Raw genomic sequence first — 55,102 nt, 5'->3', positions numbered from 1 at the left:
CAGGTGCTGCCATACCGGATCGACGCCGTGCTGCACATGGCCGACAACGGCCCCGAGTACGAGGCCATCCTCAGCGAGTGCCGGCGTCGTCTGCAGGCCTGGATCAACCCGCGGCGCCGCCTGGGTGTCGAGGTCGCCCGCTCTGGCATCGACGCCCAGTTGCACATCGACGGCGTCAGCCGGGTCGAGTTGATCGACTGGACCGACATCCGCCCGAGCAAGGCCCAGGCTGCCTGGTGCACAGGCTTCGACCTCAAGCGCGGAGGCTGACATGCACAGCCTTCTGCCGCTCAACCGCACCCCGCTGGAGCGGGCCATCGAAACGGCTGGCGACGAAGACCTCAAGGTCACCCTGCGTCAGCTCTACAACCCCGACACCTGCCCCGCGCACCTGCTCTACCAGCTGGCCTGGGCCTGGTCGGTGGATCGCTGGGACGACAGCTGGAGCGACACCGTCAAGCGTTCGGTGATCCGCTCGACATTCTTCGTTCATGCCCACAAGGGCACCCTCGGCGCCCTCAGGCGGGTGGTCGAGCCGTTCGGTTACCTCATCGAGGTGCAGGAGTGGTGGCAGGCCCAGCCTGCCGGGGTGCCGGGGACCTTTGCGCTGAAGATCGGCGTCGAGAACTCGGGCATCAGCGAGCAGACCTACAACGAACTGTCGGCGCTGATCGACGACGCCCGTCCCGTCAGTCGGCATATGACCGGCATGGTGATCAGCCTGGAAAGCAACGGCGCCTTCCACCTCGGCTGCGCGCTCCAGGATGGCGACGAGCTCGACATCTACCCACCGGCACCGCGTGACATCGACGTCGATGGCGTCATCGGGCGCGGCGGCCGAGAACACACAATTGATACCTTGGACATTGCACATGGTTGACCAGACTTCTCAGTTCTACGCCATCCTCACCAATGTGGGCGCGGCGAAGCAGGCCAATGCGGATGCCTTGGGCATTCCGTGGAAAATCACCCAGATGGGCGTTGGCGACGCCAACGGCACCGACCCGACCCCCAACGCCACCCAGACCAGCCTGATCAACGAATGGCGCCGCGCGCCGTTGAACCAGCTCAAGGTGGACGACAAGAACAGCGCGGTGATCGTCGCCGAGCAGGTGATCCCTGCCGACGTAGGCGGACGCTGGATCCGTGAGATCGCGCTGTATGACGCCGACGGCGACTTGGTGGCCGTGGCCAATTGTGCACCGACCTACAAGCCGCTGCTCAGCCAGGGCTCGGGCCGTACTCAGGTGGTGCGGATGAACCTGATCGTCAGCAGCGCGAGCAATGTGCAGTTGAAGATCGACCCGGCCGTGGTGCTGGCGACCCGTGAGTGGGTCACCGAGGAACTGGCCCGGCAGGATTTCAAGCATTCGGTGCTGGTAGCGACTACCGGGCCGATCACCTTGAGTGGCGTGCAGACCATTGATGGTGTGGCGCTGACGGTCGGGGCTCGAGTGCTGGTCAAGAATCAGGCCGCGCCCAAGGACAATGGTTTGTATGTAGTTGCGGGGGGAGTATGGGCGCGTGCTGCCGATGCCAGCATCGATGCCAAGGTAACTCCAGGATTGCTGGTCCTCGTTGAGCGAGGGACGATCAATGGTGATAGTGCGTGGCAGTTGGTCAGTGATGGCCCTCTAAGTCTGGGAGTCTCCGCCCAAGAGTATGAAATGGCTTTTGGTCGCAGTGGCGTATCCATCGGTACTTATCGAAGCGTTACTGTCGACAAGTACGGAAGGGTGATTGCAGCTACCAATCCCACGACAGTGGCAGGCTATGGGCTGACGGACGTCTATACCATCACGCAGATTGACTCGGCACTTGCTCTCAAAGCGCCGCTGGCCGGTCCGGTTTTCACTGGTGATCCGAGAGCGCCTACTCCCGCTACTGCAGATAATGACTCTTCCATCGCCACCACCGCCTTCGTGCGCAATGTGCTGGCGCGCTATGGACTGGGAACCGATACCGCTTTCATCTGGACTGGCAATATCGATCAGATCAGAGAGACCGGTGTTTACACGATCACCAATGGCACCACGGGTACTTTTCCCGTTTTCACGGGGACTGGCGAGCGTCTGCTTGTTGGCATGCTTTTGCACATGGAGCGCGATGGAGAGAAGTCTGCTTTGCAAATATGGGAGACCGTTACCGGCGGAGCGGGGACCAACCCCAGTGGCTTGACATACAAACGCTCACGCTTGGCGACCGGCCAGTGGAGTGATTGGGCACAAATCTGGGATAGCCTGAATACACCGAAGGTCGAGTCGGTCATTGATCGCACCCCGGGTCGCATGGTGCTGTCGGGTACCTATGGCCTGGGCGCAGCCATCATTGGCTCTGATGTGAATCTGGACAATTACACGGTACCGGGCAATTACATGACTCCCTATGTGGGTGTTATCAATCAACCGCCTGGATGGGAAACGCTCTCGCGGCGCTACTCTTTGGTCGTTGATGGCGCTGGTTACAAGAATTACTTGACCCAGACTTTGACTTCAGGCCAGACGGGAGTGGCGGTCGATGCAGTTCTGCAGGCCGTGCGGGTGATGTCGGACGAGGGAAAATGGTCGCCGTGGCGGGTTCATGCACCTACGGATAGTCCGGTGTTTACCGGTAACCCGTCTGCTCCTACGCAGCCGCGATTTACGTCAAATACAGTGCTCGCAACCACTGATTTCGTACAGTCTCGTGGACAGCAATTCAATGGCGCTTCATCGTTCAACGGATCTGGCCTGGTCGCTGGGACGGTTGCGCATATTGGTGGGATCGTGCATTTCTGGGGCAGCAACGCACAAAGTTACTCAATCCCTAACTCTGCAATCACCAATGTTACGCAAGGCTCAGTCATAAGACTGCAGAACTGGGGGTCGCAAGCACTGAGTGTGATCCCCCAAGGTACAGACCGTCTGCAAGAGAGTGCCGGCGCAACAGGTTCCGGCCTGGCCAGGAGCGTTGCGCCGGATGCATACATAGACTTAATTTATTTTGGCGACAACTTATGGTTGATGTATGGCACCGGCTTGCAGCACGCCACTCAGCAATGGAGTAAAAGTCTGGGCCTCTCCGGTTATTACCGCATGCCTAATGGCTTGATCGAGCAATGGGGTTATCGCTTCCTTGACACCGGATTGTCCAGCTTGGCGATAGACACGGTATTTCCGGTTACTTTCCCAACCAGCTGCATGAGCCTTGTAGTTACTACGGGTGTCGCTATCGACGATTACGACTGGCATTCCACCTATCGCTTATCGAGACAGGAAATCAGCCATGCGCGGCCTACGGCATCTGGATTCGAAGGCCAGATATTCATCGACAACCATGTCAGTAATTCCCGTTCCGTCTTCTGGCGTGCTCTCGGCTATTAATCGCTGCGCGCAGTCTTCAAACTATCAGGTAGTCCTATGCCGATCTTTGCCAGTATCGAACAACGCTGTTTTTATAACGATGAGTTATCAGCTGCCCTTCCAACCGATGCCAAGGAGATCTCTTACGAACTTCATCAGTCACTCCTATCGGGGCAGGCTGAAGGAAAGTTCATCGATTTTTCCATACACCCACCCAGGCTGGTCAAACGAGTTGCTGCTTGGCCGACCGCCGAGGAGTTGTCAGCTCGGATCGATGAGAAGGTGGCCTTCGTCTATGCCACTTGGATTCGCTTCGAACCCGAATATTCCGCACGCGAGAAAGCGGCCATTGCCTATCGGCAGGCTGGCTACGAGGGCGAGGCCAGCAGATGGGTCGAGCGCTATGCCGATGCGGTGGGGATCGCCGTCAACGCTGCCGCCGATCTTATCCTTGAGAGAGCCGCGCAACGTGAAAATGCTCTGGAGGCTCTGGCCGACGCTCGCCTTCGCAAACACGAGCTACAGATGCTGAATGATGAGGCGCGGCAAGCGCGCTATCAGGAAATCATCGAACAGATCGCAACAGTCAATGGACTCCTCGAGACCTTCGACAACTTGCCCAGCAAGTCTGAGAGCCATCAGGACCTTCGGACTCCCTTGGCCCAGTAGTAGAACACTGCTTCCCCCCAAGGCCCTGCACTCCCCGCGGGGCCTTTTCATATCTGACTTGGAGACAACCTACATGAGTGGATTCTTCCACGGCGTCACCGTAACCAACGTAGACACCGGCGCCCGCAACATCGCACTGCCGTCGTCCTCGATCATCGGCCTGGTCGACACCTTCACCGAAGGTGCCGGTGTCACGGCCAAGGCCAACGACCTGGTCCTCATCACCAGCGAGCGTGAAGCCGTGGCCGCCTTCGGCACCGATGCGGCGATCACCAAGGCCTGCCGCGCCATCTACAGCCGCGCCAAGGCGGTCATCGTCGCTTGCGGTGTGGCCAAGCTCGAGGAGGCGGCCGAGCAGACCGCGGCGATCATCGGCAACGTGCTCGCCGACGGCAAGCGCACCGGCCTGCAGGCACTGCTCGACGGCAAGAGCCGTTTCAACGCCCAGCCGCGCCTGCTGGTCGCCCCCAAGCACAGCGCCACCCAGGCGGTCGGCACCGCGCTGGTCGCACTGGCCGACAAACTGCGCGGCATCGCCATCATCGACGGCCCTGGCACCACCGATGAAGCGGCGCTCGCCTACGCCAAGAACTTCGGTGCCAAGCGCGCCTTCCTGGTCGATCCGGGTGTGCGCTACTTCGACACTGCTGCCGAGGCCACCGTCGATGCGCCAGGTTCGGCCTGGGTCGCCGGCCTGTTCGCCTTCACTGACCGCGAGTACGGCTTCTGGGCCTCGCCATCGAACAAGGAGTTCGTCGGCATCACCGGCACCAGCCGCCCGGTGGAGTTCCTCGATGGCGACGACAGCTGCCGCGCCAACCTGCTGAACAACGCCAACATCGCCACCATCATCCGCGATGACGGCTTCCGACTGTGGGGCAACCGCACCCTGTCCAGCGATCCGAAGTGGGCCTTCGTCACCCGCGTGCGGACCATGGACATCGTCATGGACGCGATCCTCTACGGCCACAAGTGGGCTGTGGACCGCTCCATCACCGCCACCTACGTCAAGGACGTCACCGAGGGCTTGCAGGCCTTCATGCGCGACCTGAAGAACCAGGGCGCGATCATCAACTTCGAGGTCTTCGCCGATCCGGAGTTGAACACCGCCAGCCAACTGGAGCAGGGCAAGGTGTACTGGAACATCCGCTTCACCGACGTACCGCCTGCCGAAAACCCCAATTTCCGCGTCGAAGTCACCAACCAGTGGCTGACCGAAGTCCTCGATTCCGCCGCTTAAGGAGCGCATCTACATGGCAATGATTCCCGAAACCCTGGCCAACCTGAACCTGTTCGTCGACGGTGTGAGCTTCCAGGGCGATGTACCCAGCCTGACCCTGCCCAAACTGACCCTGAAAATGGAAGAACACCGTCCCGGTGGCATGGACATGCCCGTCGAGATGGACCTGGGCATGGAGAAGCAGGAAGCGGCCTTCACCACCACCGGCGTGCGCCGCGAGTCGCTGAAGTTCTTCGGCCTGGCCGATGGCACGGCCTTCAACGGCACGTTCCGCGGCGCCTTCAAGGGCCTCAAGGGCCAGATCAATCCGGTCATCGTCACCCTGCGTGGCTCGCTCAAGGAAGTCGACATGGGCGACTGGAAATCCGGCGACAAGGCCGAGATCAAGCACAGCGTCGCACTCAGCTACTACAAGCTGGAGGTTGATGGTCGCCTGGTCTACGAGATCGATGCCCTGGGCATGAAGCGGGTGATCGACGGTGTCGACCAACTGGCGGCGCAGCGTACTGCGCTGGGCCTGTAAAGGAGGTGTTCATGGCTCAGGAAAACCGCCAGCCCCAGTGGCTGAACCTTGCAGCCGACCGCGTCACGGTGCGTTTGTCGCGTCCGAGCGAGGCCAATGGCGTTCAGGTCGACAGCCTGACGTTGCGGGCCCCGACGGTGCGTGACATGCGCAACGCCCAGGCCGGCGGCGCCAGCGACGACGAGCAGCGCGAGCTGAACTTGTTCGCCTCGCTGGCCGAAGTTGGCATCAAGGACCTCGAAGGCCTCACCCTGAAGGACTACGGCCGCTTGCAGGCCGGGTATTTTCGCCTGGTGCAGGACGACGAGGTTTGACCCGACCCGGCAGAAGGCCGCCGCAAGGCGGCTGGCCAAGGAGCTGAACTTTTCCGCGAGCGAAATCATGACCATGTCGTTCAGCGACATGGTCTGGTGGCTTTCGGATTGAGAGGATTAACGGATGGCGAACAAATCAGGGATTGCCCTGGGGGAAGCCGTCGCATCTGGCTCGGCTTTCCCTGGCGCGCTCGATGACTATCGCGCCAGGTTTACCGATCATTGGGCGCCTTACGGCAAGGCGTTGCAATCGTTTTCATCACCGCTGGATATCTGGCGACCAGGCCCGTATCCATCGGTCGTGCCACAGCTGTCGAACTGGCAAGGACTCAGTCCGGCACTGGAGCACCAGCCGTTACCCTTGACTGAACAGGGATGGCGCGCATCCAACTCACCCCCGTTCGAGTTGCCCGCTCAGATCGTACATGCGTACCCCCAGCCTCGGCCGCGCGCAGATTCAACTCCCCGGATAAACGCTGATGCACCTGAAGCCCGACAAGGGGTGGTGTCGGGGGAGGGGGAAGCAGTTTCGTCAGCCTCTGCTGATCCCACGCCGAGCCGAGCCACTGCCCGTACTCGAGCAGGGGCTGCGGCCAAGGAGGCTGCCTCTGCAACCAAGTTGGATTTGGGGTTGAAGCTCTTCCACACTGCTTCCACCGCCACCACGGCGAAGGAGCAGGCAGTGGGCTATCTCAGTGCGGTTGGGTCGGCAGTCGGCACCTTGGGCGGCAAGGCCTTGGGAGCGGCGGTGCCGCGCTGGGGCACGATGGTCTCGGAGGTGGGCGGCGTTGCCTTCGGTATGGCCGGCGACAAGCTGGGCGCCTGGGCTGGCGAGCGGGTCACGAACCCTGCATCGGATACAGCCAAGGACAAACCGCCATCAACGCCGGTATCGACTCAGTCGAAACCTGAAGCGGATCCTTATTCGACGCTGTCTGGCTCAGTCAAGGACGCGCTTACGACTGCTGCGGTGGTGGGCGGGGGTTATGCCAGCTGGGAAGTACTCAAGCGGCGTTACACCAACCCAGGTGCTGTCGCTGGGACCGCCAAGGGCATCGCAGAGAACCTCAGGGCATTGAAAATACCCCTTGCTTCGATGCTCATCGAGGCTGGTGCAAAGGCGGCCTATACCTATGGCACGGCGCAAACCCGTGAAGAAAGGTGGAGCGGTTATGGCGGCGCGGCAGGGGGCCTGATCCTTGGTGGCGCCCTGGGTGCCGCCGGATCGTTGCTGGGTCCGATCGGTACCACGATAGGGATGTCGGTCGGCAACTTTGTGGGCGATCAGGTTGGGTCGGCGGTAGGCAAATATTTGGCCACCCAGTACCCGGAGCCTGCCTCCACAGAGCAGCCGGTACGGCGAGGGCTGCCGGCCAAGGCGAGCGGGACGGCAAAGGAGCAGAGCCCGGAGCGTGCCAGGTCGTCGGGACCGCCGTCTCCTCTTCGGCCGCCGGGACTTATGGCGCAGTTTGCAACTGCCGCAAGCGTTTCATCGCAACGGCGGCCTCCGATGCTGACTATGCCGAAGCCGGGTTCGACTGCTGACATTGCCGGCATGGACAAGGCTCTCGTCAGGGATCTGTTGAGACCTCCTGTGGATGAGGGGAGGGCGCCAAGCGCGGCGGCCAAGCAACGGGTTGCAGGCGCCATCGCTGAGCCTCGTGCATGGCCTCCGGCGATTCCTGGTCTTTCGTTGGTCCCTGGTATCGTGCCTTCTCCCAGATTCGAAAGTCATGGCGCCAGCGTTGCGCCCGCTGCCATAAAGGTCGAGCTCCCTCGATCGCCTCAGAAGCCGTCAAGGCCGGCTGCTGTACTGGGGTTGCCGAAGGTTGCGGTGCAGGCCTCAGCGTCTGGACGTTCAGCTGTAATGGACAAACCCGCAGTAGAGGTGCAGGTACCAGCCGCGCAGTTGTCGGTGCCGCCGCAAGCCAGCGTCCTGCCAGATGCTCCGCCGCAAGCCCCGGCCCAATCGGTGATTACCAGCGGGGCAGGCCAGCCCTTCAACTTCACCACCAACATCCCCATCACGCTGCAAGGCGCCGCTGTTGCACACGACCAACTCGCCACCGATCTGGAACTGGCTGTGCGCCGGGTATTGGAAGAACGGCAAAGAGCTGATGAAGCGCGTCTGGCAGACCCTCTACGACAATTTTGAACCGGAGGGACATTCATGACCTACCTGGAGCAGTTGCAGGCCGCACTGCATGCACTGGTCAAGGCGGGCGAGGAGGGGCGTCGGCGTGCCGGCGCCATGCTCGACCCGATGAGCCAGGCCGTGGACCACGTCAAGGAAGCCGCGGCTGAACTCGAAGCATTGCCTTGGATCGGTCCGGCCATCGGCAAGCGCCTGCAACGTACCCTGCGTGCCATCGACTCGGCACAAGGGCGTGTCAACAAAGTGATTGCCCGCTACGACAAGAGCGTCGACGAGGTGCGCAAGGTGCAGGAGCGTGTCGATGCGTTCTCCGAACACCTGGGCAAGGCTGGCGCGGCGATCCGCAAGGTGGTGGGCGATGCCCGCGCGGTGGCAAGCGGGGTGCTCGTCACCTTCGGCTTCGCACCGCTGACAACGCCGAGCGCCGAAGCGATCAAGCCATTCCCGCACCTGCTGGTGCTGCAACCGCTGAAGGCCAATGCCACACCGTACTACTTCAACCTCGATACCGCCGCGTTCGACCAGTTGCGTCGCCAGACCCGCTTTCGCTGGGCCGCCCAGGAACGCCTGAGCCGCGACAGCGCGCAGCAGGCCGTCGGCCAGGGGGAGGAGACGATCAGCATCCGTGGTGCGATCTTTCCCTCCTTCAAGGGCGGTCTAGGCCAGCTGCAGACCCTGCGCAGCATCGGTCGCCAGCTGCTGCCCCTGAGTCTGACCACAGGGTACGGCGAGGTACTCGGCAACTGGTGCCTGACCAGCATCGACGAAGACCAGAGCAACCTGCTGGCCGGGGGCATTCCACGCAAACAGGGTTTTTCACTGGAGTTCACCCGCTATGGCGAAGACCTGCAAAACGTCTGACGGCGACCTGCTCGACACCCTCTGTCAACACTACTACGGCCACCTCAACCGCACGGTCGAAGCTGTGCTGGAAGCCAATCAGGGGCTGGCCGACGAAAACCAGCCCCTGCGCGCCGGCGTGATGATCCTGCTGCCGGACCTGCCCACTGCCACGGTCAGCATCGTGCAGCTCTGGGACTGAGCGCAGGCCCGTATCCACACCGACAACGGAGGCATGAGTCATGCAACCTGTCTTCAGCATCAAGGCCGATGGCAAGGACATCACCGCCCTGATCAACGACCGCTTGTTGCTGCTGCGCACCACCGACAAACCCGGCATGGAGTCGGATACGTTCGAGCTGCGCATCGATGCCCGCGACGGTGCCCTGGCCCTGCCGCCTCGCGGCGCGGTGCTGGAGGTGCACCTGGGCTACGCCGGGCAGCCGCTGACGCTGCTGGGGCGTTTCACCGTCGATGAGGTCGAGCTGTCCGGGCCGCCGGACACCCTGGTGATCCGCGGCAAGGCCAGCGACCTGTGCGGCAGTGGTAGAACCATCCGCAGCGGCAGTTGGGAGAATGTTCCGCTGCAACGCATCATCGCCGAGATCGGTGCGCGCAACGGCTGGCAGGCGATCTGCCCGGTCGCCCTGAACGTGCCGCGTATCGACCAGTACAGCGAGTCGGACTTCAACTTCATCACCCGTCTGGCCCGCCAGTACGACTGCACCGCCAAGCTCGCCAACGGCCAGCTGCTGGTGCTGCCGCGCCAGAGCGGGCAGAGCGCCAGCGGCAAGACCCTGGGGCTGGTGACGCTGCGGCGCAGCGACGTCAGCCAGTGGCAATTTCGCCTGGACGACAAGGCCACTCGCAAGGCCGTGCGCACCCGTCACCAGGACAGTGCCAGCGGCGAGCTCAAGGTGGTCGAACTGAGCAACGCCGAAAGCTCGGGCAGCCAGCGTCCTGTTCATACCGACCGCCACCTGTATCCCAATCGCGCCGCCGCCGAACAGGCTGCCCGCGCGCGCCTGGCCAGCTTCAATCGCGAGACTGCCAGCGTGCGCCTGGACATGCCTGGTCGCACCGACCTGTTCGTCGAGCGCAGCATAGAGGTCAGTGGTTTTGTCGACGGGCTCGACGGCCAGTACCTGATCGACTCGGTCGAGCAGGTGTTCACCGGCTCTGGCTGGCGCACCACCGTGCAGTGCAACGGTGGCAAGGCGGGCAAGGCCGGGAACAAGGGCAGCGCACCGGGCAAGGCCGCTTCACTCAAGGCGTGACGGTCTACCCATTCAGCAGAGGACGCGCCCATGTTCGTCGAGTTTCGCTGCGGCCAGTGCAGGAAGCTGCTGGCCCGCATCACCCCCGCTTCCGAGCTCCAGATCAAGTGCGGCCGGTGCCGCACGCTGAATCATGTGAAAGCCACGCGCTTCGAGCCATCGCCTGCGAGCGATCACCTGGCGGAATCGTCCGCCGATCAAACTGATAGCAATGGAGAATGTAATCATGTCGCTTACCGCACAGGAAATTCAGGACTGCAAGGCACTGGTCACCAGCATCTGGGGGGCTAGCGTGGCCGCTAACCTCGACTACAACGAGGAGGTGGTGGAAGTGGTGCGCACCACGGTCGAGCAGATCAGCATCTGCTCGCAACGATTGGCCGATTTCTTCTCGGCATTGGTCATCGTCGTGGGTGGCGTCGCGGCCGCGGTGTACTCGCGGATGTGGCTGGTCAAGGGCGCCAAGCGGATCGCCGATGAGATCCAGAATCTCAAGGACGCCAACCTGCAGGCCCGTGCCTGCATCGCCCAGGCCGCAGCGACCTATCGCTCGCCGTTGGAGATGGCATCGCTGGGCATCTGATAGCAACGCGTCGATGTTCCCGAGCCCAGGCATTGCCTGGGCTTTTTTCTTGCGCCAAGGAGGTGCTGCATGCTCACCGAGCGGCAACTCATTCAGATCTACCCTCTGGCTGGCCAGCGTGCCAGCGCGTTTCTCACGCCTCTCAACGAAGCCATGGCCCGCTGGGAGATCGATCACCCCAAGCGCATCGCCGCCTTCCTCGCCCAGGTCGGTCATGAGTCCGGCCAGTTACGCTATGTGAAGGAACTGGGCAGCGATCGCTATCTTTCACGCTACGACACCGGCCCACTGGCCCTGCGCCTGGGCAACACGCCCGAGGCCGACGGTGATGGCCAGCTGTATTGCGGTCGCGGCCTGATCCAGGTCACCGGGCGCAACAACTACCAGGCTTGCAGCCGTGCGCTGTTCGGTGATGAGCGGTTGCTGGCGCAACCCCAGCTACTCGAGCAGCCGCGCTGGGCCTGCGAGTCGGCGGCCTGGTTCTGGCAGTCGCGCGGGCTCAATGCCCTGGCCGATCGTGGTGAGTTCAACCGCATCACCCGACATATCAATGGTGGGCTCAATGGCCTGGATGAGCGCCTCGAGCTCTGGGCCAGGGCTCGGGAGGTATTGTGCTGAGCCGCCTGCAGTTTGCTGCGTACGTTGCCTCGGTACTGTTGTCCGCCGCGTTGGCCTGGCAGGTTCAGGCCTGGCGCTACGAGCGTCTGCTCGCCGAGTCGGACGAGTTGCAGGCGCGCCAGCGGGTGGAGCAGGCCGAGGTGCTCAACGAACAGCTGCGTAGTGAGCGCGAGCAGCGCCAGGCGCTTGAGCGACGCCTGCACGACAGCGAGTCGATTCATTTCCAGGAGCTTACCGATGCGCAACACAATCAGGCTCGGCTGCGTGATCGCCTTGCTACTGCCGATCTGCGCCTGTCGGTCCTGGTCGAGCGCGACGCCACCTGTTCCACAATGCCTGCCGCCACCGGCGCCAGCGGCGTGGATCATGGCGCCGTACGCGCCCGACTTGACCCGGCGCATGCTCGACGAATTATCGCCATCACCGACGACGGCGACCGGGGGCTGATCGCCCTGCGCGCCTGTCAGGCCTACATCCGCGCGCTGGCGCCGTGAATCCTTGCCAGGGGGGATGAGGGTGGTAGGGTAGTGCGCAGTCACGCAAGGAGCCTGCCATGGACCCGATCACCGTACTTTCTACCCGCCTGGGCGAACAGCTGCGCCGCTTCAATGCACAGGTGACCACCGCCGAGTCCTGCACCGGTGGTGGCATCGCCGAAGCGATCACCCGTATTCCCGGCAGTTCGGCCTGGTTCGAGGCGGGTTACGTCACCTATTCCAACGCCCAGAAGACCCGCCAGCTTGGCGTCCCCGAGGCACTGTTCACCCAGGTTGGCGCCGTCAGCCAGGAAGTGGTCGAGGCCATGGTCCGTGGTGCCCAGGCTGCCAGCGGCGCGCGTTTTGCCGTAGCGGTCAGCGGTGTCGCCGGGCCGGATGGCGGCTCGCCGGCCAAACCGGTAGGCACCGTGTGGCTGGCGTGGGGCGATGGAGCCCGCGTGATCAGCGAGCGTCGCCACTTCGAAGGCGATCGCGAGGCGGTGCGCCGACAGACGGTGATCGTTGCGTTAGACGGCTTGTTACAGCTTGGGGCCGAGTAAATCGCTCGACGGGGGTTTGCGGAAACGAATCCCTGTGGAATAATACTGGCTACTTATACAGGTATTCCGGCCATCAGGGCCAAGTCGAACACGTGAGGATTTCAATGGACGACAACAAGAAGCGCGCCTTGGCTGCGGCCCTGGGTCAGATCGAACGCCAATTCGGCAAGGGCGCAGTCATGCGCATGGGCGATCACGAACGCCAGGCCATCCCGGCCATCTCCACCGGCTCGCTGGGCCTGGACATCGCCCTCGGCATCGGCGGTCTGCCGAAGGGCCGTATCGTCGAGATCTACGGTCCGGAATCCTCGGGCAAGACCACGCTGACCCTGTCGGTCATCGCTGAAGCCCAGAAGAACGGCGCCACCTGCGCCTTCGTCGACGCCGAGCACGCCCTCGACCCTGAGTACGCTGGCAAGCTGGGCGTCAACGTCGATGACCTGCTGGTCTCGCAGCCAGACACTGGCGAACAGGCCCTGGAAATCACCGATATGCTGGTGCGTTCCAACGCCGTCGACGTGATCATCGTCGACTCCGTGGCGGCCCTGGTACCCAAAGCCGAGATCGAAGGCGAAATGGGTGACATGCACGTCGGCCTGCAGGCCCGCCTGATGTCCCAGGCGCTGCGCAAGATCACGGGTAACATCAAGAACGCCAACTGCCTGGTCATCTTCATCAACCAGATCCGTATGAAGATCGGCGTGATGTTCGGTAGCCCGGAAACCACCACCGGCGGTAACGCCCTGAAGTTCTACGCCTCGGTCCGTCTGGACATCCGTCGTACCGGCGCGGTGAAGGAAGGCGACGAAGTGGTGGGCAGTGAAACCCGCGTCAAGATCGTCAAGAACAAGGTTTCGCCACCTTTCCGTCAGGCCGAGTTCCAGATTCTCTACGGCAAGGGTATCTATCGTAACGGCGAGATCATCGACTTGGGCGTCTCTCAAGGCCTGGTCGAGAAGTCCGGTGCTTGGTACAGCTACCAGGGCAACAAGATCGGCCAAGGCAAGGCCAACGCCGCCAAGTACTTGCAAGAGAACCCGGCCATCGGTTCGGAAATCGAGAAGCAGATTCGTGAGAAGCTGCTGACCTCCGGCGCTGTCGCCGCTGCTGGCAAGGCCGCCGCCGCTGAAGCTGATGCCGACGATATGGCTGATGCTGAAGCCGGTTATTGATATCGCTGGTTGATCGCGCATGTCGTCCGTCGTACTCGACACTCCCGTCGCCGTTCGGCGGACAGCCATGGACCTGCTTGCACGCCGCGAGCACGGTCGTGTCGAGCTAACGCGCAAGTTGCGTCAGCGCGGTGCCACCGATGAGCTGATCGAGCCTGCGCTCGATCGGCTTGCCGAGGAAGGGCTGCTCAGCGAGGCGCGCTATCTGGAAAGCTTCATTTCCTATCGCTCCAACTCCGGCTATGGTCCTGCACGTATTCGTGACGACCTGAGCCAGCGAGGTCTGAACCGTGGCGATATCGATCAGGCACTGCGCGAAAGCGGTGTAGATTGGTCGGCCCGCCTACGGGACGTCTGGCAGCGCAAGTTCGCCGGGCAACGTCCTCAGGATCCCCGCAGTCGCGCGCAGCAAACGCGCTTTCTCGCCTACCGTGGTTTTTCCATGGACATGATCGGTCGGCTGCTCAGCGGGCGCGACCTCGATGATTGACGGCCAGTACGGCTGACCAGGCAGATATCTGCCAGGTCAGCCGTACTGGCCGTTTTTCGTTCAACTGACTTTCAGCGCTTCTCGCGCATGCTGGGTCGTGTGCATGGGCTGAGGTTTTGCCCAGTTTTCCGGCAGGTTGATGAAGTCCACCAATTCACGCAGGCGCCCCTGATCGCGGCCGTTGAAGGCGAAGGTCAGGCGGGTCAGGTGATTGAAGTCGCCGACTTCATGTTCTGCGCTACTGTCGGGCTGTTGATGATACTTGCCGCTCAGGCGCAGGTCGGCAAAACCCTCCTGAATATCGCATAGCGCAGCCTCGCTCAAGGGGTGCAGCATGCGGATCACGAACTGGTTCTTCAGCCAGCGGCTCGAGTGGTAGTTGCTATAGAACTGCTTGATCTCTTCAACGGCCTCGTCGGCGCTGTGTACCAGGCGTACCAGCTTCAGGTCGCTGGGCAAGATATAGCGGTTCTCTTCCAACTGACGGCTGATGAAGTTCAGGGCATCCTGCCAGAAGCTGCCGCCAGGCGAGTCCAGCAGTACCACCGGTACCAGTGGGCTTTTGCCGGTCTGGATCAGGGTCAGCACTTCCAGCGCTTCATCGAGCGTGCCGAAGCCACCCGGGCAAAGGACCAGTCCGTCGGCTTCCTTGACGAAGAACAGCTTGCGGATAAAGAAGAAGTGGAAGGGCAGCAGCTTATCGGTGCCGTCCACCGTGGCATTGGCATGTTGCTCGAAAGGCAGTGTGATATTGAAGCCCAGGCTGTTCTCGGCACCGGCGCCTTCGTGGGCAGCGGCCATGATGCCGCCACCGGCACCAGTGATGACCATCAGCTCGGAGCGTGCCAGCGTGGCGCCCAGTTCCCGGGCCAGGGCATACATCGGGTGTTCCTGGGGTGTGCGCGCCGAGCCGAACACCGTGACTTTGCGTCGGCCCTTGTAGCGCTCGAGAGTACGGAAGGCGTGATCCAGTTCGCGCAGGGCCTGCAAGGTGATCTTGGCGTTCCAGCGGTTGGCGTCGTCGCTGGCCATGCGCAGCACGGTCAACATCATGTCGCGGTAGAGGGGCAGGTTGGGGCTGTTCGGTGCCACCAGTTGCAGTTGTTCGTCAATCCTGCCCAGGTCGATTCCCTGGTCGCTGAAGTGCTTGGACAGCAGTTCATTCGGTAGGTAAGGCATTCAACGTCTCCTTCTGCAGCAAAACCTCTGACCGGTCGATGGTGAGTACCGGCCACGACACTGCGTGTGTCGCTGGCTGCTGTGGCTCGAGTGTGCATCCCGAGCATTGCAGTAGGCCTTCAAGGCCGTGATGCAGTGGCTTGTATCCATCTTGTCTGTTTTCGTTGCGGATCCGGCAACGTCGTGGCGTCGGCAATCTCCTGTGCTTGCCGAAAATGCCTGTCGTTTGCTTTCAATCTAGACGCTGGCGCGCGATCGTGCCGGTTCGCTGAAGGTCAACCGTTCGTCTGATCGGATCCAATCCTTGCCGAGCTTTGTTTAACTGAGGGCAGAGGGCGATGCAGGGAGGAAGAAGCATGCATCGGTTGGTCATCGAGGTGGACCTGCAGTTGTATGAACTGCTCAGGCGTGCGGCCAAGGACCACCACTTGAGCCTGGAGGGCGAGTGCCTGCGCAGGTTGCAAGGCGCCGACAGGCAATCACGTTACCTTCAGGCCCTGCTGGCGGATCTGCGCGCCGATGAGGAGCAGCGGCGCGCCAGCGACGACCAGGTCGCCTGAATCACTTCTTCTTGTTGCCAGCGGTGCAGCTGGCAGCATCGAACGCCTGGTCCATGACCGGCTGGTTGGTCTTGTAGACGGTGAAGCGGTAGACCATCACCGCGCCCTTGGTCATCAGTTGGCGGTAGCCGGTGTTGCGGCAGACGCTGTCGCCCAGCTGGCTGCGCACCAGTGCCGGGTTTTCCAGCATGCGCTGGGCATGTTCTTCACGCACGCTCAGGTGGTTGACCAACGCCTTGCCCTTCTCGACGGTGTAGCCCTGATCGAGGATGTCTTCGTTGACGGCGCGTGGCGTGCCGACGCTGCTCTCCTTGGCAACCTTCTGCAGCATCTGGTTCAGCTCGTAGTCCTGCTTGGACGCTGCGTTGGCGGCAAGCGGCAGGGCGAGCATCAGGCTCAGGGTCGGGACGATAAGACGCAGCATGAATCTCTCCTGGTTCGGTGACTGGCGCTTTGACCCGCGCCGGCAGGCGGCGTTCCATGAACTGGTCGCGCTCCAGGCGCAGCCGCCGCCAAAGGCTCGATTATAAGGGAGCCTGGCAGTGCCCTGCACGGCAAACCTGCGCCCGCTCTGGTAGACTGGCACCTTTGTTTCCCGCCGAGTTGTCGCAGTGTCCATCCTATTCCCGTCGCCAGGCTTGCAGCCATGAGCCATGCGGTAGCGCGTCTGCGCGCCGAGCGTCTGGCGCGCAGCAACAAACCCTTCGTCGCCCGCGGTTCGCGAGCCGATCGCTGCCCGGACTGCCGGGTGATCGCCAGCCATTGCCTGTGCGCCTGGAAGCCTCGGGTCGACGCCCAGGCCGGCATGTGTCTGGTGATGCACGACACCGAGCCATTGAAGCCGACCAACACCGGCTGGCTGATCGCCGACCTGATCGAAGACACCTGGGCCTTCGGCTGGCAGCGCACGGATGTCGATGCGCGCTTGCTGGCGCTGCTCGAACAACCCCAGTGGCAGCCCTATATCGTCTTCCCTGGTGAGTTCGTCGCACCGGAGCGGGTGGTCAACGAAGTGGTGTGCGAGCCCGGCAAGCGGCCGCTGTTCATCCTGCTCGACGCCACCTGGACCGAAGCGCGCAAGATGTTTCGCAAGAGCCCGTACCTGGACCGCTTCCCGGTGCTGAGCCTGGAGGCCGAGCAGATGTCGCGCTACCGCCTGCGCCGCTCCAAGCGTGACGATCATTTCTGCACCGCGGAAGTGGCGGCCATGTGTCTGGACCTGGCCGGCGACAACCGTGCCTCCCAGGCGCTGGATGCCTACCTTGACGTGTTCAGCCTGCATTACCTCAGCGGCAAGCGACACCTGGCACTGGACGACCAGGATGAGCCGCATCAACGCTTGCATACCTTCCTATAGTCCAAGGGGCAAGCTAGCCGGATTGGTTCATACTGTCGAGCAGGTCGCCAGGGTGGGCGAGGCCGCCGGGCAATTGGCTTGACCACCCGGACGGTGCTCGGCATCCTTGGCGCCGATTCGGCCACGATGCAGCCGCCACCCCTGGTCTGCCTCGTGCCCTTGCCGCTGGCGGCGCCGTCGCCCGCGCCTTGAGTTGCCCGCCAGGCACAGGCCCCATACCCCGCAGCGCCTGGCACAGAACAGGACCCCTGGATCGATGGCTACATATGAAATCCTGATTGCCGATGACCATCCGCTGTTCCGTAGCGCCTTGCGCCAGGCCGTGACCCTCGGCCTCGGGCAGGACGTACGTCTGGTGGAGGTGGCAAGCATCGCCGAACTGGAAACCCGCCTGACCGAGAAATCCGACTGGGACCTGGTCCTGCTCGACTTGAACATGCCAGGTGCCTATGGCTTCTCCGGGCTGGTCCTGCTCCGTGGGCAATACCCGCAGATTCCGGTGGTGATGGTGTCGGCGCAGGAAGAGGCGGCCGTGGTGGTCAAGTCCCGTGAGTTCGGGGCCAGCGGTTTCATTCCGAAGTCCAGCCCGCTGGAAACCATCCAGGACGCCGTGCGCAAGGTGCTCGACGGCGAAGTGTGGTGGCCGCCGCAGGCGTTCGAAAAGGTTGATGTATCGGCCGAGGCCAAAGCCGCCAGCGAAGGGCTCGCAAGCCTGACGCCGCAGCAGTTCCGGGTGCTGACCATGGTCTGCGAAGGTTTGTTGAACAAGCAGATCGCCTACGAGCTGAGCGTTTCGGAGGCGACCATCAAGGCCCACGTCACCGCGATCTTCCGCAAGCTGGGCGTGCGCACCCGGACCCAGGCCGCCTTGCTGCTGCAACAACTTGAATCGGTTTCAGCCAACTGAGCCTTCCGGCTTCACGCTTTTTTGACCCAGGCTGGACTAGCCTGCAGGTCTTTTTCAGGTGAATTGACTCACATGTCGCCATTCAAGGGCCAGACCGGCCTGAAACGCATCTTCAATGCCGCCGGCTATTCGCTCGACGGCCTGCGCGCCGCCTTCAAGGGCGAGGCTGCCTTCCGCCAACTGGTGCTGCTCAATGTGCTGCTGATCCCGACTGCCTTCTGGTTGCCGGTCAGTCGCGGCGAGCGTGCGATCCTGATCGCCGTGTGTCTGCTGGGGCTGATCGTCGAGCTGCTCAACTCGGCGGTCGAGGCTGCCATCGACCGCATTTCGCTGGACCGTCACCCCTTGTCGAAGAACGCCAAGGACATGGGCAGTGCTGCGCAATTGGTGGCAATGAGCATGGTGGCGCTGGTCTGGGGCGTAATCCTGCTCGGCTGACGTTCAGGCGATGGTCGGCAGCACGATCTCGTCGCTGCGCTGCACCCCCGCGGTGAAGCTGCGGCACAGCTCGAGAAACTCACGCATGGCCGAGGTCTGGTACTTCTGCTTGTGCCAGATGAAGTAGAACTGGCGCAGCAGATCCAGCTCCGGGGTTTCCACTGCCACCAGGCTGCCGCGCCTGAAAGCGTCGCGCAGCGCGAGGCGTGAAATGCAGCCGATCCCCAGACCCGACTCCACGGCGCGCTTGATCGCTTCCGTATGTTCGAGCTCCAGGCGGATGTTCAGGTTGGCGCGGTGGTGGCGCATGGCCTGGTCAAAGGTCAGGCGGGTGCCTGAGCCTTGTTCGCGCAAGATCCACGCCTCCTGGGACAAGGCCTCGATATTGGCGCGGCCGACCTTGGCCAGTGGATGCTGCGGGGCGCAGAACACCACCAGTTCGTCCTCGACCCAGGGTTGCACCTCCAGGTCAGGGTGGTTGCAGTCACCCTCGATAAGACCCAGGTCAATTTCGTAGTGCGCCACCTGTTGCACAATGTGCGCAGTATTCTGCACGTGCAGCTTGACCTGGCTTTCCGGGTGCACCTGCATGAAGCTGCCGATCAGCAGCGTTGCCAGGTAGTTGCCGATGGTCAGGGTGGCGCCAACGGCGAGCGAGCCGAAGCCGGACTTGCCGTTGAGCAGGTCTTCGATTTCCTTGGCCTGGTCGAGCAGGGCTACTGCTTGGGGCAGCAACTGATGGCCCAGGGCGTTGAGGCTCAGGCGCTTGCCGGCGCGATCGAACAGCTGGCAGCTGGACTGGCGCTCCAGTTCGGTGATGGAGGTACTGGCCGCCGACTGCGACAGGGCCAGTACATTGGCCGCTCGCGATACGCTTTGATGCTGGGCGACGGCGACGAAGACTTGAAGCTGGCGGAGAGTGAATCGCATATCTATATAACCGATAAGTCATATCTTGATAATTCAGTTAACAGATATTCTCGCTGCCCCTAAACTATCGCGCAACTGCGCGTCTTGCGCGCGCCGCGTTTTTCTTCAGGAGCCCCACTAGATGAGCAACATGAACCACGAACGTGTCCTCAGTGTGCATCACTGGAACGACACTCTGTTCAGCTTCAAGTGCACCCGCGACCCGGGCCTGCGCTTCGAGAACGGTCAGTTCGTGATGATCGGCCTGCAGCAGGAAAGCGGCCGTCCGCTCATGCGTGCCTATTCGATCGCTTCGCCGAACTGGGAAGAGCATCTGGAGTTCTTCAGCATCAAGGTGCCGGACGGTCCGCTGACCTCCCAGCTGCAACACCTGAAGGAAGGCGACGAGATCATCATCAGCAAGAAACCGACCGGCACCCTGGTGCTGGACGACCTGAACCCGGGCAAGCACCTGTACCTGCTGAGCACCGGTACTGGCCTTGCGCCGTTCATGAGCGTGATCCAGGACCCGGAAACCTACGAGCGTTTCGAAAAGGTCATCCTGGTGCATGGCGTGCGCTACGTGAACGAAGTCGCCTACCGCGAGTTCATCACCGAGCACCTGCCACAGAATGAATTCTTCGGTGAAGCGGTGCGTGAGAAACTGATCTACTACCCGACCGTGACCCGCGAGCCGTTCGAGAACCAGGGCCGTCTGACCGACCTGATGCGCAGCGGCAAGCTGTTCAGCGACATCGGCCTGCCACCGATCAACCCGCAGGACGACCGTGCGATGATCTGCGGCAGCCCGAGCATGCTCGACGAGACCAGCGAAGTGCTCGACAGCTTCGGCCTGAAGATCTCTGCACGCATGCGCGAGCCAGGTGACTACCTGATCGAGCGTGCATTCGTCGAGAAGTAAGGCGAATTGCGGCATAAAAAACGCAGACCAGGGTCTGCGTTTTTTTATGCCTGGAGAATGTGAGTTCAGGCTTCGCGTGCAACCTCCAGCACCCGGATCACTTCCGGCTGCGGATAATGCCAGCGCACCTGCACATCCCAGAATTTCACTCCGTAGACCCGTTCCGGCGCTGGTACCTGATAAGCCGGGCGCGGGTCCTGGGCCAGGCACTGCTCGATGAGCTCCACCAGTGGTTCTGCCAGGCGCCGAGCATGTTCGTGGGCCTGGTGCAGGGCACTATCGCTCCACTGCACGTTGATCGGCAGTGGCGCATCGCTGGCGATCTGGTTGATGGCATTGTCGATGCTGTCGGCGTAGGGCACATAGGGTTTGATGTCGAGCACCGGCGTTCCGTCGAGCAGATCGATACCTGACAACAGCAGGCGCCCGGGCTCGACAGCTTCAAGGCGCACCACCGACTGACCAATACCATTGGGGCGATGGGTGGCGCGCGTGGCGAACACGCCCATGCTCTTGTTGCCGCCCAGGCGCGGTGGGCGCACCTTCAGCCGCGGCTTTTCCTCCAGTGCTTGATGGAACAGGAACAGCAGCCACACGTGGCTGACCTGCTCCAGGCCCTGTACCGCGTCACCCTGGTCGAACGGCGGCAGCAGCTCCAGCACGCCACGTGCGGCGGGCGCCAGGCGCGGCTGGCGGGGGATGGCGAACTTCTCCTTGAAGCAGGAACGGACGATGCCCACCGGTGTGACGCTGTGCTGCATGATCGGCTCAGCCACGGACGCGAAGGGTCAGGCCCTTGAGGAAGTTGCGCAGCAACTGGTCCTGGCAGGGGCGGTAGTTGTCATGCCCGACCTTGCGAAACAGCGCGCTGAGTTCGGGCTTGGACACCGCGAAATTGACCGACTTGAGAATCGCGTGCAGGTCATCTTCCTTGAGCTCGAACGCCACCCGCAGTTTCTTCAGCACGGTGTTGTTGGTCACCGGCAGCTCGACGGGCTGGGGCGCACGGCTGTCGTCCTTGCCACGGCGATGGATCACCAGACCATCGAGAAAATGGGCCATGACGCGTTCCGGGCAGCGCACGTAGCCGGCTTCGTCTTCCTTCTTGATGTAGCCGGCAAGGACCACCGGGTTCACTTCAAGGCCGGACAGGGCGATGATTTCGGCCATCTTGGCGTCGTTCACCTTGAGCATGTAGCGCAGGCTGCGCAGGACATCGTTGTGGTTCATGTGACTCGAATCCTTTTCAGGGCCGCACCTGGCGGCGCGGCGGTATCGCTTAGAAACGTTCGCTGGCGGCCAGGTAGCGCCACTGACCCAGGGGCAGCTTGCCCATCGACACACCACCCAGGCGAATGCGACGCATACCGAGCATTTCCAGGCGAAGGTAGGCGCACAGTTCGGAAATCTGCCCAGGCTGCGGGTTTTTCAACACCAGGCGCAGGTGGGTTTCGTTCTGCCAGCTGGCCTTGGCCCGCGGCAGTTCCCGGTCATTGCGCGTGGCACCACGGGCCAGGCGCTCGAGCGCCTGCGGTGTGGTTTCACCGCGTACCTCGATGATGTATTCCTGCTCCAGACGACGCAGGTCGGCGTCGATCTTGCGGGTTACCCGCCAGTCCTGGGTGAATACCTGCAGGCCGCTGGCGCCGCGTTCGAGCGGGGCGAGGCAAGTCAATCTGGCGAAGTGCCCGTGCAGGGGGCGCACGCCTTCGCGGTGGGCTTCGCTGAGGCTTGCCATGTTCATGCTGGCGCGGGCAGCTTCACTGTCCTGGCCCTTGGGCTGGTTGAGCAGCAGGGTAACCGGCTCCAGTGTTTCGGCACGGGCACCCGGGAGCAGTTCGACACGCTGAGTTTCAACCTTGAACTGCGGTTGCTCGACAACGACTCCATCGACCGTGACCCAGCCGCCCTCGATGTACAGTTCGGCCTCGCGGCGGGAGCAGCCGAGCTGTTCGATGAGGCGTTTGGACAGGCGGACGGGTTCGGACATGAGCAGACATTCGCAGGGCAGGGAAAGGTGTCCATTGTACCCGTCCGAGCCGTGCTGCGGCTGGGAATCTGTGCCATTTCGGCCATTTGCACAGCGGTGGCGGCGCAGTTGCTAGCCCTGTGGGCGGATCAGTCGCATATGCAGCAGTGGATACGGCTGACCCAAGCCATCGGTTTCCGAGCGGCCCGCTATCTCGAAGCCCTCATGCAGGTAGAAACCCAGCGCCTGAGGGTTCTGTTCGTTGACGTCCAGGCGATCGGCGTTGAGCTCGGAAATGGCGTGATGCAGCAGGCGCTTACCAACGCCTTGGCCGCGGTGCTGAGGGGCGACGAAGAGCATGTCGACACGGCCGTTGGCGACGCCGGTGAAGCCGAGGATCCTGCGTCGAGTGTCCCGGCAGCAGACCAGCATCACGGCGTCCAGATAGCGGCGCAGTACATGGTCGCGCAGCAGCACGATGTAGGCGTCGGGGAGAAAATCATGAGTAGCGCGCACCGACGCTTCCCAGATACGGACCAGCTCGGGGTAGTCGCTGTAGTGGGGGGTATGTAGCGTCAGGTGCAAGGACATTCTGTATTCCTCGGGTAGTGAGGAAAACATAGATGCTGCAGCACCGGTGTGCGGATTTTTTCTGTCTGGCAGGCCCTTTCGCGGTGTTATGCGCGAAAGGGCGTGACGATCAGATGGGCTCGGCCCACATGTCGTATTCGTCGGCATCGACAATACGGCAACGGACCTTGTCGCCCGGCTTGAAGCCGTGGTCACCGTCGATGAACACGCTACCGTCGATTTCCGGCGCGTCGAAGAAGCTGCGACCTACCGAGCCCTGTTCCTCGACCTCGTCGATCAGTACCTCGATCTCCTTGCCGATACGCAGTTGCAGGCGTGCAGTGCTGATCGCCTGCTGGTGGGCCATGAAGCGGTCCCAGCGATCCTGCTTGATCTCATCCGGGACTTCTTCCAGGCCCAGGTCGTTGGCTGGGGCGCCTTCGACCGGCGAATACTGGAAGCAGCCGACGCGGTCGAGCTGGGCTTCGGTCAGCCAGTCGAGCAGGTATTGGAAGTCCTCTTCGGTCTCACCGGGGAAGCCGACGATGAAGGTCGAGCGGATCACCAGTTCCGGGCACTGCTCGCGCCAGTTCTTGATGCGCGCCAGGGTACGGTCCTCGAAGGCCGGGCGTTTCATGGCCTTGAGCACCTTGGGGCTGGCGTGCTGGAACGGGATGTCCAGGTACGGCAGGATCTTGCCGGCGGCCATCAGCGGGATCACGTCATCGACGTTGGGGTAGGGGTAGACATAGTGCAGGCGCACCCAGGCACCCAGGCTGCTCAGCGCTTCGCACAGCTCGAGCATGCGGGTCTTGACCGGGCGACCGTTCCAGAAGTCGGTCTTGTACTTGACGTCGACGCCATAGGCGCTGGTGTCCTGGGAAATCACCAGGATCTCCTTGACGCCAGCCTTCACCAGGCGCTCGGCCTCGCTCAGCACTTCGCCGACCGGGCGGCTGACCAGCTTGCCACGCATCGACGGGATGATACAGAAGCTGCAGCTGTGGTTACAGCCTTCGGAAATCTTCAGGTAGGCGTAGTGGCGCGGGGTCAGCTTGACCCCCTGCGGCGGCACCAGGTCGATCAGCGGGTTGTGGTCCTGGCGCGGTGGCACCACCTCGTGCACGGCGTTGACCACCTGCTCGTACTGCTGTGGGCCGGTGACCGACAGCACGCTGGGGTGCACGTCGCGAATGGTGCCTTCCTCGACACCCATGCAGCCGGTGACGATGACCTTGCCGTTTTCCTTGATCGCTTCGCCGATCACTTCCAGCGACTCGGCCTTGGCGCTGTCGATGAAGCCGCAGGTGTTGACCACCACCACGTCGGCATCTTCGTAGGTCGGAACGACTTCATAGCCTTCCATGCGCAGTTGGGTGAGGATGCGCTCGGAGTCGACCAGGGCCTTGGGGCAGCCCAGGGAGACAAAGCCGACCTTCGGCGTGGCGGGAGTGGTGGACATGACTAACCTCGGTATTGAAACAGGTCGCGCCTGCCAGTGGCGGCGCGATCCGGGCGGGCGTTTTTGGCGCCTCTGATCAAAAAGTGCGCAATTCTAGCGAGCGCAAGGTCGCTTGACCAGCAGAAAAGCGACGAGCGCTGCGCTATGCTTCGCGCCGTTGTGTCCGGGTAACAATGATAGCCGGATGACGACAGCGGTCCGGGCGCTGCAAGCATGCCGTCCGGTGCGAATACTACCGGCCCCGAGGGGCCGTCTGCGGGAGTGGTCGATGGTTCAGGCAAGCAGTCACGCCGAGGGCGGGCATGGGGCGGCACGCCCTTTGGGCCTGCTGGTGGCAGCTGTTGGGGTGGTCTATGGCGATATCGGTACCAGCCCGTTGTATACCCTCAAGGAAGTCTTTACCGGCGGTTATGGCGTACAGGTCGACCACGACGGGGTGCTGGGCATCCTGTCGCTGATTCTCTGGTCGCTGCTGTGGGTCGTGTCGTTCAAGTACGTGATGTTCATCCTGCGTGCCGACAACCAGGGCGAGGGCGGCACCATGGCGCTCACCGCACTGGCGCGGCGTGCCACGGCCGCGCATCCGCGGCTGCGCATGCTGATGGTCGGCTGCGGGCTGGTCGGTGCCTCGCTGTTCTATGGCGACAGCATGATCACCCCGGCAGTCTCGGTGCTGTCGGCGGTCGAGGGCATGGGGCTGGCGTTCGACGGCATCGACCACTGGGTGGTGCCGATCTCGCTGGTGGTGCTGGTGGCACTGTTCCTGGTGCAGAAGCATGGTACCGAGAAGATCGGCAAGGCCTTTGGGCCGATCATGGTTGCCTGGTTCCTCGTGCTGGCTGCGCTCGGCGTGCATGGCATCCAGCAAAGCCCGGAAGTGCTCAAGGCGTTCAATCCCGGGTGGGCGTTGAACTTCTTCATCGTCCATCCAGGGATGGGCGTGGCGATTCTCGGTGCGGTGGTGCTGGCACTGACCGGTGCCGAGGCGCTGTACGCCGACATGGGGCACTTTGGGCGCAAGCCGATCGCCCGTGCCTGGTTTGCCCTGGTGCTGCCAGCGCTGGTGCTCAACTACTTCGGCCAGGGCGCGATGCTGCTGCAAAACCCCGAGGCGGCGCGCAACCCCTTCTACCTGCTGGCGCCAAGCTGGGCGCTGCTGCCGCTGGTCGGGCTGGCGACCATGGCCACGGTGATTGCCTCCCAGGCGGTGATTTCCGGCGCCTTCTCCCTGACCCGCCAGGCCATTCAGCTGGGCTACGTGCCGCGCATGCAGATCCAGCACACCTCCAGTGACGAGCAGGGGCAGATCTACATTGGCGCCGTGAACTGGACCCTGATGGTCGGCGTGGTGCTGCTGGTGATCGGCTTCGAGTCTTCCGGCGCCCTGGCTGCGGCCTACGGGGTCGCGGTGACCGGCACCATGCTCATGACGACTATCCTGGTTTCTGCGGTGATGCTGCTGCTGTGGAAATGGCCACCGGTGCTGGCAGTGCCGCTGCTGGTGGGGTTCCTGTTGGTGGATGGGCTGTTCTTCGCCGCCAACGTGCCGAAGATCGTGCAGGGTGGTGCTTTCCCGGTACTGGCGGGGATCGTGCTGTTTGTGTTGATGAGCACCTGGAAGCGTGGCAAGCAGATTCTCGTCGAGCGTATCGATGAGGGTGGCCTGCCGTTGCCGGTATTCATCAGCAGCATTCGTGTGCAGCCACCGCATCGCGTCGAGGGGACGGCGGTGTTCCTCACGGCGCGTGCCGATGCGGTGCCCCATGCGTTGTTGCACAACATGCTGCACAACCAGGTGCTGCACAGCCAGGTCGTGCTGTTGACGGTGGTCAGCGAGGATCGGCCGCGGGTACCGGAGTCTGAGCGCTTCGAGGTCGAGGCCTATGGCGACGGGTTCTTCCGCGTATTGCTGCACTTTGGCTTCATGGATGAACCGGACGTACCGGCGGCACTGCGCCTGTGCCATCTGGAAGAGCTGGATTTCAGCCCCATGCGCACCACCTACTTCCTCAGCCGCGAGACGGTGATCGCCTCGCGCCTGGAAGGCATGTCGCGCTGGCGCGGGAACCTGTTCGCGTTCCTGCTGAAGAATGCCAACGGCAACTTGCGCTTCTTCAACCTGCCGCTGAACCGGGTGATCGAGCTGGGAACCCAGGTCGAGATCTGATTGAAACAACAAGGGCCGCGATGCGGCCCTTGTTGTTTTACTGCTCGGCGACGTTCGACTTGCCCTGGCGGGTCTCGATCTCGCCGATCAGCCGCTTGGCCAGCGCCGGGTAGTTTTCGTCGAAGTGATGACCGCCTGGCAGCTTCATGCGCTCGCCCACGGCCGTCTTGTCGGTGCAGCCGCTCTCGTCGGTTTCTTCCACACCATAGATGCACACCACCTTGGCGGCAGGCAGCTTGGCCATCTCCGGCCCGGTCGGGGCCTCCTGGCCTTCCTTGCCCAGCCAGCCCTCCACTTCGATCTCGAAGCTGCCACTGCGGGCGAAGGCCAGCAGGATCACCGCGTCGATGCGCTTCTGGTCGGCCTCCGGCAGGCGATTGTAGATCGCCGGCAGTACATCGGCACCGAACGAATAGCCGGTCAGCACGAAGCGCTTGGTACCCCATTTCTGCCGATAGTGCTGCATCAGTTCCGACAGATCGGCAGCGCTCTGTTCAGGCGTCTTGTGCTGCCAGTAGTAGCGCAGGGTGTCGATGCCGACCACCGGGTAGCCGAGCTTGGCCATCTCGCCCGCCACGTCGCGGTCCAGGTCGCGCCAGCCGCCGTCACCGGAGAGGAACAGGGTGACGGTATCGGTGGTCTGGCCGGCCGGCACTTCCACCACGGGAATGGCCAGGGCGTTGCCATCGCGCCCCACCAGGGCCTGGGTCAGCTGGGCCTTGAGGACCTGCGGCAGGTGAATGTCATAGTCGCTGATGCTGGTCTCGGCGTTGGCCTGGTCGCGCACGAAGGCAGCGCTGGCGTCGTCGGGGTTATCGTTCCAGGCCACGTTCCAGTGACCGTGAGCGGCGGTTTTAGGCAGCTCGAGCTTGCAGTCTGGTTGTTCGAGGTTGAAGTCGACCGAGATGGCTCGGGCCTTGTCGTCGTTCTGCCCGGCCAGCCAGCGCCAGGCCTGCGAGGCGCCTGGCCCGATGCCGGCAACCAGGGTCGGCTTGCCGGAGAGCTTGCCCATGGCCTGGTCCAATGCCACTTGCTGCTTGCTGCAGTCGCCGGTCGGCAGGATCACCTGCACCAGTTGCGCTTCACCGGCCTGGCTGAGATCCAGCAGTTGCTTGTCGGTCAGTGCCTGGTCATGGGGTACGCCAACCGCGACCAGGGTCTTGGCGCGCACGCCGGGCGTGACCCGGGTGAGGTTACTGCCATCGTCCAGGGTGAGGTGCTCGATACGGGCTTCGGGGGCAGGGCGGGTCCATAGCCAGAAGGCCCCACCGCCAGCCAGCACGGCGAGCAGCAGGGGGATCAGCAGGTACAACCAGTAACGTCGGGTCATCAGCGTTTCACCAATCCAGTCAGGCCGCCAGCAATCAGGGCGGCGGTATCAGCCAGTGCAACCAGGGGGTCCAGCCCGGCTGGCACAGCCATGTAACGGGGTTCCCAGTCCGGCTGGAACTTGTCCTTGAAGCGCCGCAGGCCCTGGAAGTTGTAGAGCTGCTCGCCGCGCTGGAACACCATCGAACCCAAGCGTTGGGTCAGCGGTGCGCCGCGACGCGGTTGCAGGCCGGAAAGCGGGACCATGCCCAGGCTGAAGCGGGCGTAGTCGTGGCTTTTGTAATGCAGGATGAGGCCAAGCATCATGAATTCCATGGTCAGCTTCGGTGCCTCGGGATGCGCGCGCATCAGGTCCAGGCTGGCCAACTCGTTGCTGTGGGTTTCCAGCAGGTTGGCGAAGGCCACCGGACGGCCCTGGAAGCGGATCAGTGCAATTCGGAAATGTTGCAGGTACTCCGGGCTGAAGCGGCCTAGCGAGAAGCCTTTTTCGCGCACGTTCTTGCCAGCCAGCCAGGCGTCGGAGATTTCCCTGAGCTCCTGCAGGGGCGCATGCCCGGGTTCGTGGACTTCCAGGGTCAGGCCGTCGCGGCCGCCACGGTTCCAGGTGTAGCGCAGGTCCTTCATCTCCTTGCCCTTGGCTTCGAGGTCGAAGCGGCGCAGGTCGACCCGCGCCTCTTCACCAAGCTTGATCGCGGTCAGGCCGATGTCCATGTAGAACGGCAGGTTTTCCGCGCGCACCTGGTAGAACACCGGGCGGGCATGGTGCAGGTCGCAGAGGTCGCGGAACTGCCAGATCATCTCGGCACGCTCCTGGGCCGGGCCGATCGGGTCGTACAAGGCGACCAGGCTGCGGCCGCGACGGGCATACATGAGGAAGGCGTTGTCGTTGGGGTGGAACAGCAGCGCCTTGTCACCGGTCAGGGCCAGGCCACCGTCGGGCTGATCGGACGCCAGCAGAATGCGGTTGGCGCGCTGCAGTTCGTCTTCGCTCGGCAGGTGAATCACCGGGCGCGCGGTGCGTAGCAGCCAGGTCAGGGCGACGATCACCAGCAGTACTGCACTGCCCAGTGCAGCGCGCAGGCCGCGCGGAGCATCGGCGTCGAGGGTGAATTGCCACCACAGTTTGTGGCTGTAGGGGACGTCCTGATAGGCGAACAGCAGCAGCCATACCGAGGCACCGACCACGCAAGCGCTGGCTACCAGGTAGATCGGCGAGAACGGCAGCTCCAGCAGGCGGCTGGGGCGATAGAACGAGCGCCGGAACAGGGCGAGCAGGGCGGTGGTGAAGATCATCATCGACGCCTCTTCCCAGTCGAAGCCCTTGAGCAGCGACAGCAGTGCGCCGGTCAGCAGCAACACCGTGGTCAACAGCCAGGCCGCTGACAGGCGGCGACGCAGGCCCTGTGCCAGCAACAGGCAGAGGACGCCGATCAGGCTTGCGCCAAAGTGCGAGGCGTCGATCAGTCGATGTGGGATGAGAAAGCCCATGTGCTCCAGGCGGCTATCGATCTCTGGGGTAACGCCGGAGAACAACAGCACCACGCCGGACAGAAACACTAGGATCGCCAGCACGGGAGCGGCGAGCCCGGATGCAGCCTTGATGGCCTGTTGGGCGAACAGCAGGCGGCGGGCCTCGTTTACCAGTAGCAGAACGCAGGCCACCAGCAACGGCAGTACCACGTAGATCAGGCGATACAGCAGCAGTGCCGCGGCCAGGGGCGCCGCGCCCAGCTCGTTGGCGAAGGCGGCGAGCAGGATCGCTTCGAACACGCCGACACCGCCGGGCACGTGGCTGAGTACGCCTGCGGCGAGGGCCAGCAGGTAGACCAGTACGAAAGCACCGAATGGCGGGGCTTCGGGCAACAGCAGGTAGAGCACCGTGGCGGCGGCTGCGACGTCCAGTGCGGTGATGAGCAGTTGCAGGGCGGTCAGGCGTGCACCGGGCAGGCGCAGGGTGCGACGTCCGACCTGCACCAGCAGATTGTCGGCCAGAGGTTGCTCGGCGGCGCGGCGGCGATAGAGCCCCATTGCCAGGACGGCGCAGGCCAGTAATACCGCAACGGCGATGCTGCCCAGCAGTGTCGGGGACATGCGCAATGCGGTGGAGGCCGCGGTGAGGTCGCTCAAGGTGGCCACTGCTGCCAGCGGAGGCAGTGCGCAGCCCAGCGAGAGGCTGGCGAACACGGTCATCCGTGCGACTTCTGCAGCCCCCAGCCCCTTGCGCGCATACAGGCGATAGCGCACCGAGCCACCGGAAAGCATCGACAGGCCGATGGCATTGCCGATGGCGAACGCACTGAAACCACCCAGCACAAGCGTGCGGGGTGGAAGCTTGACACCTGCATAGCGGGCTGCGGACCACTCGTATCCCAGCAGGGTCACGAAACCTGCCACCGTGGCCAGCAAAGCACCCAGCAGCGCCTGCTTGGGCACGCTGAGCATGGCGTCATGCAAGGCATAGATGTCCAGCTCGCTCAGCAGGTGTCGGCAGGCGATCAGCGCCATGGCGAACAACAGCAGGGTTATCGCCAGGCCAATGGGCTGGCGGTATTTGCTGAGGCGTTCGAGCCACGGCAGACGCTGTGCTGCCGTAGGCAGGGCTGCGGTGATCGGGGCCTGGGAGTCTGGAGAGCGGGAGGTCATGAAATACCTCGTGCGGCGAGCGCGAGGGGGAGGAGACGTGCGGCCAAGTGAAAGTCCCTTTGGAAAACGTGTCCAGATAGTACTCCGGGTGGAGTAGGTTTATCCGTTTCAGGTTAGTTAAAGTTAGTTCATTGAGGTGCCAGACAAAGGGCAAAGCGCGTACGACGGGATTTTTTAAAGGGCAAACGCAACAAGCCCCGCACTATCCTGGGATAGGCGGGGCCTGTTCTGACGAATATGGTTGCGGGAGCCGGATTTGAACCGACGACCTTCGGGTTATGAGCCCGACGAGCTACCAGGCTGCTCCATCCCGCGTCAGAGGTGCGCATTCTACGGATTATCGACGGACTGTCAAATCTTAATGCGTGGTGAGCGTGGATATTCTTCAAGGCAAAGAAAAAGGCCACTGTGTTAACAGTGGCCTTTTCTTGAATCTGGTTGCGGGAGCCGGATTTGAACCGACGACCTTCGGGTTATGAGCCCGACGAGCTACCAGGCTGCTCCATCCCGCGTCAGTGGTGCGCATTCTACGGATTATCGACGGGCTGTCAATCTTAATCCTTGATTTACGTGGATATTTTTTCAAGGCAAAGAAAAAGGCCACTGTGTGAACAGTGGCCTTTTCTCAAATCTGGTTGCGGGAGCCGGATTTGAACCGACGACCTTCGGGTTATGAGCCCGACGAGCTACCAGGCTGCTCCATCCCGCGCCTGTAGAATCGAATTCTACGGAAATCCTTCCGTGAGTCAAGCTATTTTTCAAAAAAACCTTTTTTGTTCAATCCCTTAGCCTGTTGCACAGGCCAGGAGCTGAGCCATGACGCGGGTTGTAGCGGGTTTTGCGAGGGGACAGTCATACCGATCATCCTTGCCCGCGTCGGGTGGGGCTGACGAATGCCGAGGCGCGTGCTGTAATATCTGTATGAATTTACAGTACTGACGGTCAGTCATGTCCCTGCGCAAGATCATCCACATCGATTGTGACTGTTTCTACGCCGCCATCGAGATGCGTGACGACCCCCGGCTGGCGGGTCGACCCATGGCTGTGGGCGGTCAGCCGGGGCAGCGTGGGGTGATCGCCACCTGTAACTACGAGGCAAGGGCCTATGGAGTGCGTTCGGCGATGTCGTCGGGGCATGCCATGAAGTTGTGCCCGGACCTGCTGATCGTCAAGCCGCGTTTCGAGGCCTACCGTGAGGCCTCGCGGGAAATCCATGCGATATTTCGTGACTACACCGATCTGATCGAGCCCCTGTCGCTGGATGAGGCGTATCTGGATGTCAGCGACAGCCAGTGGTTTTCCGGCAGTGCCACGCGGATTGCCGAGGACATCCGTCGGCGCGTTTCCCAGACCTTGCACATTACGGTGTCCGCTGGCGTTGCACCGAACAAGTTCCTGGCCAAGATCGCCAGCGATTGGCGCAAACCCAATGGTTTGTTCGTGATCAGGCCCGATCAGGTCGATGAGTTCGTTGCCGCACTGCCGGTGGCACGCCTGCACGGGGTGGGCAAGGTGACTGCCGACAAGCTTTCAAGACTTGGTATCGATACCTGTCAGTCATTGCGCGAATGGTCGCGCCTGAGCCTGGTGCGCGAGTTCGGCAGTTTCGGTGAGCGGCTGTGGGGGCTTGCCCATGGCATCGACGAACGGGTCGTACAGAACGACAGCCGGCGCCAGTCGGTCAGCGTCGAAAACACCTACGACAACGATCTCCCTGACTTGGCCAGTTGCCTGGAAAAAATCCCGGATCTGCTCGACAGCCTGAACGGGCGGATTGCGCGGATGGACAGCAGCTACAAGCCAGACAAGCCTTTCGTCAAGGTCAAGTTCCATGATTTCAGCCAGACTACCCTGGAACAGGCGGGGGCAGGGCGGGACCTTGAAAGCTATCGGCAATTGCTCAGCCAGGCCTTCGCTCGGGGTGGCAAGCCGGTGAGGTTGCTGGGGGTGGGGGTAAGGTTGCGGGATCTGCGCGGTGCGCATGAGCAGTTGGAGCTGTTTCCTGCACAATAAAAGAAGGGGCGCATTGCGCCCCGTTCTGTTTACCGCTCTCCAGGGTCGGCGACCAATCGGCCGGTTTCCTTGGTCAGCGTCTTGAGGAATTCCTGCTGCAGCTCCGGATCGTTGCGTGTCAGCTCGATCAGGCTCTGTTCCAGTTCGCTGGCTTCCTCTTCCAGGCCCAGTTCCGAGAGACGTTTGACCCGATGTACCCACTGGCCGACGTCATCGTCCTCGAGGTCGTCGAAGATCAGCTCATGAGCCTCCAGCAGCTTGTTACGCAGCGTACCGCTGACCAACAGGCTGGCGTCGCCGCGGATGCCGTTGTCTTCATCGATCGCCGCCAGGTGCAGGGTGCCGATATGGTTGAGGTTCTGCTCCGAGAATGGGCTGTCGAGCAGGTTCAGGCGTAGCACACCATGCTTGTCGGTGGTCAGTTCGTGGGTCATCTTGCCAGCCTTGACCTCGACCAGGCGCTCGTTCCACGGCAGGCTGGTGAACTCCTCGCGCTTGTCCTTCTGGATTTCGCTGATGCCTGCGAGGTTCTGCTGTGCGCGACCGTTGGACTGCACGTTCATGAACGGATTGAGCCCGGCCAGGCCGTAGCTCAGCCAGTCGTGGGTCATGCTCTGCGGCAGGCTGTCGAAGGTGATCACGTTGACCACGTTGGCGCCTATGCCCGCGACCACCGCCACCGCACCCAGTGGGATCTCGTAGATCTCCCGCCAGGGCTGGTAGGGTGTGTAGCGGTCATAGCGCCGCGTGACTTCGAACTCGGTGACCTCGAAGCGTCGCTGTTCATTGATGCGAACACGCCGTTGCGGAAGCTCCATCACCTTGGGCTCGCCGACGTCGATCTGCAGACTGTGCTCGAGCAATTTGCGCTCGACACGTTCCTCATGCTCGCTGCGCTGGGACATCTGGTTGGCGCAGCCGCTGAGGAACAGGGCGCCGCAGAGCGCGGCGCCCCCCAGGGTAAAGGTACTTCGCTTGGACATGTTCACTCGTGCATTGGTAGTCAGCGGCGGATGCGGGCCTGCAGGAAGGTCAGCACTTCGTTCAGCGGCAGCGGCTGGGCATCCTGTTCGGTGCGGTGCTTGTACTCCAGGTTGCCGTCGGCCAGACCGCGATCGCTGACGACGATGCGGTGCGGGATGCCGATCAGTTCCATGTCGGCGAACTTGATGCCGGGGCTGGTCTTCTTGTCACGGTCGTCCAGCAGCACTTCGTAGCCTGCGGCAGTCAGCTCGGCGTAGAGCTTGTCGGTTGCCTCGCGCACGGCGTCGGTCTCGTAGCGCAATGGCACGAGGGCGATCTGGAAGGGCGCCAGGGCATCGTTCCAGATGATGCCCTTGTCGTCATGGTTCTGCTCGATGGCGGCGGCGACCACGCGGGACACGCCGATACCGTAACAACCCATCGACAGCACCACTGGCTTGCCGTTCTCGCCCAGCACCTGGCACTTGAGCGCCTCGCTGTACTTGGTGCCGAGCTGGAAGATGTGGCCCACTTCGATACCGCGCTTGATGACCAGGGTGCCCTGGCCGTCGGGGCTCGGATCACCGGCGACGACGTTGCGCAGGTCCGCGACCTGTGGCACTGGCAGGTCACGCTCCCAGTTCACGCCGAAGTAGTGCTTGTCGTCGATGTTGGCGCCGATGCCGAAGTCGCTCATCAGGGCGACCGAACGATCGATGATGCATTCCAGCGGCAGGTTCAGTGGGCCGAGCGAGCCGGCACCGGCACCGATGGCTGCGCGCAGCTCGGCGTCGCTGGCCATGACCAGCGGGTCGGCAACCTGTTCCAGCTTGGTGGCCTTGATTTCGTTCAGCTCGTGGTCGCCACGTACGATCAGGGCGACCAGCTTGCCTTCCTCGGCGCCACGCACGATCAGGGTCTTGACGGTCTTCTCGATCGGCAGGCCGTAGTTCTCGACCAGCTCGGCGATGGTCTTGGCGTTTGGCGTGTCGACCAGGCGCAGTTCTTCGGTTGGCGCCGGGCGCACGGTTTCCCGTGGAATCGCTTCGGCTTTCTCGATGTTGGCGGCGTAGTCGGAGCTGTCGCTGAAGATCACGTCGTCTTCGCCGGAGGAGGCCAGGACGTGGAATTCGTGGGAGTAGCTGCCACCGATCGAGCCGGTGTCGGCCTGCACTGGACGGAAGTCCAGGCCCAGGCGGGTAAAGACGTTGGAGTACGCCTGGTGCATGCGGTCGTAGGTTTCCTGCAGGGAAGCCTGGTCGGCATGGAAGGAGTAGGCGTCCTTCATGATGAATTCGCGGCCGCGCATCAGGCCGAAGCGCGGACGGATTTCGTCACGGAACTTGGTCTGGATCTGGTACATGTTCAGCGGCAGCTGTTTATAGCTGGACAGCTCGTTGCGTGCCAGGTCGGTGATTACTTCTTCGTGAGTCGGGCCGACGCAGAAATCACGGTCATGTCGGTCCTTCAGGCGCAGCAGCTCGGGGCCGTATTGCTCCCAGCGCCCGGACTCCTGCCACAACTCTGCGGGCTGGATGCTTGGCATCAGCACCTCAAGGGCACCGGCGGCGTTCATTTCTTCGCGCACCACGTTCTCGACCTTGCGCATGACCCGCAGGCCCATCGGCAGCCAGGTGTACAGGCCGGAGGCCAGCTTGCGGATCATGCCGGCGCGCAGCATCAGCTGGTGGCTGATGACAACGGCGTCTGCCGGGGTTTCTTTCTGAGTGGCGAGCAAATATTGACTGGTGCGCATGGGAAGCCGTGTCGATTGCCTGAATGTTTGAAATGACCCCGCATTGTACGGGGGCGAGACGAAAGCGTACAGGATGCCCCAGGGCGCTCGGCTTGTCAGCCAAGAAAAAGCCCGGCAGATGCCGGGCTTCTTCGGGTGCGGGGCATTGCAAGCCGGGGCTTACAGGATGCTCAGCGGGTACTCGACGATCAGACGCAGTTCGTCGATCGAGTCCGAACCGTAGTAGACACCATCGCTCGAGCGATAGGTGGCCTGGCGGACACGGAAGCTCAGGTCCTTGGCTGGACCTTCTTGCAGCACGTACTTGATGTCCACGTCGCGTTCCCATTCCTTGCCGCTGTCGGTACCTTCGACGTGTGCGCCGGTGCCGCGTGCGTAGCGAGTCATGAAGGTCAGACCAGGAATGCCGAACTCGGCGAAGTTCAGGTCGTAGCGAGCCTGCCAGGATTTCTCGCCTTCGGCGTTGAAGTCGGAGCGGGCGATGGAGTTGGCGAGGAAGATGGTGCCGCCGCCGTCTACGCCGTAGGCGTAGTCGCCGTCGCCGGTGACCTTCTGGTAGGCCAGGGTGAAGGTATGGGCGCCGAAGTTGTAAGCGCCGGACAAGCTGAAGGCACGGTTGTCGAGCTTGTCGCCGTCGTAGGCGCGGATATTGCCGGTGCCGTCGCTCTTGGTGTCATAGATGTTGAAGTCGAACACCAGGCCTTGCTTGTCCGACAACGGTACCGCCCAGTTGACGTTACCGTAGTATTTGCGCCAGTAGTCTTCGACCTTGGAGTAGTAGAGGCTGGTGCTCAGACCATCGGTAATGCTGTAGGTGCCGCCGAAGACGTTGGCTTCGGTCAGCCCCGGGTTCTTGATGCCGGCGCTGTTGCGGCCGTTGATGCTGTCTTTCCAGCTTGCAGCCTGGGCATCGAGGCGGGTGAAGTGACCGGCGTTCAGTTCCAGGCCTTCGATTTCCTTGCTGGTCAGCAGGAAGCCTTCGGCAGCTTCTGGCAGCAGGCGGCTGTCATCGGTGGCGAACACTGGCAGAGCGGTGAATTGGCCACCAAACTTCAGGACGGTATTGGAGATACGTGCTTTGACCGCGCCGTAGCCTTTGGAGTAATCGTCTTCGGAGCGACCGTCCGAACCGGTGGGGAACAGGCCGGTGCCAGAAGTGCCCTTGCCGCCGTCCAGTTTGATACCCAGCAGGCCGATGGCATCGAAGCCCACGCCGACGGTGCCTTGGGTGAAGCCGGACTCGAAGGTGCCAATGAAGCCTTGGCCCCACTCGGCGGCGCGGCTCTTGGTCGGGCCGAGCGGATTGTTTTCGCGGTTGCGGAAGTCGCGGCTGAAATACAGGTTACGCAGCTTCACGTTGAGCTTGCTGTCGTCAACGAAGCCTTTGGAGTCATCCTGCGACGACGCCATTGCCAGTCCAGAAGTCCCCGCTGCAACAGCCAGGGCGATCATGCTCCACTTCATCACGCGCATCGTGATTTGCTCCTTTGGTTTTAGGAAGAGTACCGCTGCGCCCAAGTGTTTTAGTTATATGGGGCAGCTCTTTCTTTTTATGTCGGCGAAAATGTATATCACGCTGACTGTACTTGGCGACATGAAAAACGGAACCTTTCGGTAAGTTTACGGTCGTGTCGCTTTTGGCTATTTCCATGTCGCAAATCACGTCCCGCTAAAGGCGGGTCGTACACCCCAGCGCTGCTCCGAAGTCCGTCACGATTCCGTAAAGAATGGCTGCGTACTCGAAGCTCCCTGGTGAATCCCTTGTCGCTGTTGTTATTTGTCGCGTTCACCGGCTAATGCAGGTGCCGTGCCGACTTGGCGTAAAAAGAATGCAACAAGCGTGCACAAAAACGATCAGTGTTGATGAATTTTTCACAAATGCCCGCAAAGCGTCCTGAAACCTCCGGAAACACTGGGTTCAGGTGCTTTGAGGGTATAGCGCGATGTTGATTATCGTTTGCAAAATAAAGCTGGCTTGAAAGTCAAGGTGTTACCGCTGACTGTTGATGCTGAGTAGTTTGTACCAGGCGGGTATGACAGGCGTATTTTTCGTTGCTTCATTTTGGTGCGAAAAGTAGCGCAGTGTTACCGCTTGTGGCGCGTACGTCTCGGTCGGGGGCGGACAAGTGAGTGGGTCGTGTCGTGGGCTCTGCAAGCAAGGTATCCTTGCGCTCCACCCGCGTTCGAGTCGGGTCGTGTCATTCGATGGAGGTTTGCCGTGTTTGTCCTGGATTCGCGTCTGCAGCAGGATTCCCTGGTGCTGGGGGATTTCCCGTTGTCCCGTCTTTTGCTGAGCAAGGATGCCAACTACCCCTGGTTCATCCTGGTGCCGCGCCGTGCTGATGTCAGCGAGCTGTTCCAGCTGGACCTGGCCGACCAGCAACAACTGTGGAAGGAAACCACTTTGCTCGCCGAGGCGCTCAAGGGCGAATTCCTGGCTGACAAGATGAATGTCGCCACGCTGGGTAATGTCGTCACTCAGTTGCACATGCACGTTGTGGTGCGTCATCGCGGCGATGCGGCGTGGCCCGCGCCGGTGTGGGGCAAGGTGCCCGCGCTCGACTACGCGCCCGCGCAGGTCGATGCAATCCGCCAGCGCCTGCGTGGGTTGGCGCTTGAAGGTTTCGAGGAGGCCTGAGCCATGTCACTGGAAGCGAGAATCGTCGAGCTGGAGATGCGCCAGGCGTTTCAGGATGACACCCTTCAGGCGCTCAGCGACGAAGTGGCCGGGCAGAACCGGCTGATCGAGCGTCTGCAGTTGCAGATCGCCGAACTGATCAAGCGTCATGAAGAGATGGTCGGCCAGTACGAGGCCGGAGGGGAGGAGCCTCCACCGCCTCATTATTGAGGTGATGGAGGCGGGTGGTCAGCGGCGTGAAACCGCGACCACGTCTTCGGCTTGCAGGCCTTTGTCGCGATGCATTACCGAGAACTCCACGCGCTGGCCTTCGACCAGGACGCGATGGCCTTCGCCGCGGATGGCGCGAAAGTGCACGAAGATGTCATCGCCGGAGTCGCGGGAGATGAATCCGAAGCCTTTCGAGGTATTGAACCACTTCACGGTGCCGGTATCGCGCTTGCTGGCATCTTGCGGGCCTGCCTGGCTGGCGCGTGACTTGCGGCTGCTGCGGGCGAAGCCTGCGGCCAGGTGCAGGGCGGCTGCCAGTGCCGCGCAGAGCAGCGCCGACAAGCTGCCGAGCTCGGGGCGGGCAAGGACGGTGATGGTTTGCAGGATCACCGCCAGCACCAGGAGTGCGCTGGCCAGGTGTTGCAGTTGCTGGCGGGCGCCGCGGTAGTAAAGCGGTACAACCGGTGCCAGGACCAGGTTGAGCAGGCCCAGGAGTACCAGGTAAACCGCTTCGGGTTGTTGCAGGAAGGGTGTGGCGTCGGTTTTGAGGCTGGGTATGAACGACAGCAGCAAAGCCGCAACACCCGTCACCAGATGGACGATCTTGAACATTGGGTTGGCTCACATATTTGGATAAGGCCGATCACAGGAAGAGCTGGCAGCACGGTGCGCATGAGGTATGGAGCGCGATCACGTAACTGTTCAGCCTATGCACCCGGCATTAACAGTCCGCACGGGTGGCACCCTGCCTATTTAACAGCAAAGCCAGGGGGTTCTCAAACCGCAGGGGTGGTCAGGCGATGTGTTGCCTTGTGTCACATGCAGCCTTCTGCAAGTCTTGGTACAGTGTTTTCGCCCGCTTGATCGTCAAGCCTTATGGAAAGGGGAGATTCATGGCAATCGATATCGGTATCAGCGAAGAAGATCGCAAGTCCATCGTCGAAGGGTTGTCCCGCCTGCTGTCGGACACCTATGTGCTGTATCTGAAAACCCACAACTTCCACTGGAACGTTACCGGTCCGTCGTTCCGAACCCTGCACCTGATGTTCGAAGAGCAGTACAACGAACTGGCCCTTGCAGTCGACTCGATCGCCGAACGCATTCGCGCGCTGGGGTTCCCGGCGCCGGGTTCCTATGCATTCTATGCGCGTCACTCCTCGATCAAGGAGGAAGAGGGGGTGCCCGCTGCCGATGAAATGATCCGCCAGCTGGTCCAGGGGCAAGAGGCGGTGGTGCGCACGGCGCGCAGCATCTTCCCGGTGGTGGACAAGGTCAGTGACGAGCCGACGGCCGACCTGCTCACCCAGCGCATGCAGGTGCACGAAAAAACCGCCTGGATGCTGCGAGTGCTGCTCGACGGCAAATAACGATGCGCCGGCCTATGGCCAGGCTGGTCCATCAAGCCCGGTGTCGCCTTGCGATCCCGGGCTTTTTTATTATGGGGAAACCCTTGCTGCTGCTCTGCGACGCCGGAACGGCGCTTCATTGAAGCACCCTGGACCTTGTTGTGCGGGGTATGACGTGATCGCAATCAAGGAGCAGAACCATGGCGCAAGCAAGCAGGCACGGCGGTTGGCCAGGCAGGGATTGTCAGGATCCGTTCAGGGGGGATTTCGACATGTTGCAGGTCGTACCGGTCTCGCGGTCTGTAAGGCTCAATGGTTTTGCCACGTGCCTTCGGCTCGAGGCGGTCTACTGGCGTATTCTGGAGCGTATCGCCGAGGCCAATCGCTGTTCGGTGAGCGCTGTGCTGTCCTACGTCGATCGAGAGGTGCACCTGCGACAGGGCGGTGTGCGTAATTTCAGTGGGCTGATTCGCGTCATCTGTGTGGCCTGGTTACTTGATCCGCCGAGTACACACTGATCGCCGGGCGGGCTGCACAGCACTCCTTAACCATATATAATCCCGCTTTTTGCTGCCCCGGCAGCCAGCGTTGTGGTTGACGAGAGACCTCCATGCCCCTTTATGACTATCAATGTGCTTCCTGCGACCACCGCATGGAGGTGTTGCAGAAAATCAGCGCCGCGCCATTGACCGATTGTCCGGCATGCCAGGCGCCGGCCCTGGAGAAACTGCTGTCGGTACCCGGCTTTCGCCTGAGTGGCAATGGCTGGTACGAGACCGACTTCAAGACCGGGGCGAAGAAGAACCTGGCCGGCGACAAGGCCGACTGAGTTGAATTGCAGCGACAGGGTCTTGCACTATTAGCCCTCAGGGCGGACAAGACCTCCACCGAATACACGAATCACGAGAAGCGAAACCACGATCATGATGCGCAGCCATTATTGCGGCCAACTGAACGAGAGCCTGGACGGCCAGGAAGTCACCCTTTGCGGCTGGGTCCATCGGCGTCGCGACCACGGCGGGGTGATCTTCCTCGACATCCGTGACCGCGAAGGCATGGCCCAGGTCGTGTTCGATCCGGATCGCGCCGAAACCTTCGCCGCCGCCGACCGCGTGCGCAGCGAATACGTGGTGCAGATCACCGGCAAGGTGCGCAAGCGCCCTGACGGCGCGGTGAACGCGAACATGGCCTCCGGCGCCATCGAGATCCTCGGTTACCAGCTGAACGTGCTCAACGAAGCCGAGACTCCGCCATTCCCGTTGAACGAATACTCCGACGTCGGCGAAGAAACCCGCCTGCGCTATCGTTTCATCGACCTGCGTCGCCCGGAAATGGCCGACAAGCTGCGCCTGCGTTCGCGCATCACCAGCAGCATTCGCCGCTTCCTCGACGAGAACGGCTTCCTCGACGTCGAAACGCCGATCCTGACCCGTGCCACTCCGGAAGGCGCGCGCGACTACCTGGTGCCCAGCCGCACCCACGCTGGCAGCTTCTTCGCCCTGCCGCAGTCGCCCCAGCTGTTCAAGCAACTGCTGATGGTGGCCGGCTTCGACCGCTACTACCAGATTGCCAAGTGCTTCCGCGATGAAGACCTGCGTGCCGACCGCCAGCCGGAATTCACCCAGATCGACATCGAGACCAGCTTCCTCGACGAGTCCGAGATCATGGGCCTCACCGAGAGCATGATCCGCAAGCTGTTCAAGGAAGTGCTCGACCTCGAGTTCGGCGACTTCCCACACATGACCTTCGAAGAAGCCATGCGTCGTTATGGCTCCGACAAGCCGGACCTGCGCATTCCGCTGGAACTGGTCGATGTTGCCGATCAGCTCAAGGACGTCGACTTCAAGGTCTTTGCAGGTCCTGCCAACGATCCGAAGTGCCGTGTCACTGCCCTGCGCCTGCCGGGCGGCGCTGCCATGCCGCGCAGCAAGATCGACGAGTACACCAAGTTCGTCGGCATCTACGGTGCCAAGGGCCTGGCGTACATCAAGGTCAACGAGCGCGCCAAAGGCGTCGAAGGCCTGCAGTCGCCGATCGTCAAGAACATCCCTGAGGCCAACCTCAACGTGATCCTCGATCGCGTCGGCGCGGTCGATGGCGACATCGTGTTCTTCGGGGCCGACAAGTTCAAGGTCGTCAGCGAGGCCCTGGGCGCGCTGCGTATCAAGCTGGGTCACGACTTCAACCTGCTCACCTGCGAGTGGGCACCGATGTGGGTCGTCGACTTCCCGATGTTCGAAGAGAACGAAGACGGCAGCTTCACCGCGCTGCACCACCCGTTCACCGCACCCAAGTGCACCCCTGAAGAGCTGGAGGCCAACCCGGCCACCGCCTTGTCGCGTGCCTACGACATGGTGCTCAACGGCACCGAGCTGGGTGGCGGTTCCATCCGTATCCACCGTAAAGAGATGCAGCAGGCAGTCTTCCGTCTGCTGGGTATCGAGGCGGCGGAACAGGAAGAGAAATTCGGCTTCCTGCTCGACGCCCTGAAGTTCGGCGCCCCGCCACATGGTGGTCTGGCCTTCGGCCTGGATCGTCTGGTCATGCTGATGACCGGCGCCCAGTCGATCCGCGAAGTGATCGCGTTCCCGAAAACCCAGAGCGCTGCGTGCGTCATGACTCAGGCCCCAGGCCTGGTCGATGCCAAGGCTCTGCGCGAGCTGCACATCCGTCTGCGTGAGCAGACCAAGGTCGAGTAATCACCGCAGGCGCCCCGAAGTCGGGGCGCTTCGCGCTTGCGCGCAGGATTTTCCGCGTTCCGCCCTTCGGGGCGGAACCTGTTTCTGTTTCAAGGATTTGGAGTCGTTATGGCCGGTCATTCCAAGTGGGCGAATATCAAGCACCGCAAAGAACGCCAGGATGCCAAGAGAGGCAAGATCTTCACCAAGTGGATCCGCGAACTGACCGTCGCTGCCAAGCAGGGTGGTGGTGATCCGGCCTCCAATCCCCGGCTGCGGTTGGCGCTGGACAAGGCGCTGGGTGCCAACATGAGCCGCGACATCATTGATCGTGCGGTGGCGCGTGGGGCCGGCACCAACGAAAGCGACAACGTCGAAGAGCTCAGCTACGAGGGTTACGGCCCCGGTGGTGTGGCGATCATGGTCGAGGCCATGACCGACAACCGCAACCGCACTGCAGCAGCCGTGCGCCATGCCTTCACCAAGTGTGGCGGCAACCTCGGTACCGATGGCTCGGTGGCTTATCTGTTCGAGCGCAAGGGGCAGATCAGCTTTGCACCGGGCGTCGAGGAAGATGCGCTGATCGAGGCGGCCATGGAAGCCGATGCCGATGATGTGGTCGGCAATGACGATGGCTCCTTCGACGTCTTCACCTCCTTCAACAGCTTCTACGCCGTGCGCAACGCGCTGGAAGAGGCGGGCTTCAAGGCTGCCGACGCGGAAATCGTCATGCAGCCGACCACCAGCGCCGAGCTGGATCAGGACGGCGCGGAGAAGGTGCTCAAGCTGATCGATATGCTCGAGGACCTGGATGACGTGCAGAACGTCTACTCCAATGCGCAGATCTCCGACGAGATCATGGAAAAACTCGGCTAAGGTTCTCCTTGGTCTTCGGGGCCTCTTCGCGGGTCAGTGAAATGTGTAAAGAACCGCAGGCTTTATGACGCTGATTCTTGGTATCGACCCCGGTTCGCGAATCACCGGTTATGGTGTGGTACGCCACACGCCGCGGGGGTGCGAGTACGTGGCCTCCGGTTGCATCCGCACCGGTGGTGGCGAGTTGCATGAGCGACTGCAGATCGTGTTTCGCGGCGTCAGCGAGGTGATTCGCCTGCATGGCCCCGTCACCATGGGCATCGAGCGGGTGTTCATGGCGCGAAATGCCGACTCGGCGCTCAAGCTTGGCCAGGCCCGCGGTGCAGCCATCGTCGCTGCCGCCGAGGCGGGCCTGGAGATCGCCGAATACACCGCCAGCCAGGTCAAGCAGTCGGTGGCTGGTACGGGCGGGGCGAACAAGGATCAGGTCATGCTGATGGTCATGCACCTGCTCAAGCTGACGCAGAAGCCGCAGATCGACGCCTCCGACGCCTTGGCCATCGCCCTGTGCCACGCCCATACACGCTCCAGCCTGGTGCCCCACGGCCTGGCCACCGCACGCCGGCGCGGTGGGCGCTTGCGTCTGTAACAGCTTCATGCCCTGATACACATTTTGTCCGGGTGACACGCTCACCCGCCGCATTTGCTGATAGGGTTGTCCGGTCACCGACCAGACGCCCGAGAGAAAGGATCGGAACGTGATTGGACGTTTGCGTGGGACCCTGGCGGAAAAACAACCGCCGCACCTGATTATCGATGTCAATGGCCTGGGCTATGAGCTGGAGGTGCCGATGACGACGCTGTACCGCCTGCCCAAGGTCGGCGAAGCGGTGACGCTGCATACTCATCTGGTGGTGCGCGAAGACGCCCACCTGCTCTATGGCTTCTTCGAGAAGCGCGAGCGCGAGCTGTTCCGCGAGCTGATCCGTCTCAATGGCGTCGGCCCGAAGTTGGCTCTGGCGTTGATGTCGGGCCTCGAGGTCGATGAGCTGGTGCGCTGCGTGCAGGCCCAGGATGCGTCGGCTCTGGTGCGCGTACCCGGTGTCGGCAAGAAGACCGCCGAACGCCTGCTGGTCGAGCTCAAGGATCGTTTCAAGGCCTGGGAAACCTCGCCTGCGATGTTCACCCTGGTGTCCGATGGGCCACTGCCGGTGGCCAGCACCTCCAGCGCCGAAGCCGATGCAGTCAGCGCGCTGATCTCGCTGGGCTACAAACCTCAGGAAGCCAGCAAGGCGGTGTCGGCGATCAAGGACAAGGCGAGCATGACCAGCGAGGAACTGATTCGCCATAGCCTCAAAGGGATGATCGTCAAGTGATCGAAGCCGACCGCCTGATCGCCGCCAGCGGGCGCGACCGCGAAGAGGTCCAGGACCGTGCCATTCGTCCGTTGAGCCTGGACGAGTACATCGGCCAGCCGGTGGTGCGCGAGCAGATGGGCCTGTTCATCCAGGCCGCCCGCGGCCGCAACGAGTCCCTCGATCACACCTTGATCTTCGGTCCGCCCGGTCTGGGCAAGACCACCCTTGCCAATATCATCGCCCACGAGATGGGGGTTTCGGTCAAGAGTACTTCCGGCCCGATCCTCGAGCGCCCGGGTGATCTGGCGGCAATGCTGACCAACCTCGAGCCGCACGACGTGTTGTTCATCGATGAAATCCATCGCCTGTCGCCTGTGGTCGAGGAAGTGCTCTACCCGGCGATGGAGGACTTCCAGCTCGACATCATGATCGGTGAGGGGCCTGCCGCACGCTCGATCAAGCTCGACCTGCCGCCGTTCACCCTGGTCGGTGCGACCACCCGGGCCGGCATGCTCACCAACCCACTGCGTGATCGTTTCGGGATCGTCCAGCGCCTGGAGTTCTACAGCAACCAGGACCTGGCGACCATCGTCAGCCGGTCGGCGAACATTCTGGGGCTTGCCATCGAAGACAAGGGCGCTTTCGAGATCGCCCGTCGCGCCCGCGGTACGCCACGGATCGCCAACCGCCTGCTCCGCCGCGTGCGTGACTACGCCGAGGTGCGTGCGAAGGGCCAGATCACCAAGGAAATCGCCGACAAGGCATTGAACCTTCTTGACGTCGACGAGCGCGGTTTCGACCATTCCGACCGGCGCCTGCTGTTGACCATGATCGAGAAGTTCGATGGCGGACCGGTAGGCGTGGACAACCTGGCGGCTGCGATCAGCGAAGAGCGGCACACCATCGAGGATGTCCTCGAACCGTACTTGATCCAGCAGGGCTACATCATGCGTACGCCGCGTGGCCGTGTGGTCACCCGGCACGCCTATCTGCATTTCGGCCTGAACATTCCGGGGCGCTTTGCCGAGGGCGGAGAATTTTCTGATCCTGACGATGAGTGACAGATCGAATCGGGGTTTTCGTGGTCCTAGCGCTGGCACTTTGCGACAGCGCTGGCAATACGACATTTCCCCTGAAAAAACAGTTGCCGGGGCGGATTGGCAAGCTGAGGAGTAAGCACTAGAGTATGCGCGCGCAAAATCGGCAGGACCCGTTCGCTCACCGTTGTCGCGTCTATTACGAGGATACTGACGCAGGCGGGGTGGTGTACTACGTCAACTACCTGAAATTCATGGAGCGTGCACGCACCGAAAGGTTGCGGCACCTGGGGTTCTCCCAGTCCGAGCTGGCGGAACAGAATCTATTGTTCGTCGTCCACTCCAGCGAGGCACGCTACCACGCGCCGGCACGGTTGGACGATGCGTTGCGGGTAACCGCACAAGTACTTGAATTGAATCGCGCCAGCCTGCGCTTCGTGCAGCAGGTCTGGCGAGAAGCGGATGAAACACTGCTTTGCGAAGGGCAGTTCCTGGTGGCCGCCGTGCGCGCCGACACTTTCAAACCCCGGGCCATTCCCCCTGAACTGCGCGACGCTTTCATGGCGGACGGCACGGGTACTCAATCGAACGCAGGAGAATAAGCGTGGAAGCAAACGTCGTCGACCATACCTCCATGTGGAGCCTGGTCGCCAATGCCAGTGTGGTGGTTCAGCTGGTAATGCTGACTCTCGTGGCAGCCTCGGTGACCTCTTGGATCATGATCTTCCAGCGCAGCACCATGCTGCGCGCCGGTCGTCGTGCACTGGACGCTTTCGAAGAGCGTTTCTGGTCGGGCATCGACCTGTCCAAACTGTATCGTCAGGCCGGCAGCAACCCTGATCCTGACTCGGGTGTCGAGCAGGTCTTCCGCGCCGGCTTCAAGGAATTTTCGCGCTTGCGCCAGCAGCCGGGCGTCGATCCTGATGCGGTCATGGAAGGTGTGGGGCGCGCCATGCGTGTAGCCATCTCCCGCGAGGAAGAGAAGCTCGAGCAGAGCCTGCCATTCCTGGCCACCGTCGGTTCCACCAGCCCGTACATCGGCCTGTTCGGTACCGTATGGGGCATCATGAACTCCTTCCGCGGCCTGGCCAGCGCCCAGCAGGCCACCCTTGCCACCGTGGCACCCGGCATCGCCGAGGCACTGATCGCCACCGCGATCGGCCTGTTCGCCGCGATCCCGGCAGTCATCGCCTACAACCGCTTCGCTGCACGCAGCGAAACACTGATCGGTCGCTACTACACGTTCGCCGATGAGTTCCAGGCGATCCTGCACCGCAAAGTACACACCAGCGAAGAGTGATCAGGTAGACATCCATGGCCCGAGTTCGCCACAAACGCAAGCCGGTCGCCGAGATGAACGTGGTGCCCTACATCGACGTGATGCTGGTGCTGCTGGTCATCTTCATGGTGACCGCACCCATGCTCAACCAGGGCGTGAAGGTCGACCTGCCCAAGGTTTCCAGCGAAGCCTTGCCGCAGGACAACAACGTCCAGATCCTCACCATCTCGATCAAGGCCGACAAAACCTACTACTGGAACCTCGGTAGCGAAGTCGATACCGACAAACAGATGGACAAGGCGATGACCCTGCCGGAAATGACCAACGCGGTGACCAAGATCATCGCTGCCGGCCGCGACCAGGGCAAACAGACCCAGGTGTTCATCCGGGGTGACAAGGCCGTCGACTATGGCGCGGTCATGGGCGCCATGGGCGGGTTGCAGAAAGCCGGTGTCGGTAACGTTGGCCTGATTACCGAGGCGCCCTGATGCAACAGCGAGAGCCATCCGCCTCGGAAAGCTACTTCTGGCCCAGCGTCTGGGCCATTGGCCTGCATGTGCTGGTGTTCGGCCTGCTGTTCGTCAGCTTCGCCATGACGCCTGAACTGCCGCCGTCCAAGCCGATCGTCCAGGCTACGCTCTATCAGCTCAAGTCAAAGAGCCAGGCGACCACCCAGACCAATCAGAAGATTGCCGGGGAAGCCAAGAAAACGGCTTCACGCCAGACTGAAGTCGAGCAGATGGAGCAGAAGAAGGTCGAGCAGGAAGCTGTGAAGGCCGCGGAACAAAAGAAAGCCGACGCCGCTCAAAAGGCCGAGGAAGCTCGCGAGGCCGCCGAAGCCAAGAAAGCCGAGGACGCTGCCAAGGCTGCCGAGGCGAAAAAGGCCGCCGAGCAGAAGAAGGCCGAGGAAGCGAAGAAGCAGCAGGCTGATATCGCCAAGAAGAAGGCAGAAGACGAGGCCAAGAAACAGGCCGAGGAAGAAGCCAAGAAAGCTGCGGCCGAAGAGGCGAAGAAGAAAGCCGCCGAAGACGCCAAGAAAAAAGCAGCCGAGGACGCCAAGAAGAAAGCAGCGGCGGCCGAGGAAGCGAAGAAGAAGGCAGCCGAAGAGGCCAAGAAGAAGGCCGCTGCGGATGCACAGAAGAAAAAGGCACAGGATGCAGCCCGCAAGGCGGCTGAAGACAAGAAGGCTCAGGCTCTGGCCGAGTTGCTGTCCGACACCACCGAGCGTCAGCAGGCACTGGCCGACGAGCAAGGCGACCAGGTGGCGGGTGATTTCGACGACCTCATCCGCATGCGTGCGGCCGAAGGTTGGGCGCGTCCGCCATCCGCGCGCAAAGGCATGACGGTAGTCCTGCAGATCAACATGCTGCCGGACGGCACGATCACCAATGTGAGCGTGGCCAAGTCCAGTGGCGACGGTCCGTTCGACAGCTCGGCCGTGGCCGCGGTGAAGAACATTGGCCGGTTGACTGAAATGCAGGGCTTGAAGCCGAACGAGTTCAATCCGTATCGTTCGTTCAAGATGACATTTACACCTGAGGATCTAGCGTTGTGATTAAACGTCTGAGAGGACTGCTGGTCATGCTCTGCTGCGTGGCAGGCATGGCCGTGGCAGAGGAAAAGAACATCCTGGTCACCAGCGGCAGCGACCGGGCCACGCCCATCGCGGTAGTGCCGTTTGGTCTGCAGGGTGGCAGCGTGCTGCCGGAAGACATGGCCGACATTATCGGCAACGATCTGCGCAACTCCGGCTACTACGCGCCCATCCCGCGGCAGAACATGATCAGCCAGCCGACCCAGGCCAGCGAAGTCATCTTCCGCGACTGGAAAGCGCTGGGTGCCCAGTACGTGATGGTCGGTAGCATCGTGCCGTCCGGTGGTCGCCTGCAGATCAGCTACGCGCTGTTCAACGTTGCGACCGAGCAACAGGTGCTGACCGGCAGTGTCGGTGGTGGCGTCGATCAACTGCGCGACATGGCGCACTACATCGCCGACCAGTCATTCGAGAAGCTCACCGGTATCAAGGGTGCGTTCTCCACCCGCATGCTGTACGTGACCGCCGAGCGTTTCTCGACCAACAACACCCGCTATACCCTGCAGCGTTCCGACTACGACGGTGCCCGTGCAGTGACGCTGCTGCAGTCGCGCGAGCCCATCCTGTCGCCGCGTTTTGCACCTGATGGCAAGCGTATCGCCTATGTTTCGTTCGAGCAGAAGCGTCCACGTATCTTCGTCCAGCACATCGATACCGGTCGCCGCGAGCAGATCACCAACTTCGAAGGCCTCAACGGTGCACCGGCCTGGTCGCCCGATGGCAATCGCCTGGCGTTCGTGCTGTCCAAGGACGGCAACCCGGACATCTATGTGATGAACATGGGGTCGCGTCAGATCAGCCGTGTCACTGCAGGCCCTGGTATCAATACCGAGCCGTTCTGGGGCAAGGATGGCAACACCCTGTACTTCACCTCCGACCGTGGTGGCAAGCCACAGATCTACAAGACGTCGGTGGGTGGCGGTGGTGCCGAGCGTGTCACCTTCGTTGGCAACTACAACGCCAACCCGAAACTGTCGGCGGATGAAAAGACCCTGGTAATGATTCATCGCCAGGAAGGTTTCACCAACTTCAAGGTGGCTGCCCAGGACTTGCAACGGGGAAGTGTAAAGATTCTTTCTGAAACGAGTCTTGATGAGTCTCCCACTGTTGCGCCTAACGGCACCATGCTAATCTACGCCACCCGCCAGCAGGGCCGGGGAGTCTTGATGCTCGTGTCGCTTAACGGCCGTGTGAGGCTCCCACTTCCTACCGCTCAAGGCGAAGTCAGAGAACCGTCCTGGTCCCCCTACCTGAACTGATTGCGGCGTAACAATTTTGCTTAACACACTGGGGTTTCATTAGGAGTTTCACGATGGAAATGCTGAAGTTTGGTAAATTCGCTGCGCTGGCTCTGGCCATGGCCGTAGCTGTAGGTTGCTCCTCCAAGGGCGGTGACAACGCTGGCGAAGGCGCTGTTGACCCGAACGCTGGCTACGGTGCAAACACCGGCGCTGTCGACGGTTCCCTGAGCGAAGAAGCCGCCCTGCGCGCAATCACCACCTTCTACTTCGAATACGACAGCTCGGATCTGAAGCCAGAAGCCATGCGCGCCCTGGACGTTCACGCCAAGGACCTGAAAGCCAACGGCAACCGCGTTGTTCTGGAAGGTAACACCGACGAGCGCGGTACCCGCGAGTACAACATGGCTCTGGGCGAGCGTCGTGCCAAGGCCGTTCAGCGCTACCTGGTTCTGCAGGGCGTTTCCCCTGCTCAGCTGGAACTGGTTTCCTACGGCGAAGAGCGTCCAGTTGCTACCGGCAACGACGAGCAGTCCTGGGCTCAGAACCGTCGCGTAGAACTGCGTAAGTAAGTTCTTATGCGTATGTGCCGTCGTGTTGTAACCGTCCTCGCCCTCAGCCTGCCGCTTTCTGCGTGGGCTGCGGTTCCTGTAGTTGATGACAACGGAGGCAGTTATCCGCCTTCGGGTTATGGCACGAGCGGCGCCTATGCCGGGGCAGGGGCTTCGGCCCCTGCTTCTGCACAGGGTCAGCTGTTCCTGCAGCTGCAACAGATGCAGGACCAGATTTCCCGTCAGCAAGGCATCATCGAAGAGCTGCAGAACGATGTGTCGCGCATGAAGCAGGAAAACCTGGAGCGATACCAGGATCTGGACCGCCGCATCAACAGTGGTGCCGCACCAGTCGCTACACCCGATAATTCCTCCACCGGTGGCGCATCCGACGCCGCAGGTGCCGCTGCCGGCGCAAGCGCTGCGCAGCAACCGGCTGCCAATAGTGAGCCGGCCGATCCGGCGAAAGAAAAGCTGTTCTACGATGCTGCTTTCGATCTGATCAAGCAGAAGGACTTCGACAAGGCCAGTCAGGCCTTCAGCGCCTTCCTGCGCAAGTATCCCAACAGCCAGTACGCCGGCAACGCGCAGTACTGGCTGGGTGAGGTCAACCTCGCCAAAGGCGACCTACAAGGCGCCGGCCAGGCCTTCGCCAAGGTCAGCCAGTTGTACCCCAAGCACAGCAAGGTGCCTGACTCGCTGTACAAGTTGGCCGATGTCGAACGTCGCATGGGCCATACCGACAAGGTCAAGGGCATCCTGCAGCAAGTCATCACCCAGTACCCTGGCACCTCCGCCGCGCAACTGGCCCAGCGTGACCTGCAGAAGCTCTGAACTGCACCGCTTGAAAGAAACCCGCGCCTAGCGCGGGTTTTTTCGTTAGAATCTCTGCCCTTTTTTCGTAAACACGCTGTTGCGGATAACGCTATGTCGAGTCTGCAGCAGTGCCTGACGGAGGCGGTCAGCCTGTATAGCTGTCACGCCCGTGGCGACCATGCAAGACACATTACGTATCACCGAAGTCTTTTACTCGTTGCAGGGTGAAACGCGAACGGCTGGCTTGCCCACCGTGTTCGTGCGTTTGACCGGCTGCCCGCTGCGCTGCCAGTACTGCGACAGTGCCTACGCATTCAGTGGCGGCACACTGCGTACCCTCGACGACATTCTCGAGCAGGTCGCGGGTTTTCGTCCGCGCTATGTCTGCGTCACTGGGGGCGAACCGTTGGCCCAGCCCAACGCATTGCCGTTGCTTGAGCGCCTGTGCGATGCGGGCTATGAGGTTTCGCTGGAGACCAGCGGCGCGCTCGACATCTCGCCGGTGGATAAGCGCGTCAGTCGCGTGGTCGACCTCAAGACCCCAGGTTCGGAAGAGGTCCACCGTAACCGCTACGAGAACATCGAACACCTGACGAGCAATGATCAGGTCAAGTTCGTCATCTGCTCCCGCGAGGACTACGACTGGGCAGTGTCCAAGCTGATCCAGTACAACCTCGAAGGACGGGCAGGTGAAGTCCTGTTCTCGCCCAGCCACCATCAGGTGAGCGCCAGCGACCTGGCCGACTGGATCGTCGCCGACAACCTGCCCGTGCGTTTCCAACTGCAACTGCACAAGTTGCTGTGGAACGACGAACCGGGCCGCTGATCAAGAGAGTGATGACATGACTGAAAAACGTGCGGTAATCCTGCTGTCTGGCGGACTGGACTCGGCCACTGTGGTCGCCATGGCCAAGGCCGAGGGTTACAGTTGCTACACCATGAGCTTCGATTACGGCCAGCGCCACCGCGCCGAGCTCAACGCAGCTGCGCGGGTGGCTCGCGATCTGGGCGTGGTTGAGCACAAGGTCATTGGCTTGAACCTCGATGGTATTGGCGGTTCGGCCCTCACTGACAGCAGCATCGATGTGCCTGAAGCACCTACCGAAGGTATTCCGGTCACTTATGTACCGGCGCGCAACACCGTATTCCTGTCGTTGGCGCTGGGCTGGGCGGAAGTGCTGCAAGCTCGTGACATCTTCATTGGCGTCAACGCTGTTGATTATTCGGGTTACCCCGACTGCCGCCCGGAGTTCGTCGAGGCCTTCGAGCGCATGGCCAACCTGGCTACCAAGGCGGGTGTGGAAGGGCAGGGGTTCCGCATCCAGGCGCCACTGCAGAACCTGAGCAAGGCGCAAATCGTCGAGGCCGGTATCGCCCGTGGGGTGGACTACAGTCTGACGGTTTCCTGCTATCAGGCAGATGATGATGGCCGCGCCTGCGGCAAGTGCGACAGCTGCCGCCTGCGTGCTGAAGGCTTCAAGGCTGCCGGGGTCGCCGATCCAACACGTTATTTTTGAAAATAATGCGATGGGGTGTTGATTTTCTCTGAGAAATCAGTAGTATACGCGCCATCCAACGGGTCGTTAGCTCAGTTGGTAGAGCAGTTGGCTTTTAACCAATTGGTCGTAGGTTCGAATCCTACACGACCCACCATATTCACAGCGGTTTGCATGTATTGAAATCGCTGTATGAGAAGCCCGCCTTATGGCGGGCTTTTTCGTTTCCGTCTCCGTGGTTCATGCCGGATTCAACAGCGTGTGCAGATCGGGGAACGTGACAACAAGCAAGCCTTGCAAATTACTTTAAAATGTTATGTTATAACCTTAAATTTGATCAGCTTTTTGTCGACACGAGTGCCCTCCGCCATGGACAGACGCACCTTCCTGCAGCTGCTGTTTGCCGGCTGCACCTTGCCTGTCAGCCGCCTGGTGCTGGCCAATACCGCCGAGCAGGTTCGCGGTGCAGTTTTGCGCCAGGCGGCAGAGGGCACGACCCTGCTGCTGGACCTCAGTGGCCCGATACCCGCCCGCACTTTCACCCTCGAAGCGCCGCCGCGGCTGGTTCTTGACCTGCAAGGCGCGGGGCTGGCGACTTCGCTTGATGGGCTGGCGCTGGAGGGCACGCCGGTCAAGGCGATTCGCAGTGCAGCGACTGCCGACGGCGGCCTGCGCATCGTGCTGGACCTGCGCTCCCCTGGGATTTCCGGCGAACTGCAGACCCTCGCCCGCGGTCGCCAGTTGGCCCTGCGTCTGGGCGGCTTGCCGGTCGTGGCTGCGGCGCCGACGGGCAAGGCGGTCGGGACCAAGGCGCCGCCACAGGGGCGTGACCTGTTGATCGTGATTGACGCCGGTCACGGCGGCAAGGATCCAGGTGCCGTGGGCACTGGGGGTGAGCAGGAAAAACTCGTTGCCCTGGCCATCGCTCGCCTGCTGGCGCGACGCATCGACGCGGAGAAAGGCTTCAAGGCGCGCCTGGTGCGCAATCAGGACGTGTTCATCCCGCTTCGCAAACGTGCCGAAATGGCCCAACGGCTGAATGCCGACCTGTTCATTTCCGTGCATGCCGACGCAGCGCCGAGGCGCACCGCATCCGGTGCCTCGGTGTTCGCCCTGTCCGAGCATGGTGCCACCTCGACCGTGGCGCGCTGGATGGCACAACGCGAGAACGACGCCGATTTCGTCGGAGTAACCAGCGTGTTGAAAAAGCCACCCAAGGATCCTGTGGTGGCAGGCGTGCTGCTGGACATGTCGATGAACGCGACCATCTCCACCAGCCTGGACCTGGGGCATTCGGTGCTGGGCCAGCTGGAAGGCGTGGCCGGCCTGCACCAGGCCCGGGTGGAGCAGGCCGGTTTCGCGGTGCTCAAGTCACCCAGCGTGCCTTCGATCCTGGTGGAAACTGGCTTCATGTCCAATGCCAGGGATTGCCAGCGGCTGCAGGATCCACGGCATCAGCGCAAGGTCGCCGAGGCGATTTTCGCCGGGCTCGACAAGCACTTCCGCCGGCGTGCCCCCGATGGCAGCTACCTGGCCGCGCTCGCCGCGTACCGCCTGGCCGAGCCTGCCGCCCAAGGCTGAAGCTGGCTGCTACGAGAACGCATCGGGCTTGCGTATACTGTGCGCCTTTACGGTCCAGGGCTGAACCCTGCGACCCGCTCACGGATCGCGCACAGAGGCTTGCCAGTACGATGACGCAAGGATGTACTTCCACCACTGAGGCACCGTTGATCTCGGTCGTCGCCCCCTGCTACAACGCCGAGAAGTACCTGGAGGCGGCCCTGGCGAGCATCTTTGCCCAGGACTACCCGAACTTCGAAGTCATCATCGTCGACGACGGCTCCAGCGACCGAAGCGTGGAGATGCTGCGCGCGTTGCAGTCGACCTACGATTTCACCCTGCTGACCCAGGCCAACCAAGGGGTCAGCGGCGCGCTCAATACCGGTCTGCAGCATGCCCGTGGGGTCTACGTCTCGACCCCCGATCTCGACGACATCATGCTGCCGAACTCCCTGAGTGTTCGCGCCGCCTATCTGGACGCTCACCCGAAGGTCGGTTGTGTCGGTGCGTTGATCGTCTACATGGACACCGAAGGCCGCGACACCAAGGTGCAGCAACGCACCGAAATCAAGACCTTCGATTTTGCCGAGATCCTGCGTGACGCCGTCGTCGTCGGCGCGCCAGGCTCGCTGTACCGGATGGAGGCGATGCGCGCGGCTGATTTCTACGATCCGGGCATCAAGGTCCAGGATTTCCAGATGACCTTGCGCATTGCTGCCCAGGGCTACGAGATCCATGAACTGCCGGTGTGCGTCACCCGCTACCGCCGCCACCCCAACAACCTGTCGCGCAAGTTCAAGGTGTTGCTGGAGGCTGATCTCAAGGCCATCGCCCCCTACCAGCAGTATCCGGGTTATGCCCGTGGGCGCTCGGTGCTGTTGCACAAGGCGCTCAAGTACGCCGTGGTTGCCGACAAGGCCTATGCCTGGGATCTGCTGCGCAGCATTCCCCTGCGCCACTACAACAAGACCACCCTCAAGCGCATCAAGCGCCTGATGTTCCACCGTTGATGCCGATCGAGGAGCGCCTGCCGTGAAATTCTTCAGGAACCTGGCCTAGCGCCGTGAACGCAAGCGTCTGCGG

The 55,102-nt window shown here is 62.0% G+C and carries 58 protein-coding genes, 4 tRNA genes and 2 pseudogenes (1 of these 64 running past the window's edge); 47 read left to right on the top strand and 17 right to left on the bottom strand.

From position 1 onward, the window contains the following. The 18 genes and pseudogenes from APH44_RS02140 to recX all read left to right on the top strand — a co-directional run. Window positions 1–270: the end of a baseplate J/gp47 family protein gene (locus tag APH44_RS02140; protein ID WP_054891044.1), read on the top strand. Its footprint begins 612 nt before the window's first position; the window shows 270 of its 882 coding nt (coding positions 613–882); its start codon lies off the left edge, out of view; it ends in the stop codon at window positions 268–270. Window position 271: 1 nt separating this feature from the next. Further along, on the top strand, window positions 272–880 hold the full coding sequence (locus tag APH44_RS02135) for a phage tail protein I (RefSeq protein ID WP_054891043.1): 609 nt from the start codon (window positions 272–274) through the stop codon (window positions 878–880). Then, a pseudogene (locus APH44_RS30005) lies at window positions 873–1,626 on the top strand (phage tail protein); the annotation flags it as partial. The gene APH44_RS02135 and the pseudogene APH44_RS30005, both read left to right, overlap by 8 nt. A 1,772-nt stretch (window positions 1,627–3,398) precedes the next feature. Further along, complete coding sequence (locus tag APH44_RS02125) at window positions 3,399–4,010, top strand: hypothetical protein (RefSeq protein ID WP_054891041.1); 612 nt, start codon at window positions 3,399–3,401, stop codon at window positions 4,008–4,010. Window positions 4,011–4,083: 73 nt separating this feature from the next. After that, window positions 4,084–5,250 (top strand): phage tail sheath family protein, encoded by a 1,167-nt coding sequence (locus tag APH44_RS02120; RefSeq protein ID WP_054891040.1) that lies wholly within the window; start codon window positions 4,084–4,086, stop codon window positions 5,248–5,250. Window positions 5,251–5,263: 13 nt separating this feature from the next. Then, window positions 5,264–5,773, top strand: a complete 510-nt coding sequence (locus APH44_RS02115) for a phage major tail tube protein (RefSeq protein ID WP_054891039.1) — start codon at window positions 5,264–5,266, stop codon at window positions 5,771–5,773. Window positions 5,774–5,784: 11 nt separating this feature from the next. Continuing rightward, the gene (locus APH44_RS02110; RefSeq protein WP_054891038.1) at window positions 5,785–6,087 is read left to right on the top strand and encodes a phage tail assembly protein; all 303 of its coding nucleotides are present in this window, start codon (window positions 5,785–5,787) and stop codon (window positions 6,085–6,087) included. Between the two features lie 124 nt (window positions 6,088–6,211). Next, entirely contained in the window at window positions 6,212–8,242 is a 2,031-nt protein-coding gene (locus APH44_RS02105; RefSeq protein ID WP_156343712.1) for a hypothetical protein, read from the top strand. 15 nt (window positions 8,243–8,257) lie between these two features. Further along, a complete protein-coding gene (locus APH44_RS02100; RefSeq protein ID WP_054891036.1) occupies window positions 8,258–9,103 on the top strand; it encodes a phage tail protein in 846 nt (281 codons plus the stop codon). Next, on the top strand, window positions 9,078–9,284 hold the full coding sequence (locus APH44_RS02095) for a tail protein X (protein WP_054891035.1): 207 nt from the start codon (window positions 9,078–9,080) through the stop codon (window positions 9,282–9,284). The genes APH44_RS02100 and APH44_RS02095 overlap by 26 nt, the downstream gene beginning before the upstream one ends. A gap of 40 nt (window positions 9,285–9,324) precedes the next feature. Then, window positions 9,325–10,359, top strand: a complete 1,035-nt coding sequence (locus APH44_RS02090; protein ID WP_054891034.1) for a phage late control D family protein — start codon at window positions 9,325–9,327, stop codon at window positions 10,357–10,359. A gap of 30 nt (window positions 10,360–10,389) precedes the next feature. Next, window positions 10,390–10,533: pseudogene (locus APH44_RS30300) on the top strand (Com family DNA-binding transcriptional regulator); the annotation flags it as partial. Between the two features lie 52 nt (window positions 10,534–10,585). Then, the gene (locus tag APH44_RS02080) at window positions 10,586–10,942 is read left to right on the top strand and encodes a hypothetical protein (RefSeq protein WP_054891032.1); all 357 of its coding nucleotides are present in this window, start codon (window positions 10,586–10,588) and stop codon (window positions 10,940–10,942) included. Window positions 10,943–11,011: 69 nt separating this feature from the next. After that, a complete protein-coding gene (locus tag APH44_RS02075) occupies window positions 11,012–11,560 on the top strand; it encodes a glycoside hydrolase family 19 protein (RefSeq protein ID WP_054891031.1) in 549 nt (182 codons plus the stop codon). Then, entirely contained in the window at window positions 11,554–12,054 is a 501-nt protein-coding gene (locus APH44_RS02070) for a lysis system i-spanin subunit Rz (protein WP_082420935.1), read from the top strand. Before APH44_RS02075 ends, APH44_RS02070 begins: the two co-directional genes overlap by 7 nt. Before the next feature lie 59 nt (window positions 12,055–12,113). Further along, window positions 12,114–12,596 carry a CinA family protein gene (locus APH44_RS02065; protein WP_054891030.1) on the top strand — a complete coding sequence of 161 codons (483 nt, stop codon included), beginning with the start codon at window positions 12,114–12,116 and terminating at the stop codon, window positions 12,594–12,596. 104 nt (window positions 12,597–12,700) lie between these two features. Further along, entirely contained in the window at window positions 12,701–13,768 is a 1,068-nt protein-coding gene (recA, locus tag APH44_RS02060; protein WP_054891029.1) for a recombinase RecA, read from the top strand. A gap of 19 nt (window positions 13,769–13,787) precedes the next feature. Then, window positions 13,788–14,258, top strand: coding sequence for a recombination regulator RecX (recX, locus tag APH44_RS02055; protein WP_082420936.1), 471 nt, complete (start codon window positions 13,788–13,790; stop codon window positions 14,256–14,258). A gap of 60 nt (window positions 14,259–14,318) precedes the next feature. Here the strand turns inward: recX and APH44_RS02050 are convergent, their stop codons facing one another. Next, window positions 14,319–15,437 carry an LOG family protein gene (locus APH44_RS02050; RefSeq protein WP_054891027.1) on the bottom strand — a complete coding sequence of 373 codons (1,119 nt, stop codon included), beginning with the start codon at window positions 15,435–15,437 and terminating at the stop codon, window positions 14,319–14,321. Between the two features lie 356 nt (window positions 15,438–15,793). Between APH44_RS02050 and APH44_RS02045 the strand changes: the two genes are divergently transcribed. After that, window positions 15,794–15,997: a hypothetical protein gene (locus APH44_RS02045; protein WP_054891026.1), complete on the top strand. Its 204-nt coding sequence runs from the start codon at window positions 15,794–15,796 to the stop codon at window positions 15,995–15,997. Window position 15,998: 1 nt separating this feature from the next. On the opposite strand, the gene APH44_RS02040 is transcribed toward APH44_RS02045, so the two are convergent. Further along, the gene (locus tag APH44_RS02040) at window positions 15,999–16,421 is read right to left on the bottom strand and encodes a quorum-sensing-regulated virulence factor family protein (RefSeq protein WP_054891025.1); all 423 of its coding nucleotides are present in this window, start codon (window positions 16,419–16,421) and stop codon (window positions 15,999–16,001) included. 222 nt (window positions 16,422–16,643) lie between these two features. On the opposite strand from APH44_RS02040, the gene APH44_RS02035 reads away from it, so the two are divergent. The 3 genes from APH44_RS02035 (at window position 16,644) to APH44_RS02025 (ending at window position 18,699) form a co-directional block, all read left to right on the top strand. Next, entirely contained in the window at window positions 16,644–17,354 is a 711-nt protein-coding gene (locus APH44_RS02035; RefSeq protein WP_054891024.1) for a tRNA-uridine aminocarboxypropyltransferase, read from the top strand. A 256-nt stretch (window positions 17,355–17,610) separates the two neighbouring features. Beyond that, window positions 17,611–18,261 (top strand): response regulator transcription factor ErdR, encoded by a 651-nt coding sequence (gene erdR, locus APH44_RS02030; protein ID WP_054891023.1) that lies wholly within the window; start codon window positions 17,611–17,613, stop codon window positions 18,259–18,261. A 72-nt stretch (window positions 18,262–18,333) separates the two neighbouring features. After that, a complete protein-coding gene (locus APH44_RS02025) occupies window positions 18,334–18,699 on the top strand; it encodes a diacylglycerol kinase (RefSeq protein WP_054891022.1) in 366 nt (121 codons plus the stop codon). Between the two features lie 3 nt (window positions 18,700–18,702). Here APH44_RS02025 and finR read toward each other — a convergent pair whose 3' ends face one another. After that, window positions 18,703–19,629, bottom strand: a complete 927-nt coding sequence (gene finR, locus APH44_RS02020; protein ID WP_054891021.1) for a LysR family transcriptional regulator FinR — start codon at window positions 19,627–19,629, stop codon at window positions 18,703–18,705. A gap of 121 nt (window positions 19,630–19,750) precedes the next feature. Between finR and fpr the strand changes: the two genes are divergently transcribed. After that, on the top strand, window positions 19,751–20,530 hold the full coding sequence (fpr, locus tag APH44_RS02015) for a ferredoxin-NADP reductase (RefSeq protein ID WP_054891020.1): 780 nt from the start codon (window positions 19,751–19,753) through the stop codon (window positions 20,528–20,530). Between the two features lie 65 nt (window positions 20,531–20,595). Here fpr and tsaA read toward each other — a convergent pair whose 3' ends face one another. From tsaA to rimO, 5 genes are all read right to left on the bottom strand, one after another. Next, the gene (gene tsaA / locus APH44_RS02010) at window positions 20,596–21,291 is read right to left on the bottom strand and encodes a tRNA (N6-threonylcarbamoyladenosine(37)-N6)-methyltransferase TrmO (protein WP_054891019.1); all 696 of its coding nucleotides are present in this window, start codon (window positions 21,289–21,291) and stop codon (window positions 20,596–20,598) included. A 7-nt stretch (window positions 21,292–21,298) separates the two neighbouring features. Next, window positions 21,299–21,760, bottom strand: coding sequence for a DUF1456 family protein (locus APH44_RS02005; RefSeq protein WP_054891018.1), 462 nt, complete (start codon window positions 21,758–21,760; stop codon window positions 21,299–21,301). 49 nt (window positions 21,761–21,809) lie between these two features. Next, window positions 21,810–22,520 (bottom strand): rRNA pseudouridine synthase, encoded by a 711-nt coding sequence (locus APH44_RS02000; RefSeq protein ID WP_054891017.1) that lies wholly within the window; start codon window positions 22,518–22,520, stop codon window positions 21,810–21,812. Between the two features lie 111 nt (window positions 22,521–22,631). Then, on the bottom strand, window positions 22,632–23,090 hold the full coding sequence (locus APH44_RS01995; RefSeq protein WP_054891016.1) for a GNAT family N-acetyltransferase: 459 nt from the start codon (window positions 23,088–23,090) through the stop codon (window positions 22,632–22,634). A gap of 109 nt (window positions 23,091–23,199) precedes the next feature. Next, on the bottom strand, window positions 23,200–24,531 hold the full coding sequence (gene rimO / locus APH44_RS01990) for a 30S ribosomal protein S12 methylthiotransferase RimO (RefSeq protein ID WP_054891015.1): 1,332 nt from the start codon (window positions 24,529–24,531) through the stop codon (window positions 23,200–23,202). Between the two features lie 268 nt (window positions 24,532–24,799). Here rimO and APH44_RS01985 point away from each other — a divergent pair, with 268 nt between their 5' ends. Continuing rightward, on the top strand, window positions 24,800–26,698 hold the full coding sequence (locus APH44_RS01985) for a potassium transporter Kup (RefSeq protein WP_054891014.1): 1,899 nt from the start codon (window positions 24,800–24,802) through the stop codon (window positions 26,696–26,698). Between the two features lie 37 nt (window positions 26,699–26,735). Here the strand turns inward: APH44_RS01985 and APH44_RS01980 are convergent, their stop codons facing one another. The 5 genes from APH44_RS01980 to APH44_RS01960 form a co-directional block, all read right to left on the bottom strand. After that, a complete protein-coding gene (locus APH44_RS01980; protein WP_054891013.1) occupies window positions 26,736–28,028 on the bottom strand; it encodes a virulence factor family protein in 1,293 nt (430 codons plus the stop codon). Next, window positions 28,028–30,670, bottom strand: coding sequence for a bifunctional lysylphosphatidylglycerol flippase/synthetase MprF (mprF, locus tag APH44_RS01975; RefSeq protein ID WP_054891012.1), 2,643 nt, complete (start codon window positions 30,668–30,670; stop codon window positions 28,028–28,030). Before mprF ends, APH44_RS01980 begins: the two co-directional genes overlap by 1 nt. Window positions 30,671–30,908: 238 nt before the next feature. Beyond that, window positions 30,909–30,985 (bottom strand) — tRNA-Met (locus tag APH44_RS01970). A 120-nt stretch (window positions 30,986–31,105) separates the two neighbouring features. Next, window positions 31,106–31,182, bottom strand: a tRNA-Met gene (locus tag APH44_RS01965). Between the two features lie 120 nt (window positions 31,183–31,302). Next, a tRNA-Met gene (locus APH44_RS01960) sits at window positions 31,303–31,379 on the bottom strand. 245 nt (window positions 31,380–31,624) lie between these two features. Between APH44_RS01960 and dinB the strand changes: the two genes are divergently transcribed. Then, window positions 31,625–32,683 carry a DNA polymerase IV gene (dinB, locus tag APH44_RS01955; protein WP_177339373.1) on the top strand — a complete coding sequence of 353 codons (1,059 nt, stop codon included), beginning with the start codon at window positions 31,625–31,627 and terminating at the stop codon, window positions 32,681–32,683. A gap of 29 nt (window positions 32,684–32,712) precedes the next feature. Here dinB and APH44_RS01950 read toward each other — a convergent pair whose 3' ends face one another. The 3 genes from APH44_RS01950 to APH44_RS01940 form a co-directional block, all read right to left on the bottom strand. After that, the gene (locus tag APH44_RS01950) at window positions 32,713–33,666 is read right to left on the bottom strand and encodes a hypothetical protein (protein ID WP_054891010.1); all 954 of its coding nucleotides are present in this window, start codon (window positions 33,664–33,666) and stop codon (window positions 32,713–32,715) included. Between the two features lie 20 nt (window positions 33,667–33,686). Beyond that, window positions 33,687–35,402 (bottom strand): proline--tRNA ligase, encoded by a 1,716-nt coding sequence (locus APH44_RS01945; RefSeq protein ID WP_054891009.1) that lies wholly within the window; start codon window positions 35,400–35,402, stop codon window positions 33,687–33,689. A gap of 159 nt (window positions 35,403–35,561) precedes the next feature. After that, window positions 35,562–36,875: an OprD family porin gene (locus APH44_RS01940; protein ID WP_054891008.1), complete on the bottom strand. Its 1,314-nt coding sequence runs from the start codon at window positions 36,873–36,875 to the stop codon at window positions 35,562–35,564. Between the two features lie 745 nt (window positions 36,876–37,620). Here APH44_RS01940 and APH44_RS01935 point away from each other — a divergent pair. Both APH44_RS01935 and APH44_RS01930 read left to right on the top strand, forming a co-directional pair. Then, window positions 37,621–38,040, top strand: coding sequence for an HIT domain-containing protein (locus tag APH44_RS01935; RefSeq protein WP_054891007.1), 420 nt, complete (start codon window positions 37,621–37,623; stop codon window positions 38,038–38,040). A 3-nt stretch (window positions 38,041–38,043) separates the two neighbouring features. Next, a complete protein-coding gene (locus tag APH44_RS01930) occupies window positions 38,044–38,250 on the top strand; it encodes a SlyX family protein (RefSeq protein WP_054891006.1) in 207 nt (68 codons plus the stop codon). Window positions 38,251–38,268: 18 nt separating this feature from the next. Here the strand turns inward: APH44_RS01930 and APH44_RS30560 are convergent, their stop codons facing one another. Further along, complete coding sequence (locus tag APH44_RS30560; protein ID WP_054891005.1) at window positions 38,269–38,862, bottom strand: cold shock domain-containing protein; 594 nt, start codon at window positions 38,860–38,862, stop codon at window positions 38,269–38,271. Between the two features lie 281 nt (window positions 38,863–39,143). On the opposite strand from APH44_RS30560, the gene APH44_RS01920 reads away from it, so the two are divergent. The 20 genes from APH44_RS01920 (at window position 39,144) to APH44_RS01825 (ending at window position 55,029) form a co-directional block, all read left to right on the top strand. Beyond that, complete coding sequence (locus APH44_RS01920; RefSeq protein WP_023381917.1) at window positions 39,144–39,617, top strand: Dps family protein; 474 nt, start codon at window positions 39,144–39,146, stop codon at window positions 39,615–39,617. A 179-nt stretch (window positions 39,618–39,796) separates the two neighbouring features. Next, window positions 39,797–40,114: a ribbon-helix-helix domain-containing protein gene (locus tag APH44_RS01915; RefSeq protein ID WP_054891004.1), complete on the top strand. Its 318-nt coding sequence runs from the start codon at window positions 39,797–39,799 to the stop codon at window positions 40,112–40,114. A 92-nt stretch (window positions 40,115–40,206) separates the two neighbouring features. Continuing rightward, entirely contained in the window at window positions 40,207–40,425 is a 219-nt protein-coding gene (locus tag APH44_RS01910; RefSeq protein WP_054891003.1) for an FmdB family zinc ribbon protein, read from the top strand. A 94-nt stretch (window positions 40,426–40,519) separates the two neighbouring features. Further along, complete coding sequence (gene aspS, locus APH44_RS01905) at window positions 40,520–42,295, top strand: aspartate--tRNA ligase (protein WP_054891002.1); 1,776 nt, start codon at window positions 40,520–40,522, stop codon at window positions 42,293–42,295. Between the two features lie 108 nt (window positions 42,296–42,403). Next, window positions 42,404–43,150 (top strand): YebC/PmpR family DNA-binding transcriptional regulator, encoded by a 747-nt coding sequence (locus tag APH44_RS01900; RefSeq protein ID WP_054891001.1) that lies wholly within the window; start codon window positions 42,404–42,406, stop codon window positions 43,148–43,150. Between the two features lie 64 nt (window positions 43,151–43,214). Then, window positions 43,215–43,739: a crossover junction endodeoxyribonuclease RuvC gene (gene ruvC, locus APH44_RS01895; protein WP_054891000.1), complete on the top strand. Its 525-nt coding sequence runs from the start codon at window positions 43,215–43,217 to the stop codon at window positions 43,737–43,739. Between the two features lie 109 nt (window positions 43,740–43,848). Beyond that, entirely contained in the window at window positions 43,849–44,466 is a 618-nt protein-coding gene (gene ruvA, locus APH44_RS01890; RefSeq protein WP_054890999.1) for a Holliday junction branch migration protein RuvA, read from the top strand. Then, window positions 44,463–45,509 carry a Holliday junction branch migration DNA helicase RuvB gene (gene ruvB / locus APH44_RS01885; RefSeq protein WP_054890998.1) on the top strand — a complete coding sequence of 349 codons (1,047 nt, stop codon included), beginning with the start codon at window positions 44,463–44,465 and terminating at the stop codon, window positions 45,507–45,509. Before ruvA ends, ruvB begins: the two co-directional genes overlap by 4 nt. 125 nt (window positions 45,510–45,634) lie before the next feature. After that, window positions 45,635–46,087, top strand: coding sequence for a tol-pal system-associated acyl-CoA thioesterase (gene ybgC, locus APH44_RS01880; protein ID WP_054890997.1), 453 nt, complete (start codon window positions 45,635–45,637; stop codon window positions 46,085–46,087). 2 nt (window positions 46,088–46,089) lie between these two features. Continuing rightward, a complete protein-coding gene (gene tolQ / locus APH44_RS01875; RefSeq protein ID WP_054890996.1) occupies window positions 46,090–46,785 on the top strand; it encodes a protein TolQ in 696 nt (231 codons plus the stop codon). A 14-nt stretch (window positions 46,786–46,799) separates the two neighbouring features. Further along, window positions 46,800–47,252: a protein TolR gene (tolR, locus tag APH44_RS01870; protein WP_054890995.1), complete on the top strand. Its 453-nt coding sequence runs from the start codon at window positions 46,800–46,802 to the stop codon at window positions 47,250–47,252. Beyond that, window positions 47,252–48,319, top strand: a complete 1,068-nt coding sequence (gene tolA / locus APH44_RS01865; RefSeq protein ID WP_054890994.1) for a cell envelope integrity protein TolA — start codon at window positions 47,252–47,254, stop codon at window positions 48,317–48,319. Before tolR ends, tolA begins: the two co-directional genes overlap by 1 nt. A gap of 26 nt (window positions 48,320–48,345) precedes the next feature. Continuing rightward, window positions 48,346–49,617, top strand: a complete 1,272-nt coding sequence (gene tolB, locus APH44_RS01860; protein ID WP_054890993.1) for a Tol-Pal system beta propeller repeat protein TolB — start codon at window positions 48,346–48,348, stop codon at window positions 49,615–49,617. A gap of 53 nt (window positions 49,618–49,670) precedes the next feature. Further along, window positions 49,671–50,168 (top strand): peptidoglycan-associated lipoprotein Pal, encoded by a 498-nt coding sequence (gene pal / locus APH44_RS01855; RefSeq protein ID WP_023381906.1) that lies wholly within the window; start codon window positions 49,671–49,673, stop codon window positions 50,166–50,168. A gap of 6 nt (window positions 50,169–50,174) precedes the next feature. Then, complete coding sequence (ybgF, locus tag APH44_RS01850) at window positions 50,175–50,981, top strand: tol-pal system protein YbgF (protein ID WP_054890992.1); 807 nt, start codon at window positions 50,175–50,177, stop codon at window positions 50,979–50,981. A gap of 160 nt (window positions 50,982–51,141) precedes the next feature. Beyond that, complete coding sequence (gene queE / locus APH44_RS01845; RefSeq protein ID WP_054891092.1) at window positions 51,142–51,789, top strand: 7-carboxy-7-deazaguanine synthase QueE; 648 nt, start codon at window positions 51,142–51,144, stop codon at window positions 51,787–51,789. Between the two features lie 16 nt (window positions 51,790–51,805). Continuing rightward, window positions 51,806–52,480 (top strand): 7-cyano-7-deazaguanine synthase QueC, encoded by a 675-nt coding sequence (gene queC / locus APH44_RS01840; protein ID WP_054890991.1) that lies wholly within the window; start codon window positions 51,806–51,808, stop codon window positions 52,478–52,480. 60 nt (window positions 52,481–52,540) lie between these two features. Continuing rightward, a tRNA-Lys gene (locus tag APH44_RS01835) sits at window positions 52,541–52,616 on the top strand. Window positions 52,617–52,828: 212 nt separating this feature from the next. Continuing rightward, window positions 52,829–54,040, top strand: a complete 1,212-nt coding sequence (locus tag APH44_RS01830) for an N-acetylmuramoyl-L-alanine amidase (RefSeq protein ID WP_054890990.1) — start codon at window positions 52,829–52,831, stop codon at window positions 54,038–54,040. Between the two features lie 110 nt (window positions 54,041–54,150). After that, window positions 54,151–55,029, top strand: coding sequence for a glycosyltransferase family 2 protein (locus APH44_RS01825; protein ID WP_054890989.1), 879 nt, complete (start codon window positions 54,151–54,153; stop codon window positions 55,027–55,029). The last annotated feature ends 73 nt before the right edge of the window (window positions 55,030–55,102 follow it).

The organism is Pseudomonas sp. NBRC 111143 (assembly GCF_001320965.1).
In the GTDB taxonomy this organism is placed as follows: Bacteria; Pseudomonadota; Gammaproteobacteria; order Pseudomonadales; family Pseudomonadaceae; genus Aquipseudomonas; species Aquipseudomonas machongensis.
Note: the sequence above shows the minus strand (reverse complement) of the source record. Positions and strands in the feature narration are given on the sequence as shown.

Excerpts from the sequence above, each read along its gene's own strand:
- APH44_RS02135 (WP_054891043.1), top strand. The coding sequence starts at position 272 with ATGCACAGCCTTCTGCCGCTCAACCGCACCCCGCTGGAGCGGGCCATC.
- APH44_RS02125 (WP_054891041.1), top strand. The coding sequence starts at position 3,399 with ATGCCGATCTTTGCCAGTATCGAACAACGCTGTTTTTATAACGATGAG.
- APH44_RS02120 (WP_054891040.1), top strand. The coding sequence starts at position 4,084 with ATGAGTGGATTCTTCCACGGCGTCACCGTAACCAACGTAGACACCGGC.
- APH44_RS02115 (WP_054891039.1), top strand. The coding sequence starts at position 5,264 with ATGGCAATGATTCCCGAAACCCTGGCCAACCTGAACCTGTTCGTCGAC.
- APH44_RS02110 (WP_054891038.1), top strand. The coding sequence starts at position 5,785 with ATGGCTCAGGAAAACCGCCAGCCCCAGTGGCTGAACCTTGCAGCCGAC.
- APH44_RS02105 (WP_156343712.1), top strand. The coding sequence starts at position 6,212 with ATGGCGAACAAATCAGGGATTGCCCTGGGGGAAGCCGTCGCATCTGGC.
- APH44_RS02100 (WP_054891036.1), top strand. The coding sequence starts at position 8,258 with ATGACCTACCTGGAGCAGTTGCAGGCCGCACTGCATGCACTGGTCAAG.
- APH44_RS02095 (WP_054891035.1), top strand. The coding sequence starts at position 9,078 with ATGGCGAAGACCTGCAAAACGTCTGACGGCGACCTGCTCGACACCCTC.
- APH44_RS02090 (WP_054891034.1), top strand. The coding sequence starts at position 9,325 with ATGCAACCTGTCTTCAGCATCAAGGCCGATGGCAAGGACATCACCGCC.
- APH44_RS02080 (WP_054891032.1), top strand. The coding sequence starts at position 10,586 with ATGTCGCTTACCGCACAGGAAATTCAGGACTGCAAGGCACTGGTCACC.
- APH44_RS02075 (WP_054891031.1), top strand. The coding sequence starts at position 11,012 with ATGCTCACCGAGCGGCAACTCATTCAGATCTACCCTCTGGCTGGCCAG.
- APH44_RS02065 (WP_054891030.1), top strand. The coding sequence starts at position 12,114 with ATGGACCCGATCACCGTACTTTCTACCCGCCTGGGCGAACAGCTGCGC.
- recA (WP_054891029.1), top strand. The coding sequence starts at position 12,701 with ATGGACGACAACAAGAAGCGCGCCTTGGCTGCGGCCCTGGGTCAGATC.
- recX (WP_082420936.1), top strand. The coding sequence starts at position 13,788 with ATGTCGTCCGTCGTACTCGACACTCCCGTCGCCGTTCGGCGGACAGCC.
- APH44_RS02050 (WP_054891027.1), bottom strand. The coding sequence starts at position 15,437 with ATGCCTTACCTACCGAATGAACTGCTGTCCAAGCACTTCAGCGACCAG.
- APH44_RS02045 (WP_054891026.1), top strand. The coding sequence starts at position 15,794 with ATGCATCGGTTGGTCATCGAGGTGGACCTGCAGTTGTATGAACTGCTC.
- APH44_RS02040 (WP_054891025.1), bottom strand. The coding sequence starts at position 16,421 with ATGCTGCGTCTTATCGTCCCGACCCTGAGCCTGATGCTCGCCCTGCCG.
- APH44_RS02035 (WP_054891024.1), top strand. The coding sequence starts at position 16,644 with ATGAGCCATGCGGTAGCGCGTCTGCGCGCCGAGCGTCTGGCGCGCAGC.
- erdR (WP_054891023.1), top strand. The coding sequence starts at position 17,611 with ATGGCTACATATGAAATCCTGATTGCCGATGACCATCCGCTGTTCCGT.
- APH44_RS02025 (WP_054891022.1), top strand. The coding sequence starts at position 18,334 with ATGTCGCCATTCAAGGGCCAGACCGGCCTGAAACGCATCTTCAATGCC.
- finR (WP_054891021.1), bottom strand. The coding sequence starts at position 19,629 with ATGCGATTCACTCTCCGCCAGCTTCAAGTCTTCGTCGCCGTCGCCCAG.
- fpr (WP_054891020.1), top strand. The coding sequence starts at position 19,751 with ATGAGCAACATGAACCACGAACGTGTCCTCAGTGTGCATCACTGGAAC.
- tsaA (WP_054891019.1), bottom strand. The coding sequence starts at position 21,291 with ATGCAGCACAGCGTCACACCGGTGGGCATCGTCCGTTCCTGCTTCAAG.
- APH44_RS02005 (WP_054891018.1), bottom strand. The coding sequence starts at position 21,760 with ATGAACCACAACGATGTCCTGCGCAGCCTGCGCTACATGCTCAAGGTG.
- APH44_RS02000 (WP_054891017.1), bottom strand. The coding sequence starts at position 22,520 with ATGTCCGAACCCGTCCGCCTGTCCAAACGCCTCATCGAACAGCTCGGC.
- APH44_RS01995 (WP_054891016.1), bottom strand. The coding sequence starts at position 23,090 with ATGTCCTTGCACCTGACGCTACATACCCCCCACTACAGCGACTACCCC.
- rimO (WP_054891015.1), bottom strand. The coding sequence starts at position 24,531 with ATGTCCACCACTCCCGCCACGCCGAAGGTCGGCTTTGTCTCCCTGGGC.
- APH44_RS01985 (WP_054891014.1), top strand. The coding sequence starts at position 24,800 with ATGGTTCAGGCAAGCAGTCACGCCGAGGGCGGGCATGGGGCGGCACGC.
- APH44_RS01980 (WP_054891013.1), bottom strand. The coding sequence starts at position 28,028 with ATGACCCGACGTTACTGGTTGTACCTGCTGATCCCCCTGCTGCTCGCC.
- mprF (WP_054891012.1), bottom strand. The coding sequence starts at position 30,670 with ATGACCTCCCGCTCTCCAGACTCCCAGGCCCCGATCACCGCAGCCCTG.
- APH44_RS01950 (WP_054891010.1), bottom strand. The coding sequence starts at position 33,666 with ATGTCCAAGCGAAGTACCTTTACCCTGGGGGGCGCCGCGCTCTGCGGC.
- APH44_RS01945 (WP_054891009.1), bottom strand. The coding sequence starts at position 35,402 with ATGCGCACCAGTCAATATTTGCTCGCCACTCAGAAAGAAACCCCGGCA.
- APH44_RS01940 (WP_054891008.1), bottom strand. The coding sequence starts at position 36,875 with ATGCGCGTGATGAAGTGGAGCATGATCGCCCTGGCTGTTGCAGCGGGG.
- APH44_RS01930 (WP_054891006.1), top strand. The coding sequence starts at position 38,044 with ATGTCACTGGAAGCGAGAATCGTCGAGCTGGAGATGCGCCAGGCGTTT.
- APH44_RS30560 (WP_054891005.1), bottom strand. The coding sequence starts at position 38,862 with ATGTTCAAGATCGTCCATCTGGTGACGGGTGTTGCGGCTTTGCTGCTG.
- APH44_RS01920 (WP_023381917.1), top strand. The coding sequence starts at position 39,144 with ATGGCAATCGATATCGGTATCAGCGAAGAAGATCGCAAGTCCATCGTC.
- APH44_RS01915 (WP_054891004.1), top strand. The coding sequence starts at position 39,797 with ATGGCGCAAGCAAGCAGGCACGGCGGTTGGCCAGGCAGGGATTGTCAG.
- APH44_RS01910 (WP_054891003.1), top strand. The coding sequence starts at position 40,207 with ATGCCCCTTTATGACTATCAATGTGCTTCCTGCGACCACCGCATGGAG.
- aspS (WP_054891002.1), top strand. The coding sequence starts at position 40,520 with ATGATGCGCAGCCATTATTGCGGCCAACTGAACGAGAGCCTGGACGGC.
- APH44_RS01900 (WP_054891001.1), top strand. The coding sequence starts at position 42,404 with ATGGCCGGTCATTCCAAGTGGGCGAATATCAAGCACCGCAAAGAACGC.
- ruvC (WP_054891000.1), top strand. The coding sequence starts at position 43,215 with ATGACGCTGATTCTTGGTATCGACCCCGGTTCGCGAATCACCGGTTAT.
- ybgC (WP_054890997.1), top strand. The coding sequence starts at position 45,635 with ATGCGCGCGCAAAATCGGCAGGACCCGTTCGCTCACCGTTGTCGCGTC.
- tolR (WP_054890995.1), top strand. The coding sequence starts at position 46,800 with ATGGCCCGAGTTCGCCACAAACGCAAGCCGGTCGCCGAGATGAACGTG.
- tolA (WP_054890994.1), top strand. The coding sequence starts at position 47,252 with ATGCAACAGCGAGAGCCATCCGCCTCGGAAAGCTACTTCTGGCCCAGC.
- tolB (WP_054890993.1), top strand. The coding sequence starts at position 48,346 with ATGCTCTGCTGCGTGGCAGGCATGGCCGTGGCAGAGGAAAAGAACATC.
- pal (WP_023381906.1), top strand. The coding sequence starts at position 49,671 with ATGGAAATGCTGAAGTTTGGTAAATTCGCTGCGCTGGCTCTGGCCATG.
- ybgF (WP_054890992.1), top strand. The coding sequence starts at position 50,175 with ATGCGTATGTGCCGTCGTGTTGTAACCGTCCTCGCCCTCAGCCTGCCG.
- queE (WP_054891092.1), top strand. The coding sequence starts at position 51,142 with ATGCAAGACACATTACGTATCACCGAAGTCTTTTACTCGTTGCAGGGT.
- queC (WP_054890991.1), top strand. The coding sequence starts at position 51,806 with ATGACTGAAAAACGTGCGGTAATCCTGCTGTCTGGCGGACTGGACTCG.
- APH44_RS01830 (WP_054890990.1), top strand. The coding sequence starts at position 52,829 with ATGGACAGACGCACCTTCCTGCAGCTGCTGTTTGCCGGCTGCACCTTG.
- APH44_RS01825 (WP_054890989.1), top strand. The coding sequence starts at position 54,151 with ATGACGCAAGGATGTACTTCCACCACTGAGGCACCGTTGATCTCGGTC.